At 54.7% G+C, this 56469-nt stretch carries 53 protein-coding genes, 2 tRNA genes and 1 pseudogene; 17 read left to right on the top strand and 39 right to left on the bottom strand.

Going from position 1 to position 56469, the window contains the following annotated elements:
- A pseudogene (locus ABQ298_14900) lies at positions 1 to 108 on the bottom strand (3-oxoacid CoA-transferase).
- Between the two features lie 45 nt (positions 109 to 153).
- Between ABQ298_14900 and ABQ298_14905 the strand changes: the two are divergent.
- The 5 genes from ABQ298_14905 to modC all read left to right on the top strand — a co-directional run bounded on the left by ABQ298_14905 (position 154) and on the right by modC (position 4296).
- Positions 154 to 828 (top strand): FAD-dependent oxidoreductase, encoded by a 675-nt coding sequence (locus ABQ298_14905; GenBank protein MEQ9825673.1) that lies wholly within the window; start codon positions 154 to 156, stop codon positions 826 to 828.
- Positions 829 to 929: 101 nt separating this feature from the next.
- Positions 930 to 1457: a hypothetical protein gene (locus ABQ298_14910; GenBank protein MEQ9825674.1), complete on the top strand. Its 528-nt coding sequence runs from the start codon at positions 930 to 932 to the stop codon at positions 1455 to 1457.
- Between the two features lie 311 nt (positions 1458 to 1768).
- Entirely contained in the window at positions 1769 to 2527 is a 759-nt protein-coding gene (gene modA, locus ABQ298_14915; protein ID MEQ9825675.1) for a molybdate ABC transporter substrate-binding protein, read from the top strand.
- 3 nt (positions 2528 to 2530) lie between these two features.
- Positions 2531 to 3196, top strand: coding sequence for a molybdate ABC transporter permease subunit (gene modB, locus ABQ298_14920; protein MEQ9825676.1), 666 nt, complete (start codon positions 2531 to 2533; stop codon positions 3194 to 3196).
- Entirely contained in the window at positions 3193 to 4296 is a 1104-nt protein-coding gene (gene modC / locus ABQ298_14925) for a molybdenum ABC transporter ATP-binding protein (GenBank protein ID MEQ9825677.1), read from the top strand. Before modB ends, modC begins: the two co-directional genes overlap by 4 nt.
- Positions 4297 to 4338: 42 nt before the next feature.
- Here the strand turns inward: modC and deoC are convergent, their stop codons facing one another.
- Complete coding sequence (gene deoC, locus ABQ298_14930) at positions 4339 to 5034, bottom strand: deoxyribose-phosphate aldolase (protein MEQ9825678.1); 696 nt, start codon at positions 5032 to 5034, stop codon at positions 4339 to 4341.
- A 90-nt stretch (positions 5035 to 5124) separates the two neighbouring features.
- Positions 5125 to 6087, bottom strand: a complete 963-nt coding sequence (locus tag ABQ298_14935; GenBank protein MEQ9825679.1) for a ribokinase — start codon at positions 6085 to 6087, stop codon at positions 5125 to 5127.
- A 65-nt stretch (positions 6088 to 6152) separates the two neighbouring features.
- On the opposite strand from ABQ298_14935, the gene ABQ298_14940 reads away from it, so the two are divergent.
- Entirely contained in the window at positions 6153 to 7925 is a 1773-nt protein-coding gene (locus ABQ298_14940; GenBank protein ID MEQ9825680.1) for a hypothetical protein, read from the top strand.
- An 18-nt stretch (positions 7926 to 7943) separates the two neighbouring features.
- On the opposite strand, the gene ABQ298_14945 is transcribed toward ABQ298_14940, so the two are convergent.
- The 5 genes from ABQ298_14945 to ABQ298_14965 are packed head-to-tail and all read right to left on the bottom strand — an operon-like array spanning position 7944 to position 12959.
- Positions 7944 to 8957, bottom strand: coding sequence for a serine/threonine dehydratase (locus ABQ298_14945; protein ID MEQ9825681.1), 1014 nt, complete (start codon positions 8955 to 8957; stop codon positions 7944 to 7946).
- A gap of 55 nt (positions 8958 to 9012) precedes the next feature.
- Positions 9013 to 10440: an ammonia-forming cytochrome c nitrite reductase subunit c552 gene (locus ABQ298_14950; protein MEQ9825682.1), complete on the bottom strand. Its 1428-nt coding sequence runs from the start codon at positions 10438 to 10440 to the stop codon at positions 9013 to 9015.
- On the bottom strand, positions 10437 to 10982 hold the full coding sequence (gene nrfH, locus ABQ298_14955) for a cytochrome c nitrite reductase small subunit (protein MEQ9825683.1): 546 nt from the start codon (positions 10980 to 10982) through the stop codon (positions 10437 to 10439). The genes ABQ298_14950 and nrfH overlap by 4 nt, the downstream gene beginning before the upstream one ends.
- Positions 10983 to 10992: 10 nt before the next feature.
- Positions 10993 to 12237 (bottom strand): NnrS family protein, encoded by a 1245-nt coding sequence (locus ABQ298_14960; protein MEQ9825684.1) that lies wholly within the window; start codon positions 12235 to 12237, stop codon positions 10993 to 10995.
- A 26-nt stretch (positions 12238 to 12263) separates the two neighbouring features.
- The gene (locus ABQ298_14965; protein MEQ9825685.1) at positions 12264 to 12959 is read right to left on the bottom strand and encodes a Crp/Fnr family transcriptional regulator; all 696 of its coding nucleotides are present in this window, start codon (positions 12957 to 12959) and stop codon (positions 12264 to 12266) included.
- A 142-nt stretch (positions 12960 to 13101) separates the two neighbouring features.
- Between ABQ298_14965 and ABQ298_14970 the strand changes: the two genes are divergently transcribed.
- From ABQ298_14970 to ABQ298_14980, 3 genes are read left to right on the top strand one after another with little or no spacing between them, the layout of a single operon-like run.
- Positions 13102 to 13584 (top strand): DUF2249 domain-containing protein, encoded by a 483-nt coding sequence (locus tag ABQ298_14970; GenBank protein ID MEQ9825686.1) that lies wholly within the window; start codon positions 13102 to 13104, stop codon positions 13582 to 13584.
- Positions 13585 to 13634: 50 nt separating this feature from the next.
- A complete protein-coding gene (locus ABQ298_14975) occupies positions 13635 to 14918 on the top strand; it encodes a hypothetical protein (protein ID MEQ9825687.1) in 1284 nt (427 codons plus the stop codon).
- A gap of 42 nt (positions 14919 to 14960) precedes the next feature.
- On the top strand, positions 14961 to 15248 hold the full coding sequence (locus tag ABQ298_14980; GenBank protein MEQ9825688.1) for a metal-sulfur cluster assembly factor: 288 nt from the start codon (positions 14961 to 14963) through the stop codon (positions 15246 to 15248).
- 118 nt (positions 15249 to 15366) lie between these two features.
- Here ABQ298_14980 and ABQ298_14985 read toward each other — a convergent pair whose 3' ends face one another.
- Complete coding sequence (locus ABQ298_14985) at positions 15367 to 17037, bottom strand: FAD-dependent oxidoreductase (protein ID MEQ9825689.1); 1671 nt, start codon at positions 17035 to 17037, stop codon at positions 15367 to 15369.
- 297 nt (positions 17038 to 17334) lie between these two features.
- Between ABQ298_14985 and ABQ298_14990 the strand changes: the two genes are divergently transcribed.
- Complete coding sequence (locus ABQ298_14990; protein MEQ9825690.1) at positions 17335 to 18006, top strand: hypothetical protein; 672 nt, start codon at positions 17335 to 17337, stop codon at positions 18004 to 18006.
- A 285-nt stretch (positions 18007 to 18291) separates the two neighbouring features.
- On the opposite strand, the gene ABQ298_14995 is transcribed toward ABQ298_14990, so the two are convergent.
- Together ABQ298_14995 and ABQ298_15000 are read right to left on the bottom strand one after the other, a co-directional pair.
- Positions 18292 to 19632, bottom strand: coding sequence for an MFS transporter (locus ABQ298_14995; GenBank protein MEQ9825691.1), 1341 nt, complete (start codon positions 19630 to 19632; stop codon positions 18292 to 18294).
- 178 nt (positions 19633 to 19810) lie between these two features.
- Positions 19811 to 20650 carry a S1-like domain-containing RNA-binding protein gene (locus ABQ298_15000; GenBank protein ID MEQ9825692.1) on the bottom strand — a complete coding sequence of 280 codons (840 nt, stop codon included), beginning with the start codon at positions 20648 to 20650 and terminating at the stop codon, positions 19811 to 19813.
- Between the two features lie 158 nt (positions 20651 to 20808).
- Between ABQ298_15000 and rsmG the strand changes: the two genes are divergently transcribed.
- Complete coding sequence (gene rsmG, locus ABQ298_15005; GenBank protein MEQ9825693.1) at positions 20809 to 21498, top strand: 16S rRNA (guanine(527)-N(7))-methyltransferase RsmG; 690 nt, start codon at positions 20809 to 20811, stop codon at positions 21496 to 21498.
- A gap of 174 nt (positions 21499 to 21672) precedes the next feature.
- Here the strand turns inward: rsmG and mtaB are convergent, their stop codons facing one another.
- Positions 21673 to 23019: a tRNA (N(6)-L-threonylcarbamoyladenosine(37)-C(2))-methylthiotransferase MtaB gene (gene mtaB, locus ABQ298_15010; GenBank protein ID MEQ9825694.1), complete on the bottom strand. Its 1347-nt coding sequence runs from the start codon at positions 23017 to 23019 to the stop codon at positions 21673 to 21675.
- A 158-nt stretch (positions 23020 to 23177) separates the two neighbouring features.
- Here mtaB and ABQ298_15015 point away from each other — a divergent pair, with 158 nt between their 5' ends.
- From ABQ298_15015 to ABQ298_15025, 3 genes are all read left to right on the top strand, one after another.
- Positions 23178 to 24179, top strand: a complete 1002-nt coding sequence (locus ABQ298_15015) for a dihydroorotate dehydrogenase-like protein (protein MEQ9825695.1) — start codon at positions 23178 to 23180, stop codon at positions 24177 to 24179.
- A gap of 63 nt (positions 24180 to 24242) precedes the next feature.
- Entirely contained in the window at positions 24243 to 24476 is a 234-nt protein-coding gene (locus tag ABQ298_15020; protein MEQ9825696.1) for a hypothetical protein, read from the top strand.
- 50 nt (positions 24477 to 24526) lie between these two features.
- Positions 24527 to 26566: an alginate lyase family protein gene (locus ABQ298_15025; protein MEQ9825697.1), complete on the top strand. Its 2040-nt coding sequence runs from the start codon at positions 24527 to 24529 to the stop codon at positions 26564 to 26566.
- 75 nt (positions 26567 to 26641) lie between these two features.
- Here ABQ298_15025 and ABQ298_15030 read toward each other — a convergent pair whose 3' ends face one another.
- Positions 26642 to 27559 (bottom strand): LysR family transcriptional regulator, encoded by a 918-nt coding sequence (locus ABQ298_15030; GenBank protein ID MEQ9825698.1) that lies wholly within the window; start codon positions 27557 to 27559, stop codon positions 26642 to 26644.
- Positions 27560 to 27696: 137 nt separating this feature from the next.
- Here ABQ298_15030 and katG point away from each other — a divergent pair, with 137 nt between their 5' ends.
- Complete coding sequence (gene katG / locus ABQ298_15035; GenBank protein ID MEQ9825699.1) at positions 27697 to 29916, top strand: catalase/peroxidase HPI; 2220 nt, start codon at positions 27697 to 27699, stop codon at positions 29914 to 29916.
- 105 nt (positions 29917 to 30021) lie between these two features.
- Here katG and ABQ298_15040 read toward each other — a convergent pair whose 3' ends face one another.
- From ABQ298_15040 to ABQ298_15110, 15 genes are all read right to left on the bottom strand, one after another.
- A complete protein-coding gene (locus tag ABQ298_15040) occupies positions 30022 to 30612 on the bottom strand; it encodes a class I SAM-dependent methyltransferase (GenBank protein ID MEQ9825700.1) in 591 nt (196 codons plus the stop codon).
- A 44-nt stretch (positions 30613 to 30656) separates the two neighbouring features.
- Positions 30657 to 31274 (bottom strand): exonuclease domain-containing protein, encoded by a 618-nt coding sequence (locus ABQ298_15045; protein MEQ9825701.1) that lies wholly within the window; start codon positions 31272 to 31274, stop codon positions 30657 to 30659.
- Positions 31271 to 33229: a DUF294 nucleotidyltransferase-like domain-containing protein gene (locus ABQ298_15050; GenBank protein MEQ9825702.1), complete on the bottom strand. Its 1959-nt coding sequence runs from the start codon at positions 33227 to 33229 to the stop codon at positions 31271 to 31273. The genes ABQ298_15045 and ABQ298_15050 overlap by 4 nt, the downstream gene beginning before the upstream one ends.
- Positions 33226 to 34566 (bottom strand): dihydroorotase, encoded by a 1341-nt coding sequence (locus ABQ298_15055; protein ID MEQ9825703.1) that lies wholly within the window; start codon positions 34564 to 34566, stop codon positions 33226 to 33228. Before ABQ298_15055 ends, ABQ298_15050 begins: the two co-directional genes overlap by 4 nt.
- Positions 34567 to 34674: 108 nt before the next feature.
- A complete protein-coding gene (gene atpC, locus ABQ298_15060) occupies positions 34675 to 35088 on the bottom strand; it encodes an ATP synthase F1 subunit epsilon (protein MEQ9825704.1) in 414 nt (137 codons plus the stop codon).
- Positions 35089 to 35160: 72 nt separating this feature from the next.
- A complete protein-coding gene (gene atpD, locus ABQ298_15065) occupies positions 35161 to 36573 on the bottom strand; it encodes a F0F1 ATP synthase subunit beta (protein MEQ9825705.1) in 1413 nt (470 codons plus the stop codon).
- A gap of 58 nt (positions 36574 to 36631) precedes the next feature.
- Positions 36632 to 37519, bottom strand: coding sequence for an ATP synthase F1 subunit gamma (gene atpG / locus ABQ298_15070; protein MEQ9825706.1), 888 nt, complete (start codon positions 37517 to 37519; stop codon positions 36632 to 36634).
- Positions 37520 to 37553: 34 nt separating this feature from the next.
- The gene (atpA, locus tag ABQ298_15075) at positions 37554 to 39092 is read right to left on the bottom strand and encodes a F0F1 ATP synthase subunit alpha (GenBank protein MEQ9825707.1); all 1539 of its coding nucleotides are present in this window, start codon (positions 39090 to 39092) and stop codon (positions 37554 to 37556) included.
- A gap of 50 nt (positions 39093 to 39142) precedes the next feature.
- On the bottom strand, positions 39143 to 39538 hold the full coding sequence (locus ABQ298_15080; protein ID MEQ9825708.1) for a F0F1 ATP synthase subunit delta: 396 nt from the start codon (positions 39536 to 39538) through the stop codon (positions 39143 to 39145).
- A gap of 18 nt (positions 39539 to 39556) precedes the next feature.
- The gene (gene atpF / locus ABQ298_15085; protein MEQ9825709.1) at positions 39557 to 40147 is read right to left on the bottom strand and encodes a F0F1 ATP synthase subunit B; all 591 of its coding nucleotides are present in this window, start codon (positions 40145 to 40147) and stop codon (positions 39557 to 39559) included.
- A gap of 114 nt (positions 40148 to 40261) precedes the next feature.
- On the bottom strand, positions 40262 to 40498 hold the full coding sequence (locus ABQ298_15090) for an ATP synthase F0 subunit C (GenBank protein MEQ9825710.1): 237 nt from the start codon (positions 40496 to 40498) through the stop codon (positions 40262 to 40264).
- 122 nt (positions 40499 to 40620) lie between these two features.
- Positions 40621 to 41472, bottom strand: coding sequence for a FoF1 ATP synthase subunit a (locus ABQ298_15095; protein MEQ9825711.1), 852 nt, complete (start codon positions 41470 to 41472; stop codon positions 40621 to 40623).
- Between the two features lie 282 nt (positions 41473 to 41754).
- On the bottom strand, positions 41755 to 42366 hold the full coding sequence (locus ABQ298_15100) for a MarC family protein (GenBank protein ID MEQ9825712.1): 612 nt from the start codon (positions 42364 to 42366) through the stop codon (positions 41755 to 41757).
- Between the two features lie 143 nt (positions 42367 to 42509).
- Positions 42510 to 44075 (bottom strand): hypothetical protein, encoded by a 1566-nt coding sequence (locus ABQ298_15105; protein MEQ9825713.1) that lies wholly within the window; start codon positions 44073 to 44075, stop codon positions 42510 to 42512.
- 25 nt (positions 44076 to 44100) lie between these two features.
- Complete coding sequence (locus ABQ298_15110; protein MEQ9825714.1) at positions 44101 to 45666, bottom strand: hypothetical protein; 1566 nt, start codon at positions 45664 to 45666, stop codon at positions 44101 to 44103.
- 245 nt (positions 45667 to 45911) lie between these two features.
- On the opposite strand from ABQ298_15110, the gene ABQ298_15115 reads away from it, so the two are divergent.
- Positions 45912 to 45999 (top strand) — tRNA-Tyr (locus tag ABQ298_15115).
- Positions 46000 to 46213: 214 nt separating this feature from the next.
- On the opposite strand, the gene ABQ298_15120 is transcribed toward ABQ298_15115, so the two are convergent.
- From ABQ298_15120 to ABQ298_15160, 9 genes are all read right to left on the bottom strand, one after another.
- On the bottom strand, positions 46214 to 47506 hold the full coding sequence (locus ABQ298_15120; protein ID MEQ9825715.1) for a citrate synthase: 1293 nt from the start codon (positions 47504 to 47506) through the stop codon (positions 46214 to 46216).
- Positions 47507 to 47554: 48 nt separating this feature from the next.
- Positions 47555 to 48178 (bottom strand): imidazole glycerol phosphate synthase subunit HisH, encoded by a 624-nt coding sequence (hisH, locus tag ABQ298_15125; protein MEQ9825716.1) that lies wholly within the window; start codon positions 48176 to 48178, stop codon positions 47555 to 47557.
- A 14-nt stretch (positions 48179 to 48192) separates the two neighbouring features.
- Entirely contained in the window at positions 48193 to 48789 is a 597-nt protein-coding gene (gene hisB, locus ABQ298_15130) for an imidazoleglycerol-phosphate dehydratase HisB (protein MEQ9825717.1), read from the bottom strand.
- Entirely contained in the window at positions 48771 to 49826 is a 1056-nt protein-coding gene (gene hisC, locus ABQ298_15135; protein MEQ9825718.1) for a histidinol-phosphate transaminase, read from the bottom strand. Before hisC ends, hisB begins: the two co-directional genes overlap by 19 nt.
- 52 nt (positions 49827 to 49878) lie before the next feature.
- On the bottom strand, positions 49879 to 50292 hold the full coding sequence (locus ABQ298_15140) for a Minf_1886 family protein (GenBank protein ID MEQ9825719.1): 414 nt from the start codon (positions 50290 to 50292) through the stop codon (positions 49879 to 49881).
- Positions 50293 to 50357: 65 nt separating this feature from the next.
- A complete protein-coding gene (ahcY, locus tag ABQ298_15145; GenBank protein MEQ9825720.1) occupies positions 50358 to 51800 on the bottom strand; it encodes an adenosylhomocysteinase in 1443 nt (480 codons plus the stop codon).
- A gap of 21 nt (positions 51801 to 51821) precedes the next feature.
- Positions 51822 to 53003 carry a methionine adenosyltransferase gene (metK, locus tag ABQ298_15150; GenBank protein ID MEQ9825721.1) on the bottom strand — a complete coding sequence of 394 codons (1182 nt, stop codon included), beginning with the start codon at positions 53001 to 53003 and terminating at the stop codon, positions 51822 to 51824.
- 113 nt (positions 53004 to 53116) lie between these two features.
- Positions 53117 to 54541, bottom strand: a complete 1425-nt coding sequence (locus tag ABQ298_15155) for an exopolysaccharide biosynthesis polyprenyl glycosylphosphotransferase (GenBank protein MEQ9825722.1) — start codon at positions 54539 to 54541, stop codon at positions 53117 to 53119.
- Positions 54542 to 54590: 49 nt separating this feature from the next.
- Positions 54591 to 54980 (bottom strand): S4 domain-containing protein, encoded by a 390-nt coding sequence (locus ABQ298_15160; GenBank protein ID MEQ9825723.1) that lies wholly within the window; start codon positions 54978 to 54980, stop codon positions 54591 to 54593.
- 149 nt (positions 54981 to 55129) lie between these two features.
- Between ABQ298_15160 and ABQ298_15165 the strand changes: the two genes are divergently transcribed.
- Positions 55130 to 55219: transfer RNA gene (locus ABQ298_15165), tRNA-Ser, on the top strand.
- 87 nt (positions 55220 to 55306) lie between these two features.
- Here ABQ298_15165 and ABQ298_15170 read toward each other — a convergent pair.
- Together ABQ298_15170 and ABQ298_15175 are read right to left on the bottom strand one after the other, a co-directional pair.
- Positions 55307 to 56005: a DUF3307 domain-containing protein gene (locus tag ABQ298_15170; protein ID MEQ9825724.1), complete on the bottom strand. Its 699-nt coding sequence runs from the start codon at positions 56003 to 56005 to the stop codon at positions 55307 to 55309.
- 159 nt (positions 56006 to 56164) lie between these two features.
- Positions 56165 to 56469, bottom strand: a 305-nt coding sequence (locus tag ABQ298_15175) for a hypothetical protein (GenBank protein MEQ9825725.1), incomplete at its 5' end; no start/stop codon positions are given.

Here is a 56469-nt window from a genome sequence, read left to right on the forward strand (position 1 = left end):
GATAAGTTCGGGGTCCTCCTGACCTTTGGCAGGAACAGGCCCCATCCCTAACAGACCATTTTCGGTGTGATAAATAAATTCACGGCCTTCCGGTACGAAGGCAGCAACTTTTTCGAAAAGGCGAAGCGGCAGCTGGAAACACTCGGTGTTGAAGTGCGCCTCAACCAGACCATCCGCAATATCGAAGAAGAATGCGTCGAGCTGGAGGGGGAAACCATCGCTGCGGCCAACATTCTCTGGGGTGCAGGAGTGGCAGGCAGCCCCTTGGCAAACACACTCGGGGTAAAACTCGACCGGGCCAATCGCATTGAGGTCAACCCTGATCTCAGTGTGCCAGATTTTCCGGAAGTCTTTGCCATCGGCGACCTCGCCAGTCTCGTTGACCGCAACGGGATACGCGTTCCCGGAGTTTCGCCTGCTGCAATGCAAATGGGGCGACATGCGGCAAGTTTGATCGCTGATGAGCTGAAGACTGGCAACGTGCGTCAGCCCACAGAGCGAACCGCCTTTGCCTACTTTGACAAGGGCATGATGGCGACCATCGGTAGATCCCGTGCTGTCGCTCAGATGGGAAAATTGAAGTTTGATGGGTTTCTGGCCTGGCTGGCCTGGTTGGGCGTGCACCTGATCTTCCTCATCGACTTCCGCAACCGGATCGCCGTGCTGCTGCAGTGGTTCTATTCCTACATCAACTACAAGCGTGGAGCACGCATCATCACAGGCATGGATCGCACCTTCCGCATTCGCAACCTCAAGGGCAACCCCCGCCTGCGGGCCGAACGAGAGTCCCAGCAAAAGGATCCACCTTCGGCAATGCCAGTAGTCTGAGCTGTCGTCGCCACACTGGCGTGAGGACCGAAAAATGAATCCATACGGATGATTGCGGTGGTATCCTTTGATACATCCACAACTACGTGAGGAGGTTCTGTATGAAAATTCAACTGCATTGCCTCGTGACCGCTGTCGGAATGCTGACGCTTCACACCGTTGTCGTAGCCGAGTCAGCGTCTGCCCCGTCCATCGCACCCGAATCACAGCCCAAGCAAAGCCTGACTGTCTTCATCGACGATGACCAGGGGGTGTTTTATCCTGAGACGGAGTGGACTCGGGAAAATCTGCTGCAATCTGCCCTGCATCAGGCAAGCCGCCATGAAAGTTCCATCCAGATCAAGGAGCTGCGCTACAACGAAACCGTACCTGATGCAGCCACTGACACCCTTGCCCTTCGCATCCATTCGTGGAGGCGGAGTCACAGCGGATTCTACGAGTTTCGCGCCTTCGCCCACTACTACGACGGAGCAGGGACTCAACACAGCCTGGGCACCTTGACGGGCACCCAATCGAGTCTGAAGGTGTTCACGCGCTTCGATGAGCGCGATGCCTTTGAAGAAGTCGTCGAGATGGCCTTCCGGCAGGCCTTCCGGAAAATCGAACGCTTCACATCCAACCCAACCTGAGGTCATTCAGGTTTTCCCGCACGCGAAATCACGATTTCCCGTGACGGGCTATATACCCCAACAGCCGCCTTGCCTGCCCTGACACCCGTTGGGCCGGGCATCGCGGCTGACATGTTTTCGAAAAACGACTGGGGAATCCGACCCACGGTTCACCCGACTTCCGCATTCCTTCGACGGCGCTGCCGACTGCCCAGCGGCACTACACCAAGCATTGCAATTTCCACGCAAGCCGCTGAAGATAAAACCCGTTTGCAGGTTCGGTCCGCATCCTGCAGCATGGAAACCACTGCCATCCACTCGACGGTCCCATCATGAATTCCTTCCGGCTGATCTTGCTGCTCCTCTCGCCTTTGCTCTCCATTGCGCCAAGCAAGGCTTCCGCCGAACTCCGGGTTCTGGCTGCCGCCAGCCTCTCCGATGCCTTGCAGGGGGTCGGGGAACACTACACGGAAACCACGGGAGAATCCGTCCGTTTCAGCTTTGGTTCCTCTGGAGCGTTGGCGCGGCAAATCCGCGAAGGAGTTCCCGCCGATGTGTTTGTCTCAGCGGATGCACTGCACATGGATCAGCTGGAGTCCGAAGCACTGCTGCTGGACGGGAGCCGCCGCACGATATTGCGCAACGCGCTTGTACTCATTGTCGATGCACGGCAGGGGCCGACGATTGCCAGTCTGCAGGATCTCACGGGGGCCGCAATTCGACGCCTTGCGGTGGGCGAACCCGCAACTGTGCCGGCCGGCACCTACGCCAAAACCATTTTGGAGCAGGCCGGTCTTTGGGCTGTGCTGGAACCCAAAATCGTTCCGCTTCACAACGTTCGCTCGGTGCTGGCTGCTGTGGAAGCGGGCAACGCTGACGCTGGCTTTGTCTACCGGACCGATGCCCTGATCTCCAGTCGGGTGACCATTGCGGTCTCCATTCCCACCCAAACGGGTCCGGACATTCGCTATCCTGCAGCTGTCTTGCAGCAGTCGACCCAAACGCGAGCAGCACAGGCATTTGTGGACTACCTCATCAGCCCCGATGCGCAACGCATTTTCGAACGCTACGGCTTTCTGCCCGGGCATTGACACATGCACGCGCTATTCGAAATCACGCTTTTTACACTGGGCATTGCCCTGTTGAGCACCCTGCTCATCCTTCCAGGTGGCATCGCTCTGGGTTGGCTGCTCGCACATCGCCAGTGGCCGGGTAAAGTGCTCGTGGAAACCCTCGTCACACTTCCCCTGGTCATTCCTCCCGTGGCGACCGGACTGATCCTGCTGAAGCTCTTCGGACGCAGGGGGCCGATCGGCGCATTTCTGGAGCAGGCCCTGGGGGTGGAAATTGTCTTCACCTGGAAAGCGGTGGTCCTGGCCACTGCCGTGATGGCCTTTCCCCTGATGGTCCGCGCTGCACGCGTTGCCTTTGAGGAGGTCAACCCTCGCCTGATCGAAGCAGCGCGAACACTGGGGGCTGACAGGTTGGATGCGTTTTTGACCGTGACCCTTCCACTAGCAAAACGCGGTCTGCTGGCTGGCACCGTGCTCTCCTTTGCCCGTTCCCTTGGGGAGTTCGGTGCAACCGTGATGCTCGCAGGCATGATCCCCGGTAAAACCATCACGCTCGCACTGGGAATTTATCACGAGGTGCAACTGGGTCGGGACGAGCGCGCTTTGGGTCTGCTGTTGATCTCCACCAGTCTCGCCTTTCTCGCCGTATGGGCGAGCGAACACCTGCTCCGGAGGAGGCATGCATGAACGATACTGACACGATCTCCGGTATCCAGATCCAGCTCGAGTTGGAGTATCCCGGGTTTCGCCTGGATGTGGACATGCAGCTGCCCGGGCGCGGCGTTTCCGCCTTCTTTGGCCCCTCCGGCTGTGGCAAGACCACCTTGCTTCGCATCCTCGCTGGATTGGAGCGCCGTGCGACCGGACGCATAGTTATCGGTGATGACCTGTGGATGGACAGCACGGCAAGGACGTTTGTACCCACCCACCAGCGTAGCATTGGCTATGTGTTTCAAGATGCCCAACTCTTTCCCCATTTGTCCGTTTCTGAAAACCTTGACTACGGACAGCGACGGGCACTGGCACGTGGTCGGAATCTTCCAGTTGACCGCTCCAGCACGATTGAACTGCTGGGCATAGGCGGATTGTTGCAGCGTAACCCGGAAACCCTGTCCGGTGGAGAACGGCAACGCGTTGCCATCGCGCGTGCGTTACTTGCGGGTCCACGTCTGCTGCTGCTTGACGAACCCCTTGCATCTCTGGATCTCGACCGGAAACGGGAGGTTTTACCCTACCTGGAGCGCCTGCACCAAAGCCTGCAGATCCCGGTGCTGCTCGTCAGTCACGCTCTGGAGGAAATCGTACGCATCGCGGATCACTTGAGTCTGATTCGGGATGGCCGGATGGTGGCAAGCGGACCGCTGCTGCAGATTCTCAGCCGCATGGATCTACCGGAGGTTCGCTCCCACGACATGGGAGTGGTTCTGGAAGGGATCGTGACCGGCAACGATGAAGCCTTTGGTCTGGTGGTGGTGAGCGCCCCTGGAGTTCAGCTGGTAGTGCCACACGCCCCGATGCCACTTCACAGCGTGATCCGCCTGCAAATTCTTCCCGGCGATGTCAGTCTCACGCTTGAGCCAACACCGCTAAGTAGTGTGCTCAACCAGATTCCAGCCTGCATTCAGTCCATTGAATCTGCACATGGCAGTGCCCATGTGCAGGTATTGCTCGACGCAGGAGGCTCGCCACTGATCGCGCGCATCACCCGTCGATCCTGTGAACGGCTGTCATTGAAGCCCGGACAAGCACTCTGGGCCCACATCAAAGCAGTCGCAGTCGTGGTATGATAATGTGCAGTAGCGAACTCGCACCTGCCGATTGCACGGCACTCAATACGCTCCGCTGCCCTGTCCTTGTTTACCAGTCTTAAACTCCTCGATGATTGCGATCGCGGCAGAGAGTCCGAGGCGATCTGCACCCGCATCGATCAGGGCAAGCGCATCGGTGAGATTGCGGATGCCGCCAGCAGCCTTCAGTTGGATGTTTTCTCGTCGGTTTGCTTTCCAAAGTGCAATGGTTTCGACTGTAGCTCCAGCACTTCCAAATCCAGTCGAGGTCTTGATAAAATCGACCTCGGCCGCCTCGCAAATGCGCAGAGCATCCAGCTGGAGCGACTCCGACAGGTAGCAAGTCTCAACGATCACCTTGAGTAGCACCCCCATGTCGTGAGCGGTCTGCGACAGCTGCTTCAGCTCTGATTCCACGAAGATCGAATTGCCCGCAATCAGCTCTGCATAGTTGGCAACTACATCGACCTCATCCGCACCATTTTTCGCGGCTTCCCGAATCTCTGCAGCTTTTGCCGCAGTCGAAAATCGGCCAGATGGAAACCCCGCAACCGTGCCCACCTTCACGCCCGTCCCTGCAAGCACGTCGCTGGCGAGCTTGACGCTGGTGGGATACAACATCACCGAATAGGCCTTCACAGCCGTAGCGTCTGCACACAGCTGGCGAATGTCGGAGACCGTAGCGTCCAATCGAAGATTCGTCGCATCAAAATATCGGGCAAGCGATTCAGGTGTCATGCGGGCATTCTACAAATTCGCTGCTTGAATTGAAAAGCCTGGAATCGGATGCCTTGTCGGATTTCCACACTTGACCACCTGCATACCCCCTCAGATGTGCATTGAATGATCCTCAAGGTAAGCTTCAATCGCGGCCATGCGCGGCATCGCCGGAGCCGTTCCCGGCTGGGTAACAGAAAGCCCAGCCACCACAACACCATAGCGAATTGCACGATCCAGATCCTGCCCATACTTCACCCATCCTGCGGAAAATCCCCCCACAAACGCATCGCCTGCGCCTGTGGTATCCACCACTTCGATGTCATCCAGCGGCAAAAACGATGCACAGCGATCCACTGTTGACAGAAAGGCACCCCGAGCGCCCAGCGTGAGAATCACTGTCGGCACCTGCAGCCGTCGGCAAAGCGTGTGTAGTTCGGCACTCGTGAGTTGTTCGAGCGTCGTGTCGTTCAGGGATGCAAACTCTTCAGGATGCAATAATTTCAGCAGCCGCACAAACTCCGTTTCATTGGGGATCAACACATCGACCCACTGCAGAATCGCCAGTGGAAAATCATCGCGCATCGGAGCCGGATTGAGCACCGTACAGGCTCCCATTTCGCGACCACGGCGCATGGCCGTGATGGAGGCCTCAAGGTGAGTCTCCAGTTGGGTCACCACGATCCCTGCTGCATCCGGAAGTCGTTCAGAAACCACAGCCTCTGTCATCGCATCGCTGGCTCCCACGGAAACCACGATTTCATTCTGTCCATCTGCATTTACCAAAATGGCAGCCGCACCGGTTGAGCGCCGGGTATCGTGCAACCAGCGCGCATCCACTCCTTCGGCCTCATGAAATTGAGTTGCCACTTCCGCAAATGCATCGCCACCCACTGCCCCTACAAAAACCACTTCACCTCCCGACCGCCGCGCGGCAATCGCCTGATTCGATCCCTTGCCACCTGGTCCCGTCGCAAAATTGCCGATCACCGTTTCTCCGGGGCTGGGAAACTGGCGGGTGAAAAACGTGAGATCCTGGACGTAGCTTCCAACGACAACGATTGCGCTCTGCATGATGATTGAAGGCTAAGAAAAACAGGGAGCTGGCACAAGCGGGAATCCCGCTTCAAGGAGTGCAAATGCAACGCAAGATTCTTGCCGACTCAGCATTGCATCCGGACCAGGAATTTCTAAGCTGCATTGTGGTCATGCGAATTCGTCATCTCCTTCAATGCTGCGCACCTGTGCTTCTGGGCAATCCGATCCTGCTTTCACTGTGCCATGCGATCACGATTGAGCTGCAGCGGCCTTCCGACCAACCCGAGGCGTTCTTTTTTCAGGCCAACCACTGGTCCCCTTTTTTTACGGAACTCAACGTGCTCGAACTGAGTGGAACCCTAAGCGATGAGCGGGTTTCATTTCTCCTGTTACGCGTCAACGACCAGCTCTTTCCCCTTGGACCTGACGAAGGTCAATTCAACACTCGGATTCAACTTGACCCCGGACCCAACCACATTCAGGTGGAATCCAATCTGCGTCACCTTCAAACGGCTGAGCAGACTGTGTATCGCGTGGAGCCCGCGCGTTTGTTGGAAATCAAAGAACAGGTAATGGGGGGTGCGGCATCATCGGTAAACTGGCAGCACTCCGAAAAAGACCAACCTGAAGTCATGCGCGTGCAACTGCGCTCGCCCATGATTCAAGTGACCGGGATTCGTGGAACCGAACCCGTCGTGGAACTCAAGGTGAAGGACCCCTACAACAATACGCTCCCCGTGGAACTCATCGGGGATCGCGAATTCACCGTCGCCTACACGGCAAGGGAACGAAGCACCTACCTCGATTTCATCTCTTCACTCAACAACCGTGAGCTGCGCCGTGAACGGCTGCAACTCGAACTCGAGGGTCTGATACAGCTGGCGCCTTCCACACCTGAAAACCCGGATGGTTGGAGCCTGTGGAACCCCAAGACCAACACCGCCCGCGTTCAACTTGATACGTTTACCCTTGCCGGTTCGCTCTTCGCCGTCTCCGAGGGGGAAGTGGAAATCGTGATGGGAGTTGATGTCATGAAGGTCCCGGTGGTCAACCACCAGTTCGAGGCACAACTCCCCTTGCGTCACAACCAGCTCAACCGTGGACGGGTGAGGGTTACGCTCAACAACCAGTCTTTTTTTGAATCCTTTCAAATTGAGCAACGGGAACCCGTCGTCAACGTCGGGGGATTGCAGCGTTTCCAGATCGATGGCAGTGTATTGGTTCCTGAAACACCCCTGGAGGTTCGACCAGGCAGCACACTGCGGCTGCCACGCGGAGTATTGCGCCTGTTCGGAAATGCACAGTTTGAGGGAAACCTGCGACTGGTGCTCGAACGCAGTCCAGATGGAACTTCCATCGTGATCAGTGAATCCACCGGTCCCTTTGAAATCCATATTCCGCTCGAACCCGGTGAAGCGGGCTACCATCTGTTGCTCGAAGGGGGTGGTTTTTCGCGTCCCTACTATTCCTTCCATGCAGAGGTGCAGGAAGCCATCAAGGTGGATGCCGTAAACTACCTGCCCTATCGCAGTGGATTGATCGAACTGACACGACCCGAGCTGCTGCTGCGCGGTCGGGTGATGGGTGTACAGCGTGGATTGATGCAGCTGGAGTTAGGTGATGTGGTACAGTCGATTCCCGTGTTGCAGGAGCGTTTTGAAATGGATCAGGCATTACCGGTACCGGAGGGGTGCGATCACTTCAAGCTCAGCCTGCAGGCAGGGGAGCTGACCCTGGAGAAACAGTTTGAAATCCAACTCGCGGGCGAAGATCCAGTTGTTCCGGCAACGACTGTACCTTCGGAAAGCCCAGCCGCCCCCGTATCCGAAGCCGTTGATGGTGCTCCAGAGACTCCGGCGACAGCTGACACCTGACTTGAGGCATGATCCTGCTCAGTCGCACTGCCCACCGCCCAAACTGTCCGGCGGCTGAGTGAGCCAATCCTGCTGCCAAACGCGCTGTCGGGTTGCCGCATCCATGTTTGCTCCCGTGAGGATGACGAGCACCCGCCGGGGTTGCTTTTGACGCATCAACCACTGCCAGGCACCCTCCATGCCCAATGCCGCAGTAGGCTCGATTTGCAGCTTTAATAAATGGGTCAGCCACTGCGTCCAGTAAGCGATTCGTGCTTCCGAACACATGAAAAACTCATCCAGTCGTTGGAGGAACGGGAAGGTGCGCTCCCCCACTGATAGCGTGCGGGCACCGTCTGCAACCGTGTTTGGAGTCTGCTCCAGCGCAATGATGCGTCCCTGTTTTCGGGACTGAAACGCGTCGCTGGCTGCCGCAGGTTCGGCACCCACCACTTGTGCACCCGGGCACAATGCCCGTGTTGTCACGAGTGTGCCTGCAAGCAACCCCCCTCCACCACAGGGAGCCACCACCGCATGCACGGAGTCCAGAACATCGAGAGCTTCGGCTGCTGCCGTTCCCTGCCCCGCCATCACCCACTCATGATTGTAGGGAGGGATCCAGAACACACCATCCGACTCTGCTTCCCTGGCTGCCGTCGCATCCACTGCGGTTCGGGTGGGCAGCAGCACCAGCTCGGCACCGTAGTGGCGCGTGCCCTGTTGCTTCACTTGCGAGGTGGCTTCCGGCATGTAAACAGTGCAAGGCACTCCGTGCTCCCGGCATGCCCATGCCACCGCCTGGGCGTGATTTCCAGAGCTGTTGGCAATCACGCGCTCCGGGAATCTACCAATAAATTCCCGATAACACCGCAAGGCGTTGAGCGCACCCCTCGCCTTAAACGCACCCACTTTCTGCAACCCTTCTGCTTTAAAGAAGATCTCGTGTCCCAGCCATTGATTCAAGGTTTTGGAACTGAGGATGGGAGTCGCGTGCACGTCATCGGCCAGGCGACGACGCGCTGCAAGAATGGCAAAATGATTCAATGTTTCCATGAAAGCATGGTGACAATCGATGCACCTGCTCCATGGAATGAAACTCCATGCTTGATTACAATTGCGATTTTGCGCGCAATGCAGCGACCTCACCCTGCCGCGCATAGTCAGCTGCTTCTCCCAAGATGCGCGCTGCTTCCTGTGGTGAGTGAAATCCCATCGAATTTTCCGCTGCAATGAAATCCAGTCGCCACTGCGCCTTGCGTTGGAAATCAAGGGCTTCCGCAAGGGCTTCCTGCGAAACTCCGGCATCCTTGGCTTCCTGAACGGCGTCGAGCAAATCCATCAGCGCCTCACCTCCGCGCTGCAACAGATCAAAATTTCGCTGCTGTATGGTATCGACTCGCGCGAGAATTTCTTGCTCGGGAACATTGTGACAGGTCTGACAGGCGCGGTTCACGTTGAGCAGGGGGCTGCGCACCCAGTGATCCGATACCTTGGTCGCTCCGTCCCGCATGTAGGGCATGTGGCAATCGGCACAGGAGACTCCGCTTCGCGCGTGAATGCCCGTGCTCCAAAGTTCAAATTCCGGGTGCTGGGCCTTCAGGATCTTGGCACCACTCTCCGCGTGCACATAGTCGTAGAACTGCCGCCCGTCCGAGTATTGGGTTTCATCCCAATGTTGTTCCTGCGCTTCGACGGTCAAGCCTTTGCTCCAAGGGAACTCGAGCGGCATTTCCGTGCCGCAGTAGTACTCCACGTGGCACTGTGCGCAGACAAAGGAACGCATCTCCGAACGTGAGGCAAACACGTTCGCATCGTAGGGTTCCTTGCGGTCTCCTTTGCGCCAGCGTTGGATGGAGGGCATGGCGGGCACTTCTGCTTCGGATTCCGCCAATGCACGAATGCCGTTGATGAATCCGGGACGGGTGACGCGAAGCTCCAGGGTATCCGGATCGTGGCAGTCCACACAGGAAACCGGATGCGCCGCTCCAAGATCATGCAGCATCTTATTAGCTTCCTGATATTTCAACTTGTGCGAGCGCTCAAATCCCAGCATGGCATCCCCATCGCCCAACTCACGATAGAGCGGCATGACCGACGCATGGCAGTGCAGGCAGGATCCACTCTGCGGTTTTTCAATGCGCTCGGTGGTCTCTTGATCGTGCAACATGTAGGCATGGCCGCGCCGATCCCGGTAGTCGATGGAGAACGCATAGCCCAAAAACATGCGTTTGAGCCAGGGATCGCGCTCAATCTTCTGCTCGGGCAGGGCCTCGCTGCCGCCATGGCCTCCAAAGCGGGTGCGCGTACTCTCAGCGGTGAGCAGGTAGGAGTCATACTGGCGCGGCCAGTTCACGCCCCACACGGCGGGATCCACTGTGTCTTCTGTAACCTCGACCAGGCGCACGTAGGGGTTGGCTGCCTCGGCCTTGCGCTCAAAAATGTTGATCAACAAGGCAGTGCTGGAGGCAAGGGCCACCGCGACAAGAAAAAACGCTGCGGTGTAGATCAGGATGGGTTTGGAGTTTGGCGTGTTCATGGTTTTAATTCCTTGGCTGAAGTTTCGATCTGAGGATCCCAGCGGCCCATGCCGACGGCATCTCCATGCCCGACAGATCGGTGGCAGTGCACACAGCTCACGGCATCCTCCGCGTGGGATGCTCCATGCACCATGTCACCGATCAGGGATTCGTGGCAGTCCACGCAGTTCTGTTGAAGGATGCGCGCGTTTTTGGGTTTGATGATGATGGGTTCGGGGTGATCCTGAAAGGTAAAGGCCTTGGAGTGGAAGTATCCGTTTTCCGCCTTGGCGATGTATTTGCCAATGAAATCATGGGGCAGGTGACAGTCCACACAGGTGGCAACCGTGTGGTGCGAGCTTTTGAGCCAGGAATCATACTGTGGATCCATGATGTGGCAGTTCTTGCAGGCCGCCGGGTCCTTGCTGAAATACGAGAGTCCTTCTGCGTATTGAAAGGTGTACGATCCCACTCCGGCCGTTGCGCCGAGCAAGACTACCAAAACAAAACCCGCCAGGGTCAGGGGAATTTTAAAGGAACGGGATGATCGGGGTTGGTTCATGTCAGGAGTTTCAAGTGTGGGGGCTGTCGTTCGGAAGTTCGGAGGTATTCGGGGCCTCAGTTTCTGTCGGTGTTCCCTGGGAAACCGTCTCCGCTTGCCAGAGTAGCGGACCCATTTTCACCAGCCAAATCCCAACAGAGAGGATCAATGCAACAGCAGCAAAGAACAGATTCGCCTCTCTGAGCTGGGTCCATAAATCGGCAGAAATTCGAAGCACTGCAGCAACAGGCAGCAACATTCCAATGGCGACGATCCACAAGTGCCAGCCCGCAGTCTGGTGCACGACTCCACCGTGTCCGCAGGTCACGCGGATGGAAACAATGAACAGGATCAAGGACACACCGCCAACCGCAAGCAGATGGTAGAGTCCCAAACGAAGGGCTGGAGATAGCAACGGAGCCATCGAACCGAGCAACAGGCTGATCATGCCCAGTGTCAGACCCCAGGCCATCGCGCCGTGGCATTCGGGTTCCCGCACCCAAAGCGGAATTTCTTTCACTGCATATGCAATCACGGCAATGGCAGCGATCAGGGAACCCCAGAATTCGTGGCTGGCTTTCAGGAGATACCCGAGCAGACTCACCAGCACAGCCGCGATTGCCCAGCGGGCAGGACGCACCCACCCGACAGGTAGCGTGCGGGATTCCGGAAAGCTGTGTGGGGCAGGTCCTCCCATGATTTTGGGAAAGAAAAATGGGGCAACCCCCAGGATCAAGAGTGTCGGAAAGGCTTCATACATCAATACCCGCGATGTGACATAGGCACCGCTCCACGCTTCACCCATATTCCAGGCAATCACACGCAGGGCCAACGCACACCAAAGGGAAAGCAGTCCCGCTGCGACCAGGATGAATCCCGGCGGTGGACAATCGGTGCGACGGCGCAGGTTCAGGGCAGCGCTCACTGGAATCAGAGTCCACAGTGCCAGCGATATCCCGTCTCCCCAGGCAATCGCATTGGCAAAATAGGCAATCTGAGACCCCAGCCAAAGTAACATGACGATGATGAATTGGGGTGCACTCAGCCCTTTCACCCCGATCAGTCGTGGATAGGCGGTACAAAAGAATCCGATCACCGCACCTCCCACAAATCCAAGCATCAAGGTGCGCGCATGCATCAGTGAAGGATACACCGTCACCCATCCCCAGGAGTGCAGTGGCCATAGGCTCACACTCAGGATCGCGATGAGCATGCCCATCGGAAAGAGGACACGGAAGGGTTCGCTCAGGATCAGTTGTCGCAGGGAGGGATTCATTCGATACAGGGAAACACAGGTCCGTCTTATTCGTGCTGGGTCGCACAACGGCGAAGCGAAGATTCGTCGCGTACCCACCATCGTTTGCCATTCTCCGATATCCAGCCCGATTTCTTGAATTGTTGCAGGGTGCGCGAAAAGGTTTCACTCGTTACACCCAGCTGGGATGCAATGTTCTTCTTTTTCACTTTCAACTCAAACTGCTCGCCCCCCTCCGCAGCGCACTGCTCCAGAATCCAGTCGGCAAGCCGACCATCCGCTTGCTGGAAACGCTGACGCTCGAGTTTACCCACAAGAAACTTCAAATGCAAACTCATCGAGGCGATGATGCGTAGCGAGAGATCTGGAATGCGATGCACAAGCTCGCGCAGTTTTTCACTTTCCACACAGATCACCTGACTCGATTCCACCGCCGAGGCACTGACGGGATACTCCAGCGTGCCCGATAGCGCGATCTCCGCAAACGACTCAAGTTGACGGAAGACGTGCACCACCTGCTCCCGACCATCCGCAAGCACACGGTGTACTTTGATCGCTCCGTTGTGCACGATAAAAAACCCCGCAGCCGGATCGCCCCGGTGGAACAGATATTCGTCCTTCGACAGCGAACGAAGCGAGCATACCTGCGCCAATTCCTGGATATCGGAAGGCTTCAATTCCGAAGCAAACACGCTCTTGCTCAGCGTGTAGGCAATCATGTCCTGTCGGTAGGCTGTGTCCATATGGGATCAAGTGAGCGGCCTGTGCGGTCGCCATATTCTGAGGGCAAAGATAACACAAGCGCACGCAGATTTCCGAGTCCTTTCCGGCGTTCTCTTGATCCAAATCAAGGATTTTAAGGGTTTTTTCTGCTACGCTTTGTCCATGCCACACAACACCCACATTGACGTTCGCCCCATCCTCGCGCAGGGGGGTTGCCCATTTGATACTGTGCTCGAAGCTGGAAAAACAATGCAGGAGGCAGATACCCTGACCCTGCTTGCGCCCTTCAACCCTGTTCCCATTTACGAAGCCCTTGCTGGCATCGGCATCGAATTTGTCTCTGTTCATCGTGATGAAGCGGGCGATTTCACGGTTGATTTCTGCTTCAAACCCCTAAAGGAACGCGCACTCTCGCTCGATCTCGATCTGACCCACCTGGAACCACCTCAACCGATGATGCGCATTGCCGAAGAGGTGGCACAGGCAAAGGGCGGACAAACCCTGCAGTTTCGCACCCGTTTCAAACCCGTTCACATGCTGCATTCACTCGACGCCGACAGCACGCGCCATGCCTGTGAGGAACAGGAGGATGGCACATGGCTCACGCGCATCCTCAAGAGTGAGGTCGTTCGCTGCGAGCATTGATTCCAGTGAAGCCTGTACCTTGCACCGGCCCTGGGTCATTCTGATCCATCATGAATCGCAACGTCACCGATCCGCAACCTCTGCTGTTCTTCTGCTGGCTGTCACTTGGTATGGCAAGTCTGCTGGGGTCGATTCTGATGCTGCTGATGCAGCCGGAGCTGCTCATCGGGCACGCTGCGATGGCACCTCCAGTAGTCGCATGGACGCATCTGGTCATGCTCGGATGGCTGGGATCGCTGTTTTTTGCGGCGGGCTATCAACTCACCCCCGTTGTCACGCTCAACCCGCTCGCCAGCCGATGGATGTCGCGCATTCACTTCGCGCTGCACCTCATCGGCGTACCCGTGATGGTGGTGGCATTCGAAACCGGTCGCTATGCATGGCTCGCGGCGAGTGGAAGTGCGGTCATTCTGGGATTTGTGCTCTTTGCCATAAACGCTTTGCTCAGCGCGGGTCCGAGCTCCCGCTGGAATCACGTCAGCCTCCCCTGGTTTGCAGCGATATTCTGGATGCTGGCAGGTGCGCTGCTCGCCCTCATGGCAGTGTTCATGCGCCTGGGATGGATGGAAAGTGGGAATTTTCAGAATGTGCTGGGTCTGCACATTCACACCATGATCGGGGGCTTCTTTCTGCAACTGCTCATCGCCGCAGCTTCCAAGCTGGTGCCCATGTTCATGCTCAGCCCGGAAAAACCGCAGCACGGTACCTGGATCGCCACTATTCTGCTCAATGGAGTGCTCTTCGGTGCTCATTTTCGCATGGGTGAACATTCCCCTCTCCAACGACAGATGCTCATGATCGGTGCCCTGCTCGCACTGCTCGCCTATGGCGGCCAGCTCATCTACTTTGCTCGCAAAAAGCGTCGGCGTTGGGATGCAGGCATGACACTGTTTTACGCTGCCCACCTGATCCTGCTGCCTGCCTGGTGGTATGGATACCAATTTCACCTTGAAAGCAACGGAGCATCCAACCCGGACTTGCTGCGATACTCCGTATTTCTCACCTCCTTGCTCGTCTTCACGGGCTGCATTCTGGGCATGGCACAAAAGATCGTGCCCTTCATGCTCTGGCACCACCTCTACTCCCAATACCTCGGCAGAGCGAAAGTTCCCCAGACTCTCGAGCTTCTCAGTGCCTGGACGCTCTGGCCCATCGCCTGGTGCTGGGGTGTTGCGTCCCTGATGTTCCTGCTCGCCTTCGCGCTGCACTCCATGCTCCTGATCCAGCTCGGTGCCGCTGCCTTACTCACTGCCTTTGCGCTGATGCTTTGCAATGCCCCGACCATTCGATCCCACTGGCGCTCTCCAAAAATTTCTCCATTTGGAGCTTCCTAAACACAAAGCCTCCACGCGTTCCCACCTTGCACCTATTCCACCATGAAAGTCAGCGAAACCACCCTTTCCAAAGTTGAAACCGCACTCACCCAACTCATCGATCCCGAGGTTGGCATGAACGTGGTCGACCTCGGCCTGCTCTACGAAGTGAGCGAGGATGGCAACCAACTCTTTGTCGACCTCATCCCCACCACTGCTGGCTGCCCGCTGCTCGAAGCCCTCACCGCCGGTGCGCGCGCCCTGCTGACCCCCGCCTTCCCCGAGAGCGACATCCAGATCCGCTGGCGCCTCGACGTCGATTGGACCCCCGACCGCATCCGCCAGGGGTAGTAAGGCTCGAGAATGCCCACACATTTCCCCGATGCAAGTCGACGTTGCTCAGAACTGAATCATCTTCGAAATCCAGCTCGACCGCCACCTCTGTTTTTGGGGGAGTCACTGTGGCCTGTCATGGAAACAAGCGTTGTCCGCGAGACTCGAGCAGATCGTGCAGTTTGCCATAGTCAAGATCCTGCACCGCCACATTCTGATCCATGGCAAGATGTGCTATCACTGCAGCGGACTGCCCAAGCACCATAAACACTGGCTCCATGCGGATGGAACCAAATCCGATGTGACTGGAACTCACGCAGACCGGAACGATCAAATTGGTGCATTCACTGCGTTTGGGTACGACGGATCGATAACTGATCGGGTAAGGGCTATCGACATGCGCCTGCACGTTGCCCTCATTCTGCACGTAGCCATTTGCATCTACATATCGCTGCACATGATGCGAATCCATGCCATAGGCTCCCATCCCAACGGAATCTTCCACCGTTTCCAAACCCTCACAGTGGTGCTGAGTCATCACAACCTCACTGATCATGCGCCGCGCCTCACGGATATAGAGTTGCTGCTGCCACCCATCTTCCCGTTCATATTCATCCTTGCAAGTGCCCCAGCGCGAGACTTCCCCTCGAATCTTTGCGGGGATGCGTGGGTGGTTTGCCAACGTCCACATCAATCCTTGCTGGTAGCTCCGATGTGCTTCCACAATGCGCTGACGCTCCTCATAACTTGCCTCGGGATAATCAAAATTCTGTCCGATAAAATCGGTGGAAAAGCCATCGCAGTTATTGGTATCTGTTTTCCGATTGGGCATTGCTGAGTTGATCCAGGGGATTCGGTCATAGCCTGCTTCGTAGTTGCGAAAGAGTAATTCGTAATTCAACTCGTCGTAATCCTCTGGCTTAGCAAAGGGAATACGGTTTTCCGGGTGATCCGTCAGAGTCATGCGAAAACAGTAAGCCTGGATGCCGCGATCCCCCTGACCCTGAACACCGGGTTTGCCACCCTCAACGATGTATGGCAACAAGCCACTCGACGCATCCCCGGGGATGCGAAAGGGATCGACCTTCGGCATGAAATTATGGTTGCGTCCATTGGTCGAGAGTCCTCGACGCAGGGTGGGATAAAAATGGTTGGCTTGCACGCCATTGAGCGTCTCCCCATACTGATCACTCGATTCGCGACCAACTGCATAACTCACACCAGCGGCAGCCATGAGATCACCCTCATAAGTCGCATCGACAAACACAGAACCACGATACGACTCACCGGAGTCCATGGTGATCGACTGGATGCGCCCCTGTTGCATGCTGACTCCGCTGTCCCGATTGAGCCGCTGATTGCGCACGACCCTCACGTCAGTCCCGGCCAGCAACACATCAAATACGTTCAGCGCTGCCTTCGGTTCAAATGTCCACTGGGTCTCCTCACCCGCTTCAGTTCGAGTCTGCCCGCCATCCCTGTAGTCAGACTGCTTCTGCCATTTCCAGTTTTCCGGGTCATCGTAATACTTGCGGATGCCTTGATAAAACTCACGGGCAATGCCTCCTATGGCCTGTTTGTTGCCAATATCAGTCTGTCCCAAACCTCCTGTGGACAATCCTCCGAGGCGGGAGGTAGGTTCAATCAACACCACCGATTTCCCCAGCCTTGAGGCTTCGACTGCAGTGGCGATCCCCGCTGAAGTCCCTCCATATACCACCAGATCAAAGGATTTGCTGTGTAGGCTCGCAGTGATCCCAAAGGTGCACCAAACCAGGATTTTGAATGCGGATACAAATGAATTCATGTTTGTGATTTTACTTGTTCGCATCCGTGACACCTCTACCGAGCCTTCTGACTAAAAAATAAATTCCAGCACGAGGATTGGCAACGGCGTTGGCTCCGCAATGTGAGTTTCGCTCGCTGCGGTTCATTCGATTCAAAAAGGATCGTGTTGTTTCAGAATCGAGGGTCAGGTGCACCCGCTGTTGAGTTCGGTGATCCCGCTCATCTTCATTGGATTCAGAGTGATCCGACTCCAGATTTCTACTTCACTATGCTGCGCCTTGCGTTCAAAACCGCATTCCTTAAGATGCGGCCCTAGATGATTCACCCGCTCACACATGCCCGCTTCATGGGTTCCCGCCAAGGGAACATTCGACGCTTGAGCGGTTTTCGCAAGGGACACCGGGTGCCAGAAGATCATTTCGATGCGGCTCGCGAGTTTGTGCGCAAAATCGGGAGCGAGCAGGTTCGCACCCAGGCAGAACAGCTGCATGCCGCTTTGCGCGCGACCTTTGCCTACAAGCGTAGGGAGCTGACCTATGTGTGTGAAACCGGGGTGGCTGCCCTGAAGACTCCGGCGTTCGAGGTCAACATCGAGGTGGATCAGGCCGCAACCGATCCCGCCTGCTATAGCCTGAGCACGGAAGTTTGCCAGCTTCAGGAGCCGGCAATTGTTGAATCACCAGAATTCGCCAGTCTTTTTGACCCCTGGTGCGACCGCTGTGAATTCCCGTTCGACCGCTCACTCAACCTGGAGGACAAAATCGACGCCATTGAAGCCAACGACAAGCTCGCCGATCTGCTCGACTACGCTCCCGATGGCTCCAGTTTCACCCTTACCCTGCCCAATCCCAACCTGCGCATCATTGCCACACCCCACAGCCTCACACTCAGCCTGTCCGGCCAGCGCAATCTGCGCCTGCTCATCGAACACAGTATCGCCGCCCTCGCATCCTTTGCGTCTGCTGGCGTCAACCTGCTGGAAGACTGAATTCCAAAATCCCTCACAAAGCCTGAATCCCCTTCCAGCCCCAACGGGGCGACCCCATCCCAGCCCAGGGCGACGCCCTGGGTTTCCAATCCAACGATCCCCAAGCCCTGAAAGGGCAATCCAACGTCATTGCACCATCAAGATGGGACGATTATCGCTCATGCTTTTGTCATACCGCGTGTCTGGGCAATCGCAGCCCAACGGTCTGAATTTTTCCAAATTCAGCTACGAAAGAACGGAGGGTGGGCTTCAGCCCTTCCCCCAGCCTTGGGACGCTGCGGCCCGTCACTTCACCGCTTTGGGCAGGCTGATGCCGATGAGGATCGGGATCAGCATCAGGGCAGCCCCCAGGAGGTAGGCGGAACTGGAACCCGCCCACCAAAAAACAAATCCAGCCAAGAGCGGACCCGCTGCTCGCGCAAGTGCACCCCATGCGCGAAAGCTGCCCATGGAACGACCCTGGGATTGCTCACTGGCGTAGAGCGAGAGCAGGGCGGAAAGGCAGGGCGAGACCATGCCCGCTCCGATTGCCATCAGCGAGAGTGAGCCGTAGAGCGACGCGACACTGGACGCCTGGGCCATCCAGGCCAGACCGATAAGGGTGAGGGACACGCCTGCGAGAACCATCGGTTTCTCCCCCAGTCGCGGAGCCAGACGTCTTACCAATCCGCCTTGCACAGCAATGAGCACAAATCCGACAAATACCATCATCGCGGTGATTTGGTGCACCCCAAATCCAAAGCGGCTGACGCCCAGAAACGAGAGCGTGAACTCCATACCACTGAATGAGAGCAGGAAAAAGAAATTCAGAAAACTTGCACGTCGAACACCGCTCTCCGATGCGGCAAAGAGCGCACCGAACGGATTGTATTCGCGCATGGGTTTGGCTTTGGAGCGCAGTTCGTGCGACAGGGTTTCCGGAAACACCTTCCACACCCATATCCAGTTGAAGAGTGTCAGCGCCAGTGCGCCGAGGGCTGCACCGGAGAACGGATTCAGTCCCAGCATTGCGGCATCCGGGAACTGTGCGACCGGATTCCAAAGCACAAACAAGGCTCCCAAGGCGGGTCCCAGCACAAAACCAGCCCCGAATGTGGCACCCACCAGACCCATGGCTTTCGAACGTCCCTTCCGGTCGGAAAGATCCGCCACGGCAGCCGTGGTCACCGAGATATTCCCGCTCATCATGCCGCCCAGAGCGCGAGAGAGCAGCAGCAGCCAGAAGGAACCCGCCACCACCCAGAGCAGGTAGCTCAGCGCGGTACCACCCACCGTTATCAACAGCACACGGCGTCGACCCAACCGGTCCGAAACCGCTCCCCACAGCGGCGCCATGCCAAACTGCAGCAGGGAATACAGGCTGCCGAGGATGCCACCAAACAGAACCGGCGTGAAGGACTCGCTGATGCCCGACAGGGTGCCGATCCGATCCGCGAGGGAGAGCACCCAGCCCAGCACACCTTGCGTTCCCTCGCGCTCAAGGTAAAATTGCAGCATGCCCGGGAAGAGGGGAAATACGATGGAAAATCCCACAAGATCCAGAAAGAGCGTGAGGAGGGCTGCCGGGATGGCACGGCGTTGGGAAGTCGATAACTCAGGGCTGGAAGGATGTTCAGAAGATGGCATGGTTTCGAATTGCCTACTAATAGGAGGCAAAGTCGGGAAATTCCAAAACGAAATGCAACTTATTCCAAAATCGGCTCCAGAATCTCTGCAAGTCGTGGCTCAAAACCGCTTGAACCCTGAGCGAGCAAAGGGTTAGCAGAACGCGGATTTTCAGTTACTGCGACAAAAAGTCTGGGCATCACTGCAAAACCCGCTGGATGCCGCGCTCGGTGATTTGGATGCGGCGCTGACGGTAGAGGGCCGCAATGCCTTGCTTGAAGGCTTTTTTGCTCATGGAAAAACGATCTCGGATGGATGCAGGACTACTGTGGTCGTTGAAAGGAAGAAAACCACCGCTCTGCTCGAGCTCGGCAAAAATCTTCTCAGCCATGTCCCCTTTGCGCGAAATACCGGAAGGGTCGCGGCGCAGGTCTATTTTACCATCCTCCCTGACGCGGGCCACATACCCGCGCAGCGTAGCCCCATAATCGAGTGCCTCGGCCAGTTCTGAGTGATAGAGCAATCCACGGTGGCGGTGGTTGACAATCGCATTGTAGCCCAAATCGGTTTCATCGAGCACCAGCAAGTCGACCGCTTCGTTGACCTCATACTCTGCCGGGGTGAGGTCGATCAGGCGGCGAATGCGCGTGGTAGCGGCAAGGCGATCCGTCTCCGGATCGCGCAACACGGTAACGACAAGACCTTGACCCGGCACAACCTTGTCTTCCATTTGCCCAAAGGGCAGCAGCAGGTTTTTCGGTAGGCCCCAGTCGAGAAAGGCTCCGAGTTTGGGGTGCACATCCACGACTTCGAGGTAGGCAAAGGTGCCCACTGTGACATAGGGCATGCGTGTGGTCGCGATCAGCCGGTCCCCCGTGTCGAAGTAGAGGAAGACCTGGAGTGTGTGATAAGGCATGACACCGACCGGAACCTGAGCGGATGGGAGCAGTATCTCGCCGTGTTCACCTCCGTCGAGGTAGAGTCCGATGTCGGACTCCCTCGAGATCGCCAGTTGATTGAATTCACCAATGCGTGCCATGGTGCTGAGCTAACCCAATGCCACCGCAAACGCGACTCTTTTGCATCGCCCAATTCATAGCACTGCGTTCAAACACAAGCACATGACGGTTTCACAGCCTCCGAAACCGTTGAACCTTGCTCCCAGGTCCAGACGTGCCAACATAGGAATCGATCACCATGGAATTCATTCCCACCTACTTTCCCGATCTTAACGAAACCCAACTGCAGCAGCTGGCAAACCTGCACGGCTACCTGCTGGAGTGGAATGCGAAGCTCAACCTCGTCTCTCGTCAGGATGCGGAGAACCTCGAAGAGCGCCACCTGCTGTCCTCACTCGCGATCGCAAAGTTTGTGTCTTTTCCGAAAGGCAGCCGCATTCTGGACGTGGGAACAGGTGGTGGATTGCCGGGGTTGCCTTTGGCGATTGTGTTTCCGGAGTGTGAGTTCCTGCTCGTCGACAGTGTCGGTAAAAAGATCGCTGCGGTGCGCGACATGTCCACACGACTCGGTCTGCAAAACGTGGAAGCCAAGACCACGCGCGTGGAGGAGCTGCAACGCAAGTTTGATTTTGTGACCGGACGTGCGGTGAAAGCACTGCCGTTGTTCATGTCATGGGTAATCCCACGCTTGAAGACTGGCTCCGAAAAGGGAATTGAAAAAGGGGTAATTTACCTCAAGGGAGGCGATCTGTCAGAAGAATTCAAGGAGCTGGGAACAGAGCCGAGCCGACGGGAATGCCTGCTGAACTATTTTCCAAAACACGATTTTTTTGAAACGAAACATGTGCTGCATTTTCCCGCAACCGATCTGTTGAAGACCGAAATCGGGAAATCCCTGGTGCCCGCTCCCAAACGCAAACGAAGCTAGGGGGGCTGTATTGGGTGCAGAGGCGGATTCCCACTGAATGTTCGGAAATTCTAGCGACAAGGTCGAGAGAATCGGTTATGGAACTCCAGTGGAAGATCGGTGTTTGAGGGGAAGTGGCGGTATGCGAGTTCCCAGCGAAGGATGCGCCGCGCTGCCCGAACCTCAGTCCAAACGTTAGACTTCAACCAGCTCGCCCTCAACAAAATCGGCTTCGACCGAAGTCAGGCGCACACGGGCAAGTTGATTGGTAAGGTCAGGATGATCGGGTCGACGCGGCACACAGACGCGGATGTAGTTGGGAGTCAGTCCACTCCACAACTCGGGTTTGGGGTCTTCAAAGAGCACCTCAACCTCCCGCCCAACCCAGGAGGCATAATAGTCGTGACGTTTGGAAGCGCTCAGTCGGCGAAGGTGCAGACTTCGGCGGTTGCGTTCGGTGCGCGGCACCGAGGATTCGATGCGTTTGGCGGGGGTGCCCTTGCGCTCGGAGTAGGTGAAAACATGGGCGAAGTGTAATGGGGATGCCATAAAGCGCTCACAGGTTTCGGTAAATTCGGCCTCACTCTCCCCTGGAAATCCAACCATGAGATCGGTTCCGAGGTAGACGTTGCTCACCTGCTCCTTAACGCATTGCAGAAAATCAAAATACTGTTCAACCGTGTATTTGCGCTTCATTTCGGAGAGGATGCGGTTGTTGCCTGACTGCAGCGGGATGTGAAAAAACGGTTGCAGCGCGTGGTCTTTCGCATTCATGCGGTCAAACAGTTCCTCCGGAATCGTGGTCGGTTCAATGCTGGAAATGCGCACTCGCTCCACTCCTTCAATGCCATCCAGCGCGTCCACAACATCAAGCAACCCATGGGGTTCATGCCGGTAGGTCCCAATGTTAACTCCCGTGAGCACGAGTTCTCGCACACCACGCCGCGCCAGTGCGTTTGCCTCAGCGAGCAGGTTGTCAAACTCACGACTGCGAGCACGGCCCCTTGCGTGTGGAATGATGCAAAAGGAACAGAAAAAATCACATCCATCCTGGATCTTGAGGTTCGCGCGCTTGTTGTAGGGAAGATCGCCCACGAAGCGGATGGAAAAGTCCTGCTTGTCGATTTTATCCCTTACAATGAGCGGACGCTCATTTTTCTGATGGTCCACATAGTCGAGCACGTCGAGCTTGTGCTGGTTGCCGATGATGACATCCACACCCGGAATACGGGCAATCTGCTTGTAACCCATCTGCGAATAACAGCCCGCCACGACAATGATGCTTTGGGGGTTCTTCCGAATCTGCCCGCGAATGATAGCCCGACACTTGGCGTCGGCACGGTCGGTTACCGTGCAGGTGTGGATGATGCAAAGATCAGAACGTTCATCAGGTGCAACCACACGATAACCAGCCTTGCGCAGCCGATCCTGGATCATCAGGCTCTCTGCCTGATTCAATCGACAGCCCAGGGTTGCCACACTGGCGCTGCGACTGGAATGGGTTGCGGTCGGGCGGAATCGGCTGGAATCAGATGCTTTCATGAAACGAATTGCAGGTGGGCTAATGGGTTTCAGAAGTCGCACAACTTTTCATCTGGGCACTTGCATTTCAAGCACGAAACATGCAAGTTGCCAGCTATCTCCTGATCAGATGAACGCACGCACAACTGCGTAGCCCTACTTGGAAGTAACTAATATCGATGGATCTCAAGACGACGTTCCTCGGGATTGACCTCAAAAATCCCTTCATTGTTGGCTCCTCGCCACTCACCAATTCGCTGGACCGTGTGAAACGCATGGAAGATGCGGGAGCCGCAGCACTCGTGATGCACTCCCTCTTCGAAGAGCAGATCATTCACGAAGCGGATGTTGCCGGGTTTGGTGATGAGCGCCTGGGCAAACTATTGGGAGAGGATCAGCAGGTGTTTCCCCCTGCAAAAGATTTTCCGACCAGTTCTGAGGCGTATCTGAAACTGATTCAACGCATCAAAGACACCACGGATCTACCGGTTTTTGCCTCGCTGAATGGGGTGAGCGAAGGGGTGTGGATCGAGTATGCCCGACGGATCGAAGAAGCGGGCGCTGATGCGCTCGAACTCAATCTGTATTCCCTGCCGACCGATAATGATGACAGCAGCGATTTTGTGGAAAAGCGCCTTGTGGAAATTGTCGATGTCACACGCAATTCGGTTTCAATTCCAATCGCTGTAAAAATTTCCCCACACTACACATCGGTGTGCAACTTCGCACAGCGGCTGGAATACGCAGGGGCAAACGGTCTGGTGTTGTTCAATCAGCTCTTTCAGCCCGATATTGACTACAAGCGCAAACGCCTGATCTCCCGCCTGCACTATACTCAACCCGTTGAACTGCTGGAACGCCTGCGCTGGGTATCGATTCTTCACAATCGACTGAAGATGGATATTGCCGCATCTGGTGGCGTGCACTCGGGTGAAGATGCCTACAAAGCGGTGCTGTGTGGTGCGGATGTCGTGCAGGTCGTCTCTCCCTTGCTGCGCCATGGTGTCGCAGTGCTGCAGACAATGATCCAGGATTTTGAGAAGCTCTGTGAGGAGTCTGGAGAAAGCTCCCTGTGTGCCTTGCGCGGATCCCTGGGTGAGCTGCTCGAACCGGATCCCAGCTCGGTCGAACGTGCAAGCTACCTCCGCATCCTTCAGGGCTGGAAACCTGAACAGGATTGAGGGTCGCACAGTCTTTGGTATTGCATCCCACCGCATCCGGACGCGGAATACAACCGTCGCGACATGAGCAAACACGAATTTTCCATCATCTCCGTTCGACTGCTCGCATTGGCATTCTGCAGCACAGGTGTGCTCTGGCTGATTGCCAATGTGCTGGAAACCGCATGGGATTTTAACCCCAATTATCTGGGATACTACGCCGCCACACAATTGCTTCACCCAGCCCTGATGGTGGCCGGAGGCATTGCACTGCATGTATTCAGCCGTGTCATCGCACGCTTGCTCAGCAGGGAGTGATACCACGCATGAAACGCTCGAGGTGGATCTGCTTGCTGGGGTGTCAACTGATGGCATGTTTCACCCCTGCAAGTCTGTTGCATGGAAATCCAAAACCGGATGCTGACGAACTGTTGAGCGCAAGCCAGTTGCTGGAACGCTACCCCATCCGTGCTGGAGCACTGCTCGATGCCATCGATTTTTCCAGTGAAGGCTTGCAGGACGCACAGGTGGCGTTGCGTGAGAACGATCCTGAAACGGCACTGGCGATCCTGCTGAGTTACATGCGTCAGAATCCACTGCCATCCGCACTGATCCCAGAACTACCTCCTGCACGACCCGATATTCTTAAGCTTGCCCACGAGGCAGTAGAAGGGATCTTCACGATTCAGAGCAGGACGTATCAGCAGCCACTGCATCCGGATGGACGCCTGAACTGGGAGGATCGTGGCCCCAACCAGGACAAGGAGTGGGCCTGGATGCTCAACCGCCACCCACATTTCAACTTTCTGCTCACAGCGTTTCTCGAAACCGGAGAAGCGCGTTTTCTGGAAACCATTAGCACCCACCTGAGCGAGTGGATCCCCGATCACCCACCTCCAAATCGAGTCAGTTTCTCCACTTCGTGGCGTGCGCTTGAGGCTGCCCGTCGCATCCTTGACTCATGGTTACCTGTCTATGCACAGGTCCGCATGGAATCAGCGCTCTCCGATGAAGCCCTGTTTCTCATGCTCTCGGCAATCCCAGAACACGCCAAATACCTGCGCAACCACTATTCCTTCTGGGGAGGCAATCACAAGGTGACCGAAAAATTGGCCATTGCAACCTGCGCACTGGCGTGGCCACAGTTTCGGGAAGCACCGCAGTGGCTACAGCACGCAGTGGATGTGATTGAAGAAGAGTTGTATAAACAGACCTATCCCGACGGAACCTACAAGGAACTTGCCAATCACTACCAGAAAGTTGTGGCAGAAAACTACCTGCGCATCCTGCAGATGCTGGAGAGTCGCGGCAAAGACAAAGTCGACTCCGCATTTCGGCAGCGCGTCGAAGCCCTTTGGAACAACCTTGCAGTGGTCATGCGACCGTCCGGCATGGGACCGCTGAACAGCGATTCCTCGCTTGAAAACAACCGCGAGCTGGTGCAAGTCGCAAACGCATATTTCGGACGCAGCGATTGGAAATTTATTCTCACCCATGGTACATCAGGTGTGGCACCGAAAGAACCCGCAAGCCGCTTTTTCCCCTGGGCGGGCCATGCCATCATGCGCAGTGGATGGGGACCTGATGACCACTGGGCCTTTTTTGACATTGGTCCGCATGGAAGTGCGCACCAGCATTGGGATCGCCTGCACCTGAGCATCTCTCTGGGGCAGCATGATCTGCTGGTCGACACCGGACGTTACATCTACAAGCCCGGTGCCATGCGGGATTACTTTCGCTACGGCGCGGGGCACAACGTCGTTCGTGTGGATGGACGCGACTCTCACCGCCCCCCAAACACGGTGTCGCAACCCTTGCCTGTGCTGGCCCAAATCGAGCCTGAGTTCGACGCATTTGCAGCTTCGGTTGATTTTGAACTGGGTCCAGCCTCAAGCTCACGGGTCCATCATCGCCGCATTGTGGTCTACCTTCGCCACATCGCCTGGTTGGTGATCGACGAGATCGTCGGTTATGGTGCACACCACTATGACACGCGATGGAACCTGCATCCCGATGTACAGGTGGAAGCCGATAAGACAGGGTTGCAGGCGGTGCTCGCAGATGGTCAGTTCGCCAGAGTGGAATTGCTCACCACTCGACCCGGAGGTCAATGGAAACTCACAAATGGGCAGGTTGAACCCGAAGTGAGTGGGTGGTACAGTCGAGCATACAACGAACGTCGGGCCAGCACTTCCGCAAGCTTTGAGTACCGCACCCGTCAACCTCATATCAACGTTTGGTGGATTGCACCACTCGCTGAAGCAAATGGCAACCCAGCTCCCTCTGCCCAGTTTCTTGGAGATGCACGATCACTGGACTCGCTACAGGTTGAGGTGAAGCATGGCACAAAAGTAGTTGAAGTCACCTGGAGTGGGAGTGCGATACAGGTTCAGGAGCGAGTACATTGAACGAGGTTTCTTTCCTCATCGACTGCGTCCGAATCCATCCCACGCTCTGATTTTCCCCATTGGATTTCAGATCGATCAGCAGTGCAGGTTTTCAGTTTTCACGAGTGCGGAAAAATCAAAGTCCTGCAAGGCGTGCACCACCAATCGTTGTGAACGCGATAAGAAATGACGCTTGAGCCACATCAGCCGAATCTCCCGATGACACGGGAAATCGCAAATGGCACGAAAGACGACCTTGCGATGTTGATGTGCATGAGCCGCCAGGGCCGGAGTAAATGCCAAACCACAGCCTGTTTCAACAAGTCCCAGCAAGGTGTCGATCTGAGAGCTGCGCAAGGCGACAGAAGGCGACAGCCCCAACTCCTTGCAATAGGCTCCGGTCTGAGCGGCCAAACAGTGGGAGTCTTCGAGCAAGATCATGGCTTGCTCAGCTATCTGTTCCGCAGAAACCGACGGTGCACGAGTCAGTGCATGATGCTCAGGCAACGTCAGCAAGAGTTCATCCTGAAGGAGAAGCATGGAATCACATTCCTCATCCATCGACGTAGGCGGACTCAGCAATGCAAAGTCAATTTTCCCCATCATCAATGCTTCGGTCAGTTGTTCCGTGATCGCTTCATACAGCTCAAAACGAACACCTGGTGCTTGTGCACGAACCGCAGTGAACAGGTGTGGGATCAGGTAAGGTGCCAAGGTTGGAATCGCACCAAAACGCAGGGTTCGCTCGTGCTCATCCTGCACCTTGTGGATGAATTCCTCAGCCGATTGCACATCCGCAAGGATGGCCTGGGCATGCTTGAGAAATTGCTGACCCAGCAGGGTGAGGGAAACTTCGCCGCGCGACCGTTGAAAAAGCCTTCCTCCGACCTCAGATTCAAGTTTTTTGATCTGCTGGCTCAACGAGGGTTGGGAGACCCGACAGACCTCGGCCGCTCTTGAAAAATGTTTCTGCCGGGCAACTTCCAGAAAATATTTTAAGCGCTGCAACTCCATCTTATAGTTTTCTCCTATAGTTGATTAACTTATTTATATTTCACTTATGATTAAGTTGCTGATAAGCTACAACTGAATACTGGGACATGCATCCCTCATCTCGGGTCGTCAGACCCAACCCGAACCCAAAGACTGTTATGAATGACAATGATGCGAATCAATCGGGCAAATGCCCCTTTCCCCATGGTGACGTTGCGACTCCAGCCACGACGGGCAAGTGTCCCGTAATGCACGGTGGCAACACTTCTGCGGAGCAGGCCATGAAGAACTGGTGGCCCAACTCCCTCAACCTGGACATCCTGCACCAACACGACCGCAAGACCAACCCCATGGGCGAAGATTTTGACTACCGGGATGCGGTGCAATCACTCGATTTTGAGGCCCTTCGAAAGGACCTCACGGAACTGATGACCCACAGTCAGGACTGGTGGCCTGCGGACTGGGGACACTATGGTGGCCTGATGATTCGCATGTCCTGGCATGCTGCAGGCAGCTATCGCACGGCTGACGGGCGCGGTGGCGGAGGCACGGGTAATCAGCGCTTTGCTCCACTTAACTCTTGGCCCGACAATGCCAATCTTGACAAAGCGCGTCGTCTGCTCTGGCCGATCAAGCAAAAATATGGAAACAAGCTCAGTTGGGCGGACCTGATGATTCTGGCGGGCACCATTGCCTACGAATCCATGGGACTGAAGACCTTTGGATTCGGTTTCGGACGTGAAGACATCTGGCACCCTGAGAAGGATACCTACTGGGGTTCGGAAAAGGAGTGGCTCGCCAGCAGCCGTGAACGCTATGGCAGCGAAGATCGTGAAACGCTCGAAAATCCGCTTGCTGCCGTTCAGATGGGTTTGATCTACGTAAATCCAGAGGGAGTTGATGGGAACCCCGATCCGCTTCGCACGGCAAAGGATATTCGCGTGACCTTCGCCCGAATGGCGATGAACGACGAGGAGACAGTGGCTCTCACCGCAGGTGGACACACGGTGGGCAAATGCCACGGAAACGGTGATGCTTCGCTGCTTGGACCCGAACCTGAAGCAGCAGATGTTGAGGAACAAGGTCTGGGCTGGATCAATAAAACCAAACGCGGAATTGGCAGAAATACCGTTACCAGCGGTATTGAGGGAGCCTGGACAACCCATCCGACCCAGTGGGACAACGGATATTTTGAAATGCTGCTCAACTACGAGTGGGAACTCAAGAAAAGCCCCGCTGGTGCCTGGCAGTGGGAACCTGTCAACATCAAGGAAGAGCACAAACCTGTGGATGTCGAAGATCCATCGATCCGCTACAACCCAATCATGACCGATGCGGACATGGCGATGAAGATGGATCCTGACTACCGCAAGATATCCGAACGATTCTACAAGGACCCGGCTTATTTCTCCGAAGTCTTTGCACGGGCCTGGTTCAAGCTCACCCATCGTGACATGGGGCCAAAGGTTCGCTACCTGGGACCATGGGTGCCCCAGGAGAATCTAATCTGGCAGGACCCGGTTCCAGCGGGAAAATCCGACTATGATGTGAAGGCGGTCAAGGCACGTATCGCAGCGACTGGAATCGACTCTCACGAACTCATCGCAACCGCCTGGGACAGTGCTCGCACCTTCCGTGGATCGGACATGCGCGGAGGTGCCAACGGAGCACGCATCCGCCTTGCACCCCAGCGCGACTGGCTTGGAAATGAACCGGAACGCCTCACCCGCGTGCTGGGCAAGCTCGAACCTATCGCAGCCGAATTTGGGATCAGCGTTGCCGATGTCATCGTTCTTGGCGGCAACCTGGGCGTTGAGCAAGCGGCCAATGCCGCCGGCGTAGTTCTCACCGTTCCCTTCACTCCCGGTCGCGGTGACGCCACACAGGAAATGACGGATGTAGAGTCTTTTGAAGTGCTCGAACCCATCCATGATGGCTATCGCAACTGGGTCAAACAGTCCTACGCCGTCAAACCGGAGGAACTTCTGCTTGACCGCACGCAACTGATGGGATTGACCGCTGTTGAAATGACCGTGCTCGTCGGTGGGATGCGCGTGTTGGGAACCAACTACGGAGGGAGTCAACACGGGGTTTTCACGGACCGTGTGGGTGCGCTCACAAATGATTTTTTTGTGAACCTCACCGACATGGCCTACACGTGGGAACCTGCAGGTGAAAACCTCTATCACATCCGCAACCGCAAGAGTGGCGAGGTGAAGTGGACCGCAACACGAGTGGATCTGGTCTTCGGTTCAAACTCAATCCTCCGCTCCTACGCTGAGCTGTATGCGCAGAAGGATAATCAGGACAAGTTTGTGCGCGACTTTGTTGCCGCCTGGACCAAGGTCATGAACGCCGACCGTTTCGACGTAGCCTGACGCAGTCCAACATCGTAAAATGCGTTGAAGTATTTTGATGGATCGACGGCCCTGGAATCATAGAAATTTCAGGGCCGTTCGGTGCATGGATAGGGCTGCGAAAGATCAGCCTGGTTTGCGGGCGATCACTTGGGTGACAGCACTCGCACCCGTATGGCCGATGCCTTCAAAAACCATGCGTTCGAGCGTGTGTCCCAGCTCAAACTCGAGTCCTTGCAGCTCCTTCTGGGCCTGCCCCCAGCTCAATAGCATGTCCGGGTCCTTCGGACCACCGGTTCCGAGCAGTAATTGCTCCGGGGAATAGGACTCCAGAACCAACACCCCGCCTGGTCGGAGTGCACGCACAATGCGCTGGTGCAGTCCTTTTCGCAAGGATTCCGGCAGGTGGCAAAAGATGGATACGATGCCGTGCCAGCAGTTCTCACCCAAGTCGAATTCACTGAGATCCGCATGCAGGTATTGGACCTCTACTCCACTGGATAGTGCGGCACTGCGCGCATGCGTGATCGCCTTTTCCGAAAAATCAACTCCCGTCACCTCATAGCCGGAACGTGCCAGGAAAACTGAATTGCGTCCTTCTCCCTCCGCCAGGCAGAGCACTCGTCCCTTGGGAATCGACGATGCCGCACTGACGAGGAAGTCGTTGGGCATTCTTCCATAATAAAATGGGTTGGATTCGTAACGGGCATCCCACATGTGCGTTTCTTGTGCGGGCCGTGAAGGTTTGTGCGGGTCAGCGGTCATCGTGTGCTTCCGGTTCCAATATCATATTGCATACTCTGCTTCAACAGCTCCAGATTTTCACCTTTGCAGACGTTGAGCAACTTGAGGAAAATCATGGCTGTGAGAAAAGAGTCCCCCATGGCGGTGTGTCGCCCTGCTTTCCCCATGCCAAAGTGCTCGAGCAGTGCATCGAGTCCAAAATCATGCGGATCCTGCCGTGGGGGAATACACTGGTGTTCTTCGAGTTTCAGAACCAGCTCCATCACATCCACCGCCGGATTTGGAAGGATGGCATGCCCGTGACGAAGCCTGGCGTGGTTGAGCACGATGACGTCAAAAGCCACATGATGTCCGACAAGCCAGGCGTCTCCGATAAAATCGGAAAATGCCTGCACCGCTTCCGCTTCCTCGATTCCCTGCCTCTCCGTCTCTTCCCGTGTGATCCCGTGCACCACAACTGCTGACGAGTTAAAAGGGATGCGAACCATGCACTCGAATGAGTCTTCCGGGACGATCTCATTTCCCTGAATCGCAACTGCGGCAATCGACACCAGTCGATCCCGCCCCGGATTCGTGCCTGTGGTCTCGGTATCCCAAACCACCCAGCGCCCGGGAAGCACATCACTCGATATCATTGCGCATCCTCCGAAGGTGCGAGGTAGCGTTCCTCGATCAGATTCTGAAGGTTCAGAACCGTACGAAATGTGGACTTCACCAGCTGGATTTCAAGACTGTTCAGCGTGCTCGGGTCAATCCATTTCCCATTGGTCTGCTCCTTGAGACCGGTGCGAGCAATGATGAGCAGGGATATGCGAAATCCCTCTGCAGCCTCCTGATAGATCGATTCATGCTCTTTGTCGATTTGGGTGAGACGCACAAATCTCTCGTATGTCGACGTCACATCATGAATCCCGTGAGCAAATGCGAGCAATCGACCAAGGTCCACCAAGGGCACGTAAACATAGGCATCCATGTTGAAGCGCTCGGGTTTTCCCTCTTCCCCCGGACGGTTGAAGCTTTCATACACGGTGCTGTCTGGAGAATGGTCAAGTGTCGCACGTGCCAACCGACGGATGAACCCTGCATTCCGATCCATGCGTGCCTTGCGCCACAGGGTGAGATCATCCAGCAAGTGCTCAAGTCCATCCCCCGGCAACATGTCGAACCAGAGCAGGTTGCGGTAGAGTTCCTGTAAATTTTCCGTTTCGATCCACCGCGACACGTATTGCTTCCACTCGCTGAGCGGTTGACACCACTGCGGATTGTTTTCGGTATAGCCGAGCTGATGCGCGGTCCATCCACACTTGAGCAGTCCTTCATTGATGTGGACCGCCAGTTTTGAGTAGAAATTGGCACAGGCCTGCGCATGGTCAGGATGGTCGGGCCGGTAGATCAATCCCCGATCCATGGCATTGCGCGTGAAGAGTTCCTTGCGCCCGCCCAGCCCGGCGAAGACCAGACAAAAACTTGAAGGCGGCATGTAGCTGCCCTCTTGCCTCAAAGTATCCATGGCGAGGCGAATCACTTTTTTGACAAAATTACGGTTGAGGTCGTGCACCACCTCTGCAAACCAGCCGATACTGTCCGCGCTGCGCAGGTCGTGCAGGGTCAGCATATCGGCGCGGTGGCGCATGTGGCTGAGTTCCTCAAAGCTGTTGATTTCTCCAATCTGCCGAATGATCACCATCGGATTATTGCCATAGTACAGCATCAGATCCCGCTCCGAAATGACTCCGCAGGCAGGACTGTGAGGAGTGCCATCCTCCGTCAGGCAAAGGTGTTGGAATCCGGTTTTCATCATGATGCGCAGGCAACGTCCCAAGCGCGGATTTTTTTCCACGGTGATGACGGGAGAACTCATGAATTCCTTTGCCCTCGCCTCCTTCGGAGCACGACCGGACTGCACGACTTTCGCCATGTCCGTCTTGGTCACGATGCCGAGAGGATGACCTTCCCGACTGGTTACCACGATGGCTTCAGCCTTGTGATACAACATCTTGAACGCCACTTCCTGCATCGTCTCACCTGGAGCACAGGCGATGAAACGATTGCGGGAATACTCGCTCAACTTGGTCGTCTGTTCAATGCGACCAATGAGAGAGTCCACTTCATCCTCTGCGGGAAACATTTCGACCTGATCCGCCATGGAGGGAATGCGAAAATCAGATCGCAGACTGATGTTCGCTTTCAGATATCGGATCACGTCCGGATAGAGCGGTAGCAGGTTCGCAAATTCAATCCATGGCACTGCATACAGAATCGTATCTTCCTCCGTAACGGCCGTATTGACATAATCCCCATCCGGGTCGAGCAGGTGCCCGGTGCCAAGCAAGTCCCCGATTCCACGGAGATCCGAGAGTTCTCTTTTCCCCCGCCTTTGGCTTGTCACACGCACGGATCCTTTGTTCACCACGTAAAAGAGGGGACGGCGGCGATTTCCCTCTTCAAACACGATTTCATCCTTTTCGTGAAACTTGATGCGCACTTTGCGTGCAATCGTCTCCAGATCCCGTGTCTCCATGTACAGGAACGGCGGGTATTCCTTGAGGAAATCCGCAATGCGCTCAAAGAGACTGTTGGATAATTTCATCGCAAATATTCGAGAGCCAGCCCGCGAGGGTCCCCAACCACACGTCCGTTTTCAGCTACCAGATGCCCCGATACTAACGTGTATTCGATGTTTGCATAAAACGACTCTGCTTCAAAGGGAGACCAGCCGCATCGGGAATACAGGGGATGGTTTTCCGATTTCACCGGGTATTCGTGCTCGCGAACAACCACGATATCCGCCCAGTATCCTTCACGCAGAAACCCTCGATCCTTGATCGAAAATCGTTTTGCAACCGCATGACTCGTTGCCTCGACCAGCCGTTCCACAGTCAGTTCCCCGCGCCGCACATGTTCCCAGAGCACCTGAAGCACATGCTGCACGAGCGGAAGCCCCGACGGAGCCTGGGTGTAGGGGTTGGATTTGTATTCCAGCTCGTGAGGAGCATGGTCTGTTGCAAGAATGTCGATGCGCCCATCTTTCAGGGCCTCTATGATCGCGAGGCGATCCTGTTCCGTTTTCACGGCAGGATTGCACTTCAGGCGATGTCCGAGTGCTGCGTAGTGCGAATCATTAAAATGCAGATGATGCACACAAGCCTCCGCTGTAATCTTTTTCCCATCAATCGGACCGGGTTCAAACATCGCAAGCTCTTCCGCCGTGGTCAGATGCAGGATGTGCAAGTCGGCATCGTGCCGCCGGGCCAGTTCGATTGCCAGTTTACTGGATGCCAGACATGCTTCCCTCGAACGGATATCGGGATGATAGCGGGCTGGGATTTCTTCACCCCAAACCGCCTTGTAACGTTCAAGATTCGCCGCGATGATGTCATCATCCTCACAATGCGTCACTACCGGGATGGGCGCATGCTGGAAAATGCGTTCGAGAACCTCGGGTTCTGACACGCGCATATTCCCGGTTGACGATCCCATAAACACCTTGATCCCGGGCACCCGCTTTCCGTCAACCGCCCGAACCGCATCCAGATTGGTGTTCGAACCCCCAAGATAAAAACTGTAGTTTGCATAGGAATCGCGACTCGCCACTACGTGCTTTTCATCCAGACGCTCTGCGTCCGTGGTTGGCGGATAGGTATTGGGCATTTCCATATAGGAAGTCACTCCACCCGCCACAGCCGCCATGGATTCTGTGCGGATGGTTCCTTTCTTCGGAAACCCGGGTTCGCGAAAATGGACCTGGTCGTCAATCAGTCCTGGCAGAACCCAGGCACCAGCAACATCGATGACACGATCTGCGCGGGAGGACGGCACCGCTGAGCAAATGCGCTCGATGCGACCGTCACGCAAGATGAGATGCGCTTCCTGCTGGATGCCTTCATTGACGACGCGGCCATTGAGCAGATGAATCGTTTCAGTCATGATGACTCAACGATGTGTCAAAACCGCCCCGGATACAATCCGAGATTGCGGAATCCGCACTGCATTTCCCGCTTAGGCTCCAATCCACTGCTGTGAGGAAAAGACTCCTTAAGCCCTTGGATTTTTCATCAATTTCTGGGCCATCAGGAATTGCAGGCGGGTTTCCATCTGCTCAATTTCGGAAGGATCCATGTTTTGATTCTTCGCTGCCTCCAGAGCTTCCTCCGCTCTCTTTTGCGCGGCTTCGATCGTGCCCAAGTCCACATCATCAATGTCCACGGCACCCTCCACCAAAATGGCAACTCGGCTACCGATGACCTCAGCAAAGCCCTTGTCGACGGCAATGCGATCCGTTTCCACGCCCTGCGTCAGGCGCAGCTCACCACGCACCACCTTTGCAAGCAGTGGAACGTGACCCGGCAGTATGCCGGTTTCGCCCAACTCGGTCGGAATGATCACAGAATCCACCTCTCGCGAGAGCAACTTGCCCTCCGGCGTGACGATTTCTACTTGAAGCGACATGGCAGTGTTGATTGTTCCCGCAGCTTGGAGCGAACCCACCTTTGGCTGTCGGGTGGGTTCACGAGATACGGTTTATTTCTTCGAGGTATCGACGGAGTCGATCGTTCCTTTCATGTAGAACTCACTTTCATCCACGTGATCGAGTTCACCGTTGAGGATCATTTTGAAACCACGGATGGTATCTTTCACCGGGACATAGACTCCTGGAATGCCGGAAAATACCTCGGCCACGTGTACGGGCTGGGAAAGGAAGCGTTGGATCTTGCGGGCACGAAAGACGGTTTGTTTGTCTTCGGGCGAAAGTTCATCAATCCCCAAAATCGCGATGATATCCTGCAAGTCCTTGTAACGCTGAAGCACCTGTTGAACACCGCGGGCAACGTTGAAGTGTTCCTCGCCCACAATGTCAGGATCCAGCGCTTTGGACGTGGAAACGAGAGGATCAACCGCCGGGTAAATCCCCAGGTCCGCAATCGAGCGCTCCAGAACAATGGTGGAATCAAGGTGGGCAAAGGTGTTGGCCGGAGCTGGGTCGGTCAAGTCGTCCGCAGGTACGTAGACCGCCTGAATCGAGGTGATGGAACCCTTTTTAGTCGAGGTAATGCGCTCTTGCAAAATACCCATTTCCTGGGAGAGCGTCGGCTGGTATCCCACGGCAGAGGGAGAACGACCGAGCAGCGCCGAAACCTCCGACCCTGCCTGGGAAAATCGGAAAATATTGTCGATGAACAACAATACATCCTGCCCACGCTCATCGCGGAAATACTCTGCCATTGTCAGACCCGTCAGCGCGACACGCATACGAGCGCCGGGCGGTTCGTTCATCTGACCAAAACAAAGGGCTACCTTGGAGTTGCCGATGTTTTTCTGATCAATCACTCCTGCCTCCGACATTTCGTGGTAGAGGTCATTTCCTTCACGGGACCGCTCTCCCACACCCGCAAAAACGGACAAGCCACCATGCTCCTTGGCGATGTTGTTGATGAACTCCAGAATCAAAACGGTCTTTCCTACTCCCGCTCCGCCAAAAGCACCTACTTTTCCACCCTTGAGGAAGGGACAAATGAGATCCACAACCTTGATTCCGGTTTCCAGAATTTCGGCTTCGGTAGCCTGGTCAATCAGTTCGGGCGGGTTGCGGTGGATCGGCCAACGCTCACCTTTCGCTTCTTCACGCTCATCAATGGCTTCGCCCACGACATTAAAAATGCGCCCGAGCACCTGTTCACCGACAGGTACGGAGATTGCGGCTCCGGTTGCAGTCACATCCTGTCCGCGAACCAGACCTTCCGTTGTGGACATGGCAACCGCACGCACCTGACCTTCACCAAGGTGCTGTTGTACCTCCAACACGAGTTTGCGATTGCTGCCGTCGCCAGCCACGGTGACTTCGAGTGCGTCGAAGATTTCCGGCAATTCCCCCTCAGGGAACTGAGCGTCGACAACCGCTCCGATTACCTGAACAATTTTTCCTTTAGATGCCATGATAGAGGTATGTTGTATGTTTTGAAATGGTTCTGATGATGGGTTTGGAAGATTCTGGCTATTTGCCGGAATTCGAAGCCGTCGCGGCTGCGATTTCAAGAATCTCCTGCGTGATGGCCGCCTGACGGGCCTTGTTGAACTTCAAAGTGAGACTGTCCACGAGTGTGGAGGCGTTGTCCGTCGCGCTCTTCATGGCCACCATTCGGGCGGAGTGTTCAGAGGCCTTTGCACTGAGAATGAACTGGTGGATTTGCTGCTTCACAAAGAGAATCGGAAGTTCCTCCAAAATGCTTGCCACATCGGGTTCATACTTAATCTCCCGATCATCGTGCGTCATTTCGAGCGTATCCTCTTCATCCTTCAGTCGCAGCTGATCCAGGCAATCCTGCAGATCCACAATCGGAAGAATTTTGATCAGCCTGGGTTCCTGCACCATGGTGTTGATGAATCGGGGAAACGCGATCTCAACGGTATCGATTTCTCCGTCCAGAAACGCTTTTACCATGAACTCAACAATGGGGCGAACCTCCGCATACTGAGCCTTGTCGGATACCTGAAAATCGGCGACCAGATTGCGACCTGTACGGCTGAGGTATTGTTTGCCCTTGCGACCGACATTGACAAATTTGCAGTCCCCCTGGATCTGGGACAGCAGGCGATAGAGGTTGGCATTGAGTGCTCCGCACAGCCCCTTGTCGGTCGTGATGGTGAGAATGCCACGGGTTTTGACTTCCCTGCGCTCCATCATCGGATGACGCACTTCATCGCTGTGCGAGATTGCAACATGCATCATGCGCGCGAGCAACAGGGCATAGTCCCGGCCCGCGAGCGCACGATCCTGCGCCCGCTTCATTTTGGAAGCTGCCACCAACTGCATTGCCTTGGTGATCTGGCGGGTGTTTTTGACGGATTTGATCCGGCGCTTGATATGGGCTATCTTGGACATTCGCTCAAGTCTGGCTGAAGTTTGGGCGGCGGGTTTACGCTGCAGACCAGGTGGTCTTCCACGCCTTCACAGCACGATGCAAAGCCTCCACAATCTCATCCGTGAGTTTCTGTTCACGGGCGATTTGGTCCATCACGTCGCTGCCGGTGGACTCAAAATACTCTCGCAGGCTGTTCTTGGCCTCGACCATGCGTTCAACGGCAACATCGTCAAAGTAGTTGTTTTGGACCGCCCAGATGATACCGACCTGCATTTCCATTGCCAGCGGGTTCAAAATGGGCTGCTTGAACATTTCCACAATGCGCGAACCGCGGTCGAGCTGAGCCTTGGTGCGGGCGTCAAGGTCCGATCCAAACTGGGCGAAAGCGGCAAGTTCCCGGAATTGGGCAAGCTCCAGCTTCATGCGTCCCACTGCCTTCTTGAGTGCTCCGGTTTGGGCGGAGGAACCCACACGGGATACGGAAAGGCCGACCGAGATCGCCGGGCGAATGCCCTGGTTAAAAAGGTCGGTTTCCAGAAAGATCTGTCCATCCGTGATGGAAATCACATTCGTCGGAATGTAGGCGGAAATATCGCCTGCCTGTGTTTCGATAATCGGCAACGCCGTAAGGGAACCATTACCGCTGTTCTTATTCAGGCGTGCAGCGCGCTCGAGCAGACGTGAATGGAGGTAGAACACATCTCCCGGATAGGCCTCACGCCCGGAAGGACGCTTCAGAATAAGGGAAATCTGACGGTAGGCAACGGCCTGCTTTGAGAGATCATCATAGACGATCAGTGCATCCCTTCCATTCTGCATGAACCACTCCCCCATCGCGCAACCGGCAAAGGGAGCGATGTACTGATTGGCCGGATTGTCGGCAGCCGGAGCCGATACAATGATGGTGTATTTGAGCGCATCGGCTTGTTCCAGAGTGCGAATGATGCGGGCTACGTTGGCATTCTTTTGTCCGACTGCGACATAGATGGAATAAATGGGACGGAAGGACTCGTCCCCGCTGGCAAGGCCTTTGTCATTGATGCGGGCCTGATTCACAATCGTATCAATCGCGATTGTGGTCTTGCCGGTTGCACGGTCACCAATGATGAGTTCGCGCTGACCGCGACCAATCGGAATCATCGAGTCAATTGACATGATGCCCGTCTGCACTGGCTGATCGACAGACTTGCGCGGCATGATACCGGGGGCAATCTTTTCAACCGGATAAAATTCCTTGGCGTCGATGGGGCCTTTTCCATCAATCGGCTGGCCCAATGCATCTACGGTGCGACCCAACAGCTCCATCCCGACGGGAACTGAAAACAACCGTCCGGTCGTCTTGACCTCGTCCCCTTCCTTCAGTTTGGAGATGTCGCCAAAGATCACACAACCCACCTCATCTTCTTCAAGGTTGAGTGCCTGACCGATCAAACCTCCGGGGAACTCAATCATTTCGTTGAACATGACCTCGGAGAGTCCTTCGATGCGGGCGACTCCGTCCGCAATTGCCGCGATGCGCCCCACATTGGTCTGTTGGACCCGGGTGTCCAGATTTTTGATCTCTTGTTCGATTTGTTCGATAATGCTGCTCATCAGGTAAAGCTGGGTGAAATTTGACGTCTGAAAGGGTTTGGGAAAGTGATCTAGGCGGCGGAGTGGAGTTGGGAAAGCATGCGTCGTATCGAATGCTCCATCACATTGTCGCCCACGGTTATCTTGATGCCTGCCAACAAACTCGGATCTTCATGCAAATCCAGCTGTAGTTTGCGATCAAACTTGGTTTCGAGTGCCTGAAGCAACGATTGTTGTGTCGCCTCCGAAAGGATTCCAGCATAGGCAACGCTTGCGGTGCATCGCCGAATCTCCTGCTGTACCGCATTGCGATAAAGGGAGAGGATCTGACGAAGCCCACGTGGGGATTGTGCCTTCAGTGTTTCAAGCACTTCGGCAACCTTCTTCGAATCGACTCGCCCATCGGTCTTGGATAACTCAACCAGGCGCCGGATAAAGGATTTCAGTTTGGTTTGGGAAACATGCATTACAGCTTGCCGGGTTAATCAGCCTGCGTTCTGGATTTCACTTGCAGCACTCTCTGCAAACCGGTTGCGTTCAGTGTCATTGAGTTCGCGACTCAATACGCGTTCGGCAGTCAACGCGACCATGCGACTGGCGTGTTCCTTGACCTCTGCAAGCATCTGCTTGCGCTCAAGCGTGAGATTCTCACGTGTCTGCGCAATCATTTCTTCAGCCTTGCGCTGTGTATCGCGCTGCGTTTTTTCAATGATTTCCTTTGCGGTCTTCTGCGCCTGCGCAGTGATTTCCTTTGCTTCCAACGCGGCTGCCTTGAGAGTCTCAGCCTGCTTGCGCTCTGCTTCAGCAAGCTGGGTTTTCATTTCCTCCGCATACTGAAGGCCATCGGCAATCTTGGTGCGGCGCTGCTCCAGGACATCCAGCACCTTCTTCCAGGCACCAAAATACAGAGCGGCAAAAATGAGCAGAAAACTCACAATCTGCGCCAACAGTGTTTTGATCTCGACGTGGAAGCCGGTGGCAATCTTCTCGATGGGACTGGAAGCGGCTACCGCATGGGCACCGTGCTCGACTGCGTGGCCCGCAACATCAGCTGCAATTTGAAGAAGGTCGATCATGTGGATTCCTGACTGGGGATTGCGTATGGGATTTGGAAATGGTCACCGGAGCCGCAGCATCCTTGCTGCCGCTCCGGAAAAACGGTAAGAGTCCGCAACAAGGCGAACACGGGTTCAATACAAAAACAACGAATAAAATGCAACCGCTTCGGCGAGTGCCATACCGATGATGCTCTGAACCAGAACCTTTCCGGATGCACTCGGATTGCGACCTACGGATTCCACAGCCTTGGTTCCGATCAGACCGACCCCCAGTGCGGCAGATGCGCATCCCAGGGCGGCAGTAAGTCCTTTTCCAAGGTCACCAGTAAGCTGTGCGATCACGTCGAAGTTTGAGATAATTTCTAACATAGGATGTATTTGATTTGAGTATTGATGATTGTCGAAGCTTGAAACGCATCTCTCTTGCGGGTGAATTTCAAAACTTCAGAAAACGATGGATGTGACGGGAAAACACATGTTTGACCAAAAAATCAATGGGCATGCCCATCTTCAGATTCATGATTGCAGATCAGTCCGATGTAAACAGCAACCAGCAGTGTGAATACCAGTGCCTGAATCAACCCAATGAGCAATTCCAGGAGGTAGAACGGTGCAGGCATGACCCAGGCAAACAATCCCATCATATTGAACAATAGATTTTCGCCACCAAAGACATTACCGAACAGTCGGAAAGAGAGGGATACTGGTCGAAAAGCAATGGAAATTACTTCAATGACCCCCACCGCCCAGAAAATCGGAAACAGAAGCATCCAGATGACGGTGCCGACATCCTTTTTGTCAGCCTTGTTCCCAAATAGATCAACTAGCAAGGCCTTCAATCCTGCATAGCGCAGCACGTAATAAAACCATGCACCTGTGGCAATGATCGCCAGGGCGAGCGTTGTATTCAGGTCCGCATTGGCCGGTCGAAACCAGTAATTGAAATGACCATCCTGATCGATCATTCCAATCGTTCCGACACCTGGGATCAGTGCGCTCCAGTTGTGAATCAGAATGATGAAAAAGTATCCAGCCAGCAGCCAGAAGGTGGGCCGAACCAAGCGTTTCCCGACAATGGGCTCGATGAGATTTTCCACTGCTTCTGCGACGATTTCAACCAGAGCCTGACCCGTGGAGGGAACCAGCTCTCCTTTCCGCACCGCAAGGCGAACAAACAAGATGAGCAGCAGAGTGACCGTCCACAGCATCACCATGGAGTTCGTAACCGTCAGTCCAAGGCCGGGTATCTCAAACAACCCGTAGGCATAGGGAGAAACTCCATCAGCAGCTTGAGCACTGGTGAGTAAGAACAGAAATGCAAGACCCGGTAGGATTCGTCTCATGGATGGTTGGCTGCTGGCAATATCAAAGAATTCGCTGCGCTCGGTCGCACTGAAATGAACCCAGCCATTGATGCCAGTTGGGTGCATTTTCGTCAATCGGATAATGGTGTAAGTTCAATGGCATTACGTCACAAAATTCATGCTTTAGGATTAGCGATAAAGAGTGTTTCCAAAACGAAACGATGGCTTTGACCACAAAAATCGAACAGATACGGGGAATCATTAGCATCCTCTAATCAGGAGTCACTTCTGTATCAGCAAAAGTCGCTTATTTGCCTACGTTCAGCCCTGAATCTCCCGCAAATGCTGTAAGTAAACCCCAATTCCATCGAGCAACATTTGTGTCGCAACTACCGTGAGTAACAAACCGAGCAGGGTTTCCATGGCCTTCATTCCCCTACGTCCGATGAACCGGTCCAGCGGGCTGCCAAGACACAGAATGGCGGAAGAAACCGCAGCTGCAAGTGTGATGGCCAGGATCCATTCCAAGAGTCGATCCGGTGCCTTCGATGTCAGCAGCAGGACAAACGCGATCGCCGAGGGTCCGGCAAACAAAGGAATGGCCATGGGGAAAATGAATGGGTCGGACTCTGTAGCTTCCCCAAAAACACCGTCCGGACGTCGAAAGATCATGCGGAAGGCGATGATGAACAGGATAAACCCTCCCGCAATTCCCATCGAATAATCCGAGAGGTGCATCCACCCCATCAGTTGGTTCCCCGCCACCGCAAAGACCAGAAGCACCAAATAGGCAATCAAACATTCCCGAACAATGACGCGAAATCGCTTTTCTGGTGCCACACGGTCGAGGGTTGCGATGAAAATGGGTACATTTCCGATCGGATCCAGAATGATCAATAAAAGTAAGACCGCCGAAAACCAGGACATTTCCATAACCACTCAGGCTAGATCTCAACATTGTGACACACAAATCAAATCCATTGCGTAGCACCGCTGTAGCCCTAGTGAAACGACTACAAAAAAACCGCGCCTGTTTCCAGGCGCGGTTCTCGAAGCGTTTATGAAATCAACAAAACTTATTCGTAGAAGGAAGAGGATTCTTCCTGAGAGACCGGACGCTTGATCTGGTCACTGACGACCTCGGCACGGAAGCGCAAGTCTCCCGTTCCAACAGCCTTCACACGAATCGTCCAGGATGCCTTCGCATTCGGAGCGAGTGCTGGCAGCATATCAAAGACGACTTCGCTGCCGTCCAAACGGCCCTTGGACGCACCGGAGGATTCCACGAATTCCATTTCCTTGGTCAGGAAAGCCTTCACCAGAATGCCAGTTGCCTCCAGGGAACCCTGGTTGGTCACCGACACATTGTAGGTGATTACATCACCGAGGGGAACCGGATCATTATCGTCTTCTACACCCACCAGAAGGGCCTCAATACCCTCCACATCGGTCACCATGGTTGCCTGAACCGTGTCGGCGGCAATTGCGCTGGCCTGAGTGGTGGAACGCGCAATCATGATGCGCTCACCCACCACACGGGTGCTGACAACCTTTGCCTGACCAGGATTCAGTGCACCAACGTTCCACACGACGGTGCGTCCCTGTGCAACACCTCCCTGGTCTGCAGAAGCAAGGGAAGTTCCTTCGGCGAGAACCTGCGTGATGCTGGTATCCCGTGCGATGCCATCACCCACGTTCTTCACTTCGATGGTGTAAGGAATAACATTGCCCACATAGCGCAGCTTCGGAGCATCGGCAGTGATCACCAGCTCTGGCTTCACGACTGACGTTTCGAGTGTCGCAACAGCTGAGATTCCGTCATTTGCAGTTGCGCGAAGCTGGGTTTGGTAGTTACCCGTTTCGACACCCTTGAGCACCAGATCGACTGCCTTGACTTCACCCGGAGCAAAGTTGCCCAGCGTCAGTTCAATGCGACTCTTTCCGTCCTCGGTCAGCAATCCACGCGGGAAGGTGTGCACCAGACGGGCGTCTTCGATGGGAGCAGTTCCACTGTTGCGGAACGACAGGTTAACCGGGATGGGTTCTTCAACCAGCGCCAGCCTTGCGTTGCTCACGCCCAGTGAGAGTTCGGGCTGAATGGAATTGGTCGCCAATGCGAGTGAACCCAGGCCAAAGCCGAGTGAGGTGTTTCCGTTATAGCGCAGCGAGCCTGTGCGGAGGGATTTCCCTTCGATGGTGATCGAGTGGGACTGTCCCGGACCAAAACCGTCGAAGGTCCAGACCAATTTCCCGTCACGTTCTTCCGGATACGGTTCCGCCGATGCAAAATCGAGGGAATCCGAAAGGGTTTCAGTGTGTACGATCTGGTCAACCGTGAAACTGCTCTGGTTGGTCAGACGCACGGTGTAGCGAATATCCTGACCAGGGCGAACCTCAGTAGGAACCTCACGCTCCACCAGAATGAACGCATCCTGAGGACGAGTCACATTCTGCGGGAACCCCTGCCAGGAGTAGGAGGTATCGTCGCGGTTTTCGTAGAACTGGTTTGTCTGCGCCGGGGAAACGGGTTTTTCAGTCTCGGTTTCCGGAGTGGCGGGGGGTGTGGTACAACCCGTGATGAGAGCAAGCAATCCAAGGATTGCTGTGAACGCCAGTGCGTTTTTCTTGTTTGAAAGTTTCATGCTAAAGTATCCTCCCATTCCTCGATTAGTTGTAGAAATTGGTAGATTCATTGAATGTCACCGGTTCGGTCAACTGATCGGATTCAACTACAGCGGTGAAACGCACGTCTCCAGCCTTGCGAGCCTTGATGACAACACGCCACTCGGCGACTGCATCCGGTTCGAGAGCCGGAAGTGAATCAAACACAATCTGATTGCCCTCAACCTTGGCCTGAGTCGGTCCGGTGGAGTTCACGTATTCCATGCCTTCTTCCAGCACGCATTTCAGGCGGATACCCGTGCCTGCAAGGCTACCCTGGTTTTCAACCTGAATGACATAGACTTCATTGTCACCCACTGGAACCGGGTCATTGATATCGGACAGGCGAGTCAGCAATGCAGCTACACCCTGAACATCGGTCACCATGACCCCTTCAACAGTATCCGCTGCATTGGCCTGAGCCACAGCACTGGTGCGAACGGTCATGATTTGTCGTGCTGCAACGCGGGAGGTGACAGTCTTCGTTTCACCCGGAAGCAAGCTGCCAACTCGCCAGACTACAGTATTGTCCTGCAGAACACCACCTTCATTGGCACTGACAAACTCAGTGCCCGCAGCGAGGTATTGCGACACGACCAAATCACGAGCACGACCATCGCCCCGGTTGGTCACTTCAACATTACTAACGATGGTATTTCCAACAAAACGCATGGACGGTGCTGAAGCCGTCAGCTCGAGATCGGGTTTGAGAACCGCAGTTTCCATGACTGCGTTTGCTGTGATTCCGTCACGAGCAGTTGCAAGCAGATCCACCGTGTATCGTCCTGTTGCAGTCGAGCGCAGGCTGACATCAAAGACCTTCAGGTCGCCCGGGAAGAGGTTACCAATCGCCAGGTCAAATTGATCTTTGCCCGCATTGGTCACCAGACCATTCGGAAGAATCTGTGACAAATATGCATCGTAAACCGGTGCACTTCCTCCATTGCGGAAGGTGAGCTTCACCGGAATGATGTCTCCAATAATACTGTCCTCTGGTGCCTCGACCGCCAGATTCAACTGAGGCTGAACCACACTGGTGATCGAAGTCAACGGCCCGATGTTGAAGTCAAGCGTCGTATCGTTCAAGTGATTCACCTGACCTGGTCCCGGTGTGGAACCGGTGATCGAAATAACTTCAACCTGACGTGGAGCCAGTGCTTCGAACTCAAAGCGCAGCAGATTGTCGCGAGCCTCCGGATTTGGCGAGGCAGATTCGAACTCAAAATTCGACGGAATGCGCTCGGTGAGAATCACCTTATCAATCTGGAAAGCGGAATTGTTCGTCACCATGATCTTGTAGCTGTAAGGCGTGCCCGGGCGAACTTCGCGCGGAACTTCCTTGCTGATCAGAATCATGGTCTGCTCCGGTGAGGAAGCGGTGAGGGGGAACCCCTGCCAGTCGTAATTGGTATTTTGCTGAACCGACTCGGGAGAATCGATCACCTGTGAGCTGCCAGACGCATTGCTGTCACCCACGAGTTGCCCTTGCATGGCAAACGGGGTCAACAACGCAAAACACAGGACCGATACCAAGCGAAGGCGGGTCAACGGTGTGGTTGTATTAGATTTCATATCTGCTCGAATTTGAGAGTAATTGTCGGATCTTTTTTGGGTTTAAACCGAAATTCGAAGTTTTATGGCAACTCTTTCTGAAAGCAACTGTTTTAGGGACCAATCATCGATAAAGTGCAGAAAAACCGTGCACTTAGACTCATTTTCAAGATTCTGAACCCCTGCTGGATTCACTCTCACATTTTTTGAATCTTGTGTTTGACTTGCGATTTTTTTCCGGCTTTCATCGCCACTTCACCCTGAGTGGTGGGATATCCAAGTTGGCCAAAGGACTCTGACTGTAAATCAGCCGGGCTCAGCCCTTCGGGGGTTCGAATCCCTCTCCCACCACCATTTTTACCTCCAATCTTCACTCAAATACCATTGCGCGCTCCATCAGAGGTGTTGAAGGATGGGAACCACAAAGAGGTTCGTTACAAATAGTATAAAGTGATAATCCTTTTCCATGCAATCACTTGCGAATCACCCTCACACCCCAGGTGAATTCCAAAAAAAAGACCCGCTCTTCCGAGCGGATCTTCACAAATTCATCAACAAAGCGGATTTTTCAGGAGCGTGACTCCAACGGTTCATATTCCCGCAGCACGGCCCCAGTGTAAATCTGACGCGGCCGATGAATGCGTGAACGCGGGTTCGTGGCGATTTCATACCAGTTTGCAATCCAGCCCGGCAAACGACCAATTGCAAACATGACCGTGAACATGTCCACCGGAATTCCAGCGGCCTTGAGGATGATGCCGCTGTAAAAATCCACATTGGGATACAGCTTGCGCTCAATGAAATACTCATCGTTAAGTGCCGCCTGCTCAAGATTGTGTGCGATCTCAAGCAATGGGTCATTCAATCCCAGCTTGTTCGTCAAGGTATCCGCCACCTTTCCGATAATCTTGGCACGTGGATCGTAGTTCTTGTAGACGCGGTGTCCAAATCCCATCAACTTGGCTTTGCCGTCCTTCGCTGCCTGGATAAAATCTTTTCCATCGTCGCCCTCACTGTGAATCTTTTCAAGCATGCGAACTACGGCCGTATTTGCCCCTCCATGGAGAGGTCCCCAAAGCGCACAAACGCCAGCCGCCACCGAAGCAAACAGGTTTGCCCCGCTTGATGCCACCATGCGAACCGTAGAGGTCGAACAATTTTGCTCATGGTCTGCATGCAACAGCAGGAACAAGTCCAACGCCTTGGCAACACCATGTTCGTCCACATATTCGTTGTAAGGCTCGGAGAACATCATGTGCAGGAAGTTCGACGCATACGGAAGATCCGAACGCGGATAAACAAAGGGCAGCCCCATTTGCTTGCGATACGCCATCGCCGCAATCGTGCGTACCTTCGAAATCAGCAGTGCAGCCGCATCGTCAAAAAACTCGATGTCCTGCTCGCGATTGTTGGACGCCATTTTGGGGTAATAACACCCCAGCGCATTCAACATCGACGAAAGAATCGCCATGGGGCGGGCCTCAGAGGAAAACCCGTCAAACAGGCTGTTCATGTTGGTATTGATCGCCGCATTGGTGCGAATGCGGGTGCGGAACTGATTCAGCTGATCCGCCGAGGGAAGCTCTCCGTAAATGATGAGATAGGCAGTCTCGATGAACCCGGAATTTTCCGCCAGATCTTCAATCGCGTATCCCCGGTTTCGAAGGATGCCCTTTTCGCCATCAATATAAGTAATCGCGCTCTCACAGGAACCCGTATTCCCATAGCCCTCATCGAACGTGATGTGCCCACTATCCGACCGAAGCTGACGCACATCAATGGCATTCTCATTTTCGGTACCGGTAATAATGGGGTAGGTGTAGGACTTCTCTCCAATGGTAATGGTAGCTGTTTTATCCATAATTTTTGCCGCTTGAACTGGTCTAAGTTGGGTAAGATCGAATGAGGGTCAAGCCCGACTCAGTCTCAAGAAGTTTTCGTAAATTTGCAATCCGATAGCCTGACTTTTTTCCGGATGAAACTGCACAGCATAGCAATTTCCGCTGCGAACGGCACTGACAAAGGGATGACCGTGATCAGTCCATCCCCAGGCCATTGAATCCTCTTCGGGCACAACAAAGAAACTGTGGTCAAAGTAGAATTGAGGTTCTCCTTCAAGCAACCCTTTATCCATCACGGTATCCAATCGATGGAACTGAACGGCATTCCACCCCATGTGGGGGATCTTATACGGCTGCGAGAGCTGAAACCGCCTCACCACACCGGGCAGGATGTTCAGTCCCTTCGCATCATACTCTTCGGATCGCTCAAACAAGGCCTGCAATCCCAAACATACCCCAAGAAACGGGCGGTTTTCGCGAATCCAGGAACGCACCCAGTCCGCCATGCCGCGATGATGCAAACCACGCATGCAATCCCCAAGGGCACCAACCCCGGGAAGCACGGCATGATCAAAGGCATCCGGGTCGGCGGGTTCACTCAGCAACACCGGCACTCCCCCCACTTTTTCGAGTGCTTTGCACACCGAGTGAAGGTTGCCCATGCCATAATCTATCACGGCAACTTTATGCATGGCAGCTTCCTGAATCACAGCATGCCTTTTGTGGAAGGGATTTCTCCCTCGATCCGTGGATCCAGACGAGTTGCCTGATCCAGCGCACGTGCAAATGCCTTGAATTGTGCTTCTGCAATGTGGTGCGGCTCATCGCCATACTGCAGCGTCAAGTGCAGGTTCATGCCCATCGCATTTGCAAATCCCTGGAAAAACTCCCGAAGCAGCAAGGTATTAAAATCCCTCACAAAAGTGACCTCGTATCGCACACGGTAAACAAGGAAAGCGCGGTTACTCAGGTCGAGGGCGCAGCTGACCAGTGTTTCATCCATGGGAAGCTCCATGGAGCCATAGCGCACAATACCACGTTTCTCACCCAGTGCTGCACGAAAGGCTTCCCCCAGTGCAATGCCAAGGTCTTCCACAAGGTGGTGATAATCCACATCCAGGTCACCCGTTGCCTTCAAATTGAGATCGAATCGGCCGTGCTTGCAGAACAGGGTCAGCATGTGATCCATGAAAGGTACGCCGCAGGTACCTTCAAAGGAACCAACTCCATCCACCTTCAGCTCGAGGTGAATCTGGGTTTCGTGTGTATTACGGTCGAGAGTTGCTATGCGCGCTTTGTCCATTGTTGCAGTTGGTCTTGGACCCGGTCCATTTGCTCGGGCGTCCCGATCGAGATCCGTAATCCGGACGCAATCAGGGGGTGATTGGAAAAATACCGCACCAAAATGCGGTTCTCAACCAGAAACGCATAAAGTGACTGGGCAATTTCAGGACTGGAGCACTGCTGGGGATCTACCGGGATGGTAAACACAAAATTGGTTGCTGATGGAAGTACACTCCATCCCAACTGACCCTGGAGAAAGTCGCTGAAACTGCGTCGGGTTTCGGCGATGATTGCATGCTTTTCCCGATAGTAGTCTTTATCCTTCAATGCCGCCACCCCAGCGGCCTGCGCAAGGCGGTCCACATTGTACACGTCACGGATTTTATGAAAGGTTTCCACAACGTCGGGGTGCACGATGCCAAATCCAAGACGAAGGCCCGCCAATCCAAAAGTCTTGGAAAAACTCTTCACCACAATCACATTGGGAAATTCCCGGATCAGCGGAATCGCCGACCAGGGTGCAAAGTCTCCGTAGGTTTCATCCAGCACCACGATGCATTCTTTCTCATGCAACAGTTTCAGCAATTCCTCCTGTTTAAAGGCAACCCCACTCGGCGCATTGGGCGAGGTGAGCAGAAGCATTTTCGCATCACACTGGATCAGCGACTGCAGTGGCAACGCGAACTCCGGACCATATTCCAGGGGAACCCCCATCACTGCCTGATTCGAAAGCAGCGTTGTGTAGAGCGAATAGCTCGGATTGAGAAAAGCTGCGCGTTCTCCTGGATCGAGCAGGCCGCGAATGCAGCAGTTCAGTGCGTCATCACATCCGTTAAAGAGTATCACCTGCCTCGGATCGACACCGTACTGCGAAGCGATTTGCTCCCGCAATTCGCTGCCAGTCGGATCGGGGTAATACCGCAGTTTACCGCAAGCCTTCTGGATCGCTTCCTTCACATCAGGACTCGGATCAAACGGAAACTCGTTGGTATTGATCTTGATCCAGTCGGAAGTATTGCGCTGCTCACCGGGCACATAGGCTTTGCCGGCCTGCATGCGCTGCGGTATGTAATCCTTCCATTGAAACGTTGCAGAGGTGCACACGGGTTCAGTTCCTTGAAAATGACAGGGTTTTGCCCTCAGGCTCAAATGGTTCGAGCAGGGCCTGCTTAAAATCAAATCCTTCAGCGAAGTCGGCGATGTCATCCCGGTCGTTTTTTCCCAGGACTCCCACCTCGATCAGGTTGAAAACGATGTTTCCAAAATCCCGGGACTCTCGAAGTCCCCAATACTGAAAAACAGTGTAGGCCAGGGGTCCAAACTGCTCCAGGGCAAACTCCCGGATGCCCTCGAGCAACTGCTGCCCGGAGACATGCTTTGAGTCGCCCGCCATCCCCTCTTTTTTCAAGGATTTCAGGGTGAAATCGAGCGCTCCCCGAACAAAATAATAGGCCCCTTTTTCATAGCGGCTATCGTGATCGAGGATCGCCTCAATGACTTCACTGTAGGTTCGTTGCGCCATGCTCGACAATCCAGGCTTCCCGCATGCCGTTGACGCATGTCATCGACGGCACGGGTGCCTTGGGATTAGTACTTGTAGTGCTCCTGTTTGTAGGGACCATCCACCTTGACGCCCAGGTAGTTCGCCTGGGCTTCTGTCAGCCTGGACAGGCGCGCGCCGATGCGCTGCAGGTGCAGGCGTGCAACCTCCTCGTCCACGTGCTTGGGCAGGATGTAAACACCCGGACGATATTTCTCCAGATTCGTCCAGAGTTCAACCTGGGCCAACACCTGATTCGCAAAGGAATTTGACATCACAAATGACGGGTGCCCCGTTGCGCAGCCGAGATTAACCAACCGACCTTCTGCGAGAATAAAAATCGATTTCCCGTCAGGAAAAAAGTACTGGTCTACCTGGGGTTTGACATTGAGTTTTTGAACTCCGGGAGCCTTGTTCAGGCGACTCATCTGGATCTCGTTGTCAAAGTGACCAATGTTGCAGACAATGGCCTGATCCTTCATTGCCTCCATGTGTTCGAAGGTGATCACATCGTAACAACCCGTCGTGGTCACATAGATGTCCCCTTCCGGCAACGCATCCTCGATGGTCATGACCCGGTAACCCTCCATCGCTGCCTGCAGGGCACAGATGGGATCGACCTCTGTCACAATCACAATGGCACCCATGCCTCGCAATGCCTGCGCACATCCCTTGCCGACGTCGCCGTAACCACAGACCACAGCCACCTTACCGGCAATCATGACATCCGTAGCGCGCTTGATTCCGTCGATCAAGGACTCGCGGCAGCCATAGAGGTTGTCAAACTTGGACTTGGTGACCGAATCATTCACATTGATCGCGGGCACAAGCAGTTTGCCATCCTCTTGCATCTTATAGAGGCGGTGTACTCCAGTCGTGGTTTCCTCGGAAACGCCCTTCCATTCCTTGACCACACCATTCCAGTGCAGGGGATTTTCCTCGTAGATTTCCTTGAGCTTGGCCTTGATAACCTCCTCCTCGTCGCTCGACGAGGGTTGATTGACCCAGTCATCACCATTCTCAAGTTCGTACCCCTTGTGGATAAAGAGTGTCGCATCTCCCCCGTCATCCACGATCAACTGGGGTCCCTTGCCGTCGGGCCAGGTCAATGCCTTGTAGGTGCACCACCAGTATTCCTCAAGCGTTTCTCCCTTCCACGCAAAAACGGGTACTCCCGCAACCGCAATCGCCGCAGCAGCATGATCCTGTGTCGAAAAAATATTGCAGCTGGCCCAGCGCACATCCGCACCAAGGTCAACAAGAGTTTCGATCAGCACCGCCGTCTGAATGGTCATGTGCAGTGAACCCATGATGCGAACCCCAGACAATGGCTTGGAGGCTTTGTGCTTCTCACGGATTGCCATCAAGCCAGGCATTTCCTTCTCGGCAATATTGATTTCACGGCGTCCAAAGTCCGCCAGGGAAAGGTCCGCAACTTTGTATTCCAGCGCGGTTTCAACCGTTGTTTCGGTAGTCATCGTGGTTTTCATAGAGATGGGCAATGCCAGTGTTCAGGATTGATGAGCAGTCACATAGTCCTTGAGGGACTGAGCCTTGTTGGTCTGCTCCCACGGAAGATCATCTTTTCCAAAGTGCCCGTAGTGTGTCGTCTTGCGGTAAATCGGGCGCAGCAAGTCGAGCTGGCGAACAATCTCTGCAGGCTTGAAGCTAAACGTGTTTCTCACCGCAGCAGCAATCAGTTCCTCCGAAACCGTTCCGGTGCCGAAGGTATCAATCGCAATGCTCAGCGGCTCGGGATAACCGATGGCGTAGGCAACCTGGATCTCCACAATCTCGGCCAGCCCCGCTGCGACAATGTTTTTGGCAACCCAGCGGCCCATGTAGGTTGCAGAGCGATCCACCTTGGAAGGGTCCTTGCCCGAAAACGCACCGCCACCATGGCGTCCCCAACCGCCATAGGTATCCACAATGATTTTGCGACCTGTCAGACCAGCATCGCCCTGTGGTCCTCCGACCACGAACTTGCCAGTCGGGTTGATGAAATATTCGGTTGAATCGGTGAGCAGCTCTGCCGGAATGATCTTGGAAATGACTTCCTCCTTGCAGAAGCGCACGATCTCCGCATGCGCTACATCTGCGGTGTGTTGTGTTGAAATCACCACATTTTCCACCGACACCATTCGCCCTTCATCATAGCGAACCGCAACCTGGGCCTTGCAGTCGGGACGCAGCCACGGAGCAAGTTTGCCTTCCTTGCGGATTTCAGCCAACCGGCGCAGGATGCGATGGGCAAACATCACGGGCGCAGGCATGAGCTCCGGGGTTTCCTTGCTCGCATATCCAAACATGATGCCCTGGTCTCCTGCACCTTGTTCTTCGGTTGCCTTGCCTTCAGCCGCCCTAGCATCCACGCCCTGCGCAATATCCGGAGATTGAGAGGTCAATGCATTGACCAGGAAAACCCGGTCCGCGTGAAACACGTCATCATCGTTAACGTAACCAATATCGCGAATCGCCGCTTTGACCACTTCTTCGTAATTGAACTTCGCGCGAGTCGTGATTTCACCTGCCAGAAAAACACAGTTGCTTTTCACCAGGGTTTCGCAGGCGACTCGACTGTGGGGGTCCTGCTCAAGGCAGGCGTCCAGCACACTGTCTGAAATATAGTCGGCGACTTTGTCAGGATGTCCTTCTCCGACAGATTCGGAGGAAAAGATGAATTTTTTTAACATGTTGAGTGAGCGGTTGAAACGCAAACAAGCACAAAAAGCCTTTTTGCGGTGAAAATCAACGCCTGATTCCCAAATGTGCCACCTACCATCAACGACAAGGATAGACATCCGGCTCAATAAGCAGAATCCGATGGAAAAAACAACTCCGCCAGAGTCTTGAACAGGATTTCCAGATCCATGCGAAGTGACCAGGAGTTGATGTAGGCGATGTCGAGTTTCACGCGCTCCTCAATCGAGGCCTTGTCCACAACTTCACCTCGAAACCCATGCACCTGTGCCAGTCCGGTCAGACCCGGCTTCACAAAATGACGGATGCGGTAGGTCCCTACAGTCTCCGCAAACAAATCGTCATGCTGCAATAAATGGGGTCGGGGGCCAACCACACTCATGTCTCCCTTGAGCACATTGATGAATTGGGGAAACTCATCAATACTGCGACGGCGCATCATCGCTCCGAAGGGGAAAATGCGCTCATCGCCCAATGTCGCCTGCTTCACCTCCTGCCGTCGCTCGCGGTCCACCTTCATCGAGCGAAACTTGAAGATCTTGAAGCGTTCCTTGCGCAGGCCACCACGGAATTGACGGAAAAAGAGAGGTCCGGGAGCCTGTTTCGATTGCATGATCATGACCCATATGCTGAGGAGCGGCAGCACCAAAAACACAACAGGAAGCGATATTGCAATATCCATCAATCGCTTGATCGCACGATTGATGGGGTTCTGAAGCGGCTCGTCCTGCAGGGTAAAAAAAGTGTGGGCACCGTGGCGTGTGAAATGTACTGGCTGATCGACATAATCATGCCAGAAGTTGTACACCATCACATGACAGCCAAAACTGTCGCAGACGGAAAACACCTGCCTGTACCACTCCCGATTCTGCTCGCTGTCGAGCACAATCACCTGATCCACGGCGTGATCGGTGATCACACGATTCAGATCTTCCACCGTGCCCAGAAGTGGGAGTTCCTCAAAATCCGGATCGGGGATGGGGCGATCCGTATTCACCACGCCTACAACCTCCAGTCCGGATCGCGGCAAATCCTGCACAAACCCTGAAAGTTGCTTCAGTTTCTCCGGTCCTGCGAGAAGGATCGTGGTGAAGCGCTGGGTCTTGCCAAAAAACAATGCCGTCAGCAATACGGGAAGATAGCGATGCAATACCAGCAATGTAGGCCAGAGCGTCACAAGGTAAGTCGAGAGGAATACACGCGAAATGCCTTTGTCCTTGGTCGCAAAAACGATCGCAAACAACACGGTGAGCGTGATCAGCGTGTCCTTGTTCGCAGAACTCAATGCCCGCAACCACCGGGTGGATGGTGCATTGAGCACACTGCGCTCCTCCTGCACCTGAAATCCGAGCCGGATCAGCTGCGCCAGCACGATGCCAAGGAAATAAACGGCATAGTCCGTTTGCTCATAGGTCATGGTGTCGAGAACCTCGACGCCCATGAACATGTGGAAAATGAACCACAGGATTACCCAGAGTGCGATCACCCAGGTCTTGATCATTTCCACTCCACTGTTTCGACGTGCTATCACAACGGGGATGTAGGGGAGTTTTTCAAGATTTCCAACTCGATTCGTCGATTCAGCATTCGCTGCCCGACATCAGCTTTTCAATCAGACGCAAGTCCCGTTTGGTCGGACGACCCATTCCGCGGTCACGACGCAGCGCAGGCGCTTCCCGAGCCGCCTGAAGTACATCCAGCACTTCCTGCGGGGTGGTTTCCAACAGAAGCGATGGTACTTCTTTCGCGGACACCCGATGCTCAACCGACGCCAAAATGCGATAACTGCGATTGGCACCCGCACGCCGCATCTGGAACTCCTGTCCCGGTTTTACCAGACGGGAGGGTTTGACACGATCACCGCCGATACGAACCTCGCCGGACCGACAAGCCTGGGTCGCCTGGCTGCGTGTCTTGCACAGCCTCACGTGCCAGAGATATCGATCCAGTCGCATACCTTCGCTATCCATTGCCTAAAGATATCACACGATTCCCCTGCAAGATGCAAGTCACGGTCCAAGCTTTTGAACGAATGCAACCGAATTCTCCTCCCAAATCACACCTGACAAAGGCTTGACTTTGCCCAAAGCCCTTTCAGTATCGACGGCTTATCGCATGAGGATGGGTGGCAGAGTGGTCGATTGCGGTGGTCTTGAAAACCATTGAGCCGGAGACGGTTCCGGGGGTTCGAATCCCTCCCCATCCGCCATTCGACGCATTTCCTCAGTTCCTTCGTTCACTTGCGCATGGCAATCCATCCTCGAAATTTCGGATTCCGGAATCGGCAAGGATGCCTTCAGCGGATTGCACGCAGCGTGAGAAACGCAAGGGACAACGCCAATCCCACACTCCAAAGTGTTCCAATCAGCACGTATTCTGCCAGGGGTTGTTTTTTGGATTCCTCAAATCGCAAAATCGATTTGGCGGCGATGAGAAAGCCAATTCCACTGGGTTGCCCAATCATCACAAAAACAAAAATCAATGCCCGTTCGAGCTTGCCAATCATGGAGCCTCCGTGGCGCAGGCCTTTGCTGAGTTCATGCCTCAATTCCGGATTCTGATCGCACATTTCATCGGAAACCGCACGAATGAAAAATCCAACGCCAAAGACCGCAGCGACAAATCCGGCTCCCAAAACAATCTCACGATGGAAAACAACGGTTCTGAGCGTTTCGGGTTGCGGCAGCAGTCCACCCAGCAACCACGCGAGTGCTCCCAGCGTGAGCACATGAACAACCTGATCCACAACAAACGCTCTTGAAGTTGCCTGAAAGCGTGCCTTCACAAAATCCACCAAAGCATGCATGAGGGCTACCGCCGGAATCAAGGGCCACCACTGCCATTGCTGCAGAATCAGGTAAGCTACCATTCCATGGATGCATGCATGCAGCATGAGATTGGAAAGGCTGCGTTTGTCAGCCGCTACCCGATCACTCTGTAGCAAAAAATCCCCATAGACATGGGCTGCGAGCAGCAATATCCAGATTTCTTTCATCCTTTGTGATCGAATTGAAGCTCAGAAATCAAGCATCTATTAAATAGCAAGTTATTTTGTTTTACTTCACCTGTTGCAAGCAATTCAGCTTGCTTATTATTTCCGAATAATTTTTCACTCTCCACCCAGAAATCCTCTCTTCCATAGCACACTCGTCGCTCACTCCGTTTTGAAATCCACCCACAATGCGTCAGCATTTCGAAGAACCGGTTCCCAGTGCGATGCCCACGCGATACGCTTCAATGCGTCATGAATGGCCTGGCGCGTCGGTGCTTCCCCGTCAGACTTTCTCGACAGGGGATGCTGTGCAACCTCATCCTGTGTCATCCCCAACAGTGTGCCGACCACCGCAATCGACGACGACGGTGACCAGCGCTGGATGAGTAGATCCATGAGCGGAAATGACATCGTACTCAACGAATGCGCAGCAAACTCCGGCCCCCCATCAAAAGCCCAACGCAACC

The organism is Puniceicoccaceae bacterium (assembly GCA_040224245.1).
Lineage (GTDB): Bacteria > Verrucomicrobiota > Verrucomicrobiia > Opitutales > JAFGAQ01 > JAKSBQ01.

Coding starts and splice junctions, on each gene's coding strand:
- ABQ298_14910 (MEQ9825674.1), top strand. CDS start 930: ATGAAAATTCAACTGCATTGCCTCGTGACCGCTGTCGGAATGCTGACG.
- modA (MEQ9825675.1), top strand. CDS start 1,769: ATGAATTCCTTCCGGCTGATCTTGCTGCTCCTCTCGCCTTTGCTCTCC.
- modB (MEQ9825676.1), top strand. CDS start 2,531: ATGCACGCGCTATTCGAAATCACGCTTTTTACACTGGGCATTGCCCTG.
- modC (MEQ9825677.1), top strand. CDS start 3,193: ATGAACGATACTGACACGATCTCCGGTATCCAGATCCAGCTCGAGTTG.
- deoC (MEQ9825678.1), bottom strand. CDS start 5,034: ATGACACCTGAATCGCTTGCCCGATATTTTGATGCGACGAATCTTCGA.
- ABQ298_14935 (MEQ9825679.1), bottom strand. CDS start 6,087: ATGCAGAGCGCAATCGTTGTCGTTGGAAGCTACGTCCAGGATCTCACG.
- ABQ298_14940 (MEQ9825680.1), top strand. CDS start 6,153: ATGCAACGCAAGATTCTTGCCGACTCAGCATTGCATCCGGACCAGGAA.
- ABQ298_14945 (MEQ9825681.1), bottom strand. CDS start 8,957: ATGGAAACATTGAATCATTTTGCCATTCTTGCAGCGCGTCGTCGCCTG.
- ABQ298_14950 (MEQ9825682.1), bottom strand. CDS start 10,440: ATGAACACGCCAAACTCCAAACCCATCCTGATCTACACCGCAGCGTTT.
- nrfH (MEQ9825683.1), bottom strand. CDS start 10,982: ATGAACCAACCCCGATCATCCCGTTCCTTTAAAATTCCCCTGACCCTG.
- ABQ298_14960 (MEQ9825684.1), bottom strand. CDS start 12,237: ATGAATCCCTCCCTGCGACAACTGATCCTGAGCGAACCCTTCCGTGTC.
- ABQ298_14965 (MEQ9825685.1), bottom strand. CDS start 12,959: ATGGACACAGCCTACCGACAGGACATGATTGCCTACACGCTGAGCAAG.
- ABQ298_14970 (MEQ9825686.1), top strand. CDS start 13,102: ATGCCACACAACACCCACATTGACGTTCGCCCCATCCTCGCGCAGGGG.
- ABQ298_14975 (MEQ9825687.1), top strand. CDS start 13,635: ATGAATCGCAACGTCACCGATCCGCAACCTCTGCTGTTCTTCTGCTGG.
- ABQ298_14980 (MEQ9825688.1), top strand. CDS start 14,961: ATGAAAGTCAGCGAAACCACCCTTTCCAAAGTTGAAACCGCACTCACC.
- ABQ298_14985 (MEQ9825689.1), bottom strand. CDS start 17,037: ATGAATTCATTTGTATCCGCATTCAAAATCCTGGTTTGGTGCACCTTT.
- ABQ298_14990 (MEQ9825690.1), top strand. CDS start 17,335: ATGATTCACCCGCTCACACATGCCCGCTTCATGGGTTCCCGCCAAGGG.
- ABQ298_14995 (MEQ9825691.1), bottom strand. CDS start 19,632: ATGCCATCTTCTGAACATCCTTCCAGCCCTGAGTTATCGACTTCCCAA.
- ABQ298_15000 (MEQ9825692.1), bottom strand. CDS start 20,650: ATGGCACGCATTGGTGAATTCAATCAACTGGCGATCTCGAGGGAGTCC.
- rsmG (MEQ9825693.1), top strand. CDS start 20,809: ATGGAATTCATTCCCACCTACTTTCCCGATCTTAACGAAACCCAACTG.
- mtaB (MEQ9825694.1), bottom strand. CDS start 23,019: ATGAAAGCATCTGATTCCAGCCGATTCCGCCCGACCGCAACCCATTCC.
- ABQ298_15015 (MEQ9825695.1), top strand. CDS start 23,178: ATGGATCTCAAGACGACGTTCCTCGGGATTGACCTCAAAAATCCCTTC.
- ABQ298_15020 (MEQ9825696.1), top strand. CDS start 24,243: ATGAGCAAACACGAATTTTCCATCATCTCCGTTCGACTGCTCGCATTG.
- ABQ298_15025 (MEQ9825697.1), top strand. CDS start 24,527: ATGGCATGTTTCACCCCTGCAAGTCTGTTGCATGGAAATCCAAAACCG.
- ABQ298_15030 (MEQ9825698.1), bottom strand. CDS start 27,559: ATGGAGTTGCAGCGCTTAAAATATTTTCTGGAAGTTGCCCGGCAGAAA.
- katG (MEQ9825699.1), top strand. CDS start 27,697: ATGAATGACAATGATGCGAATCAATCGGGCAAATGCCCCTTTCCCCAT.
- ABQ298_15040 (MEQ9825700.1), bottom strand. CDS start 30,612: ATGTGGGATGCCCGTTACGAATCCAACCCATTTTATTATGGAAGAATG.
- ABQ298_15045 (MEQ9825701.1), bottom strand. CDS start 31,274: ATGATATCGAGTGATGTGCTTCCCGGGCGCTGGGTGGTTTGGGATACC.
- ABQ298_15050 (MEQ9825702.1), bottom strand. CDS start 33,229: ATGAAATTATCCAACAGTCTCTTTGAGCGCATTGCGGATTTCCTCAAG.
- ABQ298_15055 (MEQ9825703.1), bottom strand. CDS start 34,566: ATGACTGAAACGATTCATCTGCTCAATGGCCGCGTCGTCAATGAAGGC.
- atpC (MEQ9825704.1), bottom strand. CDS start 35,088: ATGTCGCTTCAAGTAGAAATCGTCACGCCGGAGGGCAAGTTGCTCTCG.
- atpD (MEQ9825705.1), bottom strand. CDS start 36,573: ATGGCATCTAAAGGAAAAATTGTTCAGGTAATCGGAGCGGTTGTCGAC.
- atpG (MEQ9825706.1), bottom strand. CDS start 37,519: ATGTCCAAGATAGCCCATATCAAGCGCCGGATCAAATCCGTCAAAAAC.
- atpA (MEQ9825707.1), bottom strand. CDS start 39,092: ATGAGCAGCATTATCGAACAAATCGAACAAGAGATCAAAAATCTGGAC.
- ABQ298_15080 (MEQ9825708.1), bottom strand. CDS start 39,538: ATGCATGTTTCCCAAACCAAACTGAAATCCTTTATCCGGCGCCTGGTT.
- atpF (MEQ9825709.1), bottom strand. CDS start 40,147: ATGATCGACCTTCTTCAAATTGCAGCTGATGTTGCGGGCCACGCAGTC.
- ABQ298_15090 (MEQ9825710.1), bottom strand. CDS start 40,498: ATGTTAGAAATTATCTCAAACTTCGACGTGATCGCACAGCTTACTGGT.
- ABQ298_15095 (MEQ9825711.1), bottom strand. CDS start 41,472: ATGAGACGAATCCTACCGGGTCTTGCATTTCTGTTCTTACTCACCAGT.
- ABQ298_15100 (MEQ9825712.1), bottom strand. CDS start 42,366: ATGGAAATGTCCTGGTTTTCGGCGGTCTTACTTTTATTGATCATTCTG.
- ABQ298_15105 (MEQ9825713.1), bottom strand. CDS start 44,075: ATGAAACTTTCAAACAAGAAAAACGCACTGGCGTTCACAGCAATCCTT.
- ABQ298_15110 (MEQ9825714.1), bottom strand. CDS start 45,666: ATGAAATCTAATACAACCACACCGTTGACCCGCCTTCGCTTGGTATCG.
- ABQ298_15120 (MEQ9825715.1), bottom strand. CDS start 47,506: ATGGATAAAACAGCTACCATTACCATTGGAGAGAAGTCCTACACCTAC.
- hisH (MEQ9825716.1), bottom strand. CDS start 48,178: ATGCATAAAGTTGCCGTGATAGATTATGGCATGGGCAACCTTCACTCG.
- hisB (MEQ9825717.1), bottom strand. CDS start 48,789: ATGGACAAAGCGCGCATAGCAACTCTCGACCGTAATACACACGAAACC.
- hisC (MEQ9825718.1), bottom strand. CDS start 49,826: ATGCAGGCCGGCAAAGCCTATGTGCCCGGTGAGCAGCGCAATACTTCC.
- ABQ298_15140 (MEQ9825719.1), bottom strand. CDS start 50,292: ATGGCGCAACGAACCTACAGTGAAGTCATTGAGGCGATCCTCGATCAC.
- ahcY (MEQ9825720.1), bottom strand. CDS start 51,800: ATGAAAACCACGATGACTACCGAAACAACGGTTGAAACCGCGCTGGAA.
- metK (MEQ9825721.1), bottom strand. CDS start 53,003: ATGTTAAAAAAATTCATCTTTTCCTCCGAATCTGTCGGAGAAGGACAT.
- ABQ298_15160 (MEQ9825723.1), bottom strand. CDS start 54,980: ATGGATAGCGAAGGTATGCGACTGGATCGATATCTCTGGCACGTGAGG.
- ABQ298_15170 (MEQ9825724.1), bottom strand. CDS start 56,005: ATGAAAGAAATCTGGATATTGCTGCTCGCAGCCCATGTCTATGGGGAT.